The sequence below is a fragment of the Bradyrhizobium sp. genome, from assembly GCF_022844465.1.
In the GTDB taxonomy this organism is placed as follows: domain Bacteria; phylum Pseudomonadota; class Alphaproteobacteria; order Rhizobiales; family Xanthobacteraceae; genus Bradyrhizobium.
Genome location: NZ_JALHLP010000005.1, coordinates 1 through 56,473, shown reverse-complemented (window position 1 = coordinate 56,473; position 56,473 = coordinate 1). Strand labels below are relative to the sequence as shown.

Here is a 56,473-nt window from a genome sequence, read left to right as displayed (position 1 = left end):
ATCGTGACCCTCAGCGCCGCGCTGTCGATGACGGCGGGCCTCGCCATCGCCGGCGACACCGTCTCGGCCGACAAGATTCTCGGCGCGTTGAAGCCAAAGCCGCTGACCCGCGGCCTCTCGGCCGGTGCGCCGCAGGTGGACGCCGCGGCGCAGGCCAAGGAAATCAGCTTCGTGAACACGCTCCGCAACCGCTCCACGCGCTCGCTATCGCTCGGCGAACGCCAGGAGATCGCGGAACTGGCCGCGACCAAGCCGAAGATCGATCTTGAAATTCGTTTCGACTACAACTCCGCCGAGATCAGCAAGAGCTCGGTCGCGGCGGTCGAGGAACTCGGCAAGGCGCTCTCTCACGCCGACCTGAAGGGATCGACCTTCGTGGTCGCCGGTCATACCGACGCGATCGGCAGCGAGGCCTACAACCAGGACCTCAGCGAGCGGCGCGCCGACACCATCAAGAAGTACCTTAACGAGAAGTATGGCATCGCCGGCGCCGACCTCGTGACCGTCGGTTATGGCGAGAGCAAGCCGAAGGATGCGAGTGCGCCGACCGATCCGGCCAACCGCCGCGTTCAGGTCGTCAACATGGACACCAAGACCGCCTCGAAGTGAGGATTGAAATCTGGTCCGCCTGCCGCGCGCGGCAGGCGGATTTGACGCGCCCGGGATCGACACGCCCGCAGGACCGGCGTCACGCCAACGGCAATGCTACCTGCCCCTGAAGTCAGGCTTGCGCTTTTCGCTGAACGCCTTGACGCCTTCCTTGAGGTCTTCGCTATCGCGCACCGGATCGAGCAGCCGGCGCACTTCGGCGACCGTCTCCAGCGGGCCCTTCGGCATGGCGTCGCGGGCCAGCTTCTTCAGCGCCTGCACCACCAGCGGCGCCGCGGCAGCGACTTTCGCGGCCATCGCCTGGGCGAGCGCGACATGCTGGCCTTTCGGCGCGATCTTGTTGACGAAGCCGATCTGGTAGGCGCGCTCCGCCGACATTTCCTCGCCGACCAGAAGAAACTCCATGGCGATCTTGTGCGGCATGCGCGCCAAAACGGACGAGACGCCGCCGCCGGTGGTCCCCACCTTGACCTCGGGATAGCTGAATCGCGTCGTCTCCGACGCCACGCACATGTCGGCCATCTGAACCAGCACGAAGCCGCCGCCGACCACCCAGCCGGAGGTCGCGGCAATCACCGGCTTGTCCAGTTCAACGCCCAATCCCGGAACGGCATGCCACATGTCCGCCGGGAAATCCCTGACATCGGCGCCGACCGAAAAATACGCCTCCTCGGAGGACGCAAGCACCGCGACGCGATCGTCGCTGTCGCGGAAACGCCGCCACGCCTGGCGCAGCTCGCTGCACAGCGCGGGATTTAGCGCGTTGTGCGCGGATTCGCGCGCCATCGTGATGGTAGCGACGTGGCCTGTACTTTCGTAGCGAACGAGCGTCATGGGGTAACCTTATGCGAAAGCGACGCGCGCGATCCGTTACTTGTTCTCTGCGGGATCGCGATGCACCGGATCGACCCAAAGCACGGTCTCCGGCTTCTCCACCGGCTCGATGTCGAGATTGATCGCCACCGCCTCACCGTCACTGCGCACCAGAACGCATTCCAGCACCTCGTCGCGGCTGGCGTTGATCTCCTGATGCGGCACGTAGGGCGGAACGAAGATGAAGTCGCCGGGCCCGGCCTCGGCGGTGAATTGCAACTGATCGCCCCAACGCATCCGCGCCCTGCCCTTCACGACATAGATGACGCTTTCGAGATGGCCATGATGGTGCGCGCCGGTCTTGGCGTCGGGCCGGATGGTGACCGTGCCTGCCCACAATTTCTGCGCGCCGACGCGGGCGAAATTAATCGCGGCCTTGCGGTCCATGCCTGCAGTGGAGGGTACGTTTGGATCAAGCTGGCTGCCGGAGATGACGCGAACGCCATCATGCTTCCAGCGCTCAGCCTCGCCGTGACCGTGGGTATGATTGTGGTCGTGGTTGCCGCTCATATCGCTGCCTCTGCGGAACATGGTTCGCAGACGGTACATAATACCGTGACTGCAGACCAGCCCAATCAGGGGAACATTCAGGCCCCCGAGCGATTGACCTTGCGAAGTTCACTCGAACAGGAGAACGGACATGAGCGGCACCACCGACAAGATCAAGGGAACGGCCAACGAGGCCATCGGCAAGGCCAAGCAGAGCATCGGCGAAGCCACCGGCTCGGAGCAGCTCCAGGGCGAAGGCGCGATCCAGGAAGTCAAGGGCAAGGGCCAGAACGCGATGGGCGACGCCAAGAACGCCACCAAGGACGCCGTCGACAGCGCGGCGGACGCGGTGAAGAGGAAGCTCTGATCCTTGCGCATCTAACATGAAAAGACCGGCCATCCGGCCGGTCTTTTTTTGCGTGCATGAGACCTTTACTTCACCTACTTCACCGCCAGCAATTCGACGTCGAACATCAGCGTGGCGTTCGGCGGAATAAGCCCGCCGGCGCCGCGCGCGCCGTAGCCGAGCGCGGGCGGAATGATGAGGGTGCGCTTGCCGCCGACCTTCATCGAGGCGACGCCTTCGTCCCAGCCGGCGATCACCTGACGTTGCCCGATCCGGAATTCGAACGGTTCGTTGCGATCGACGGATGAGTCGAACTTCTTGCCTTTCTGACCGTTCTCATAGAGCCATCCGGTGTAGTGCATGACGCAGGTCTGGCCGGACTTCGGCGAGGCGCCAGAACCTTCCTTGCTGTCCGTGATCTGCAAACCTGAAGCCGTGGTCATGGGTTTTCCTGCAGTTTGAGCCGATGCCGTCAGCGACATGGCGATCGGTGTTGAAACCGCCGCCACCGCGGCGGCAAGCGCGGTCTGGATGATGGAGCGTCGAGATCGCATCTGCTTGCACCTGTGGCTAAGGATTGGCGTGTGCGGATTTCCTGACCAGGCCCCGCGCGAAAACGCTGTAGCCCAGCCGACCAGTTTCCCAAAGCGATTATTTCGGCGTTGAGCCCGCGTCCTCGGCCGGCTTGACCGCGGCTTCGCGCTTCCAAACCCGTAGTTGGCCCAGGCTTTCGACCAGACCTGTCGCGTCCTTGGCACTGGAAAGCATAATGAAGCCTTCATCCATATCCTGCGCGGCAATGCCCCACTTCTCCAACAACGGCAGCGCCGCCTCGACGTAGCCGATGAACTTGCAGTGGGCGAAGGCATCGGCGACAAAATCGCGTGCGGACGCCTCACCCAGCAGTTTTCTTGCGCCATCAACCGACGGCACCAGCGCGACCGCGTCATAGAGCACCGACGGCCCGCCGTCGATCATCTGGTCGGCGGCGACAGGCTTGCCGTCGCCGAGCATGACGCCTCCGATCTTCGGAGCAATCAACTCGAAAGTGGCCCCAGCCTTGGAAACCGCGGCTTGAACCGCTTTCAGCACACCCGCGTCCGTACCGTCAGTGACGAGAATACCGAGCTTGCGTCCCTCGAAGCGATGCGGTCCGTTGTTGACGATGCTGAGCGCCGGCGAGGCATCGAGATCCTGCCGCGTCGGCATCGCGGCTTGAGCGGGCTTCGGCATCGTCTTCAGCCCCAACCCGTCGCCGACTTTGGCCGCAAGACGGTCGTCGATATTGAGGAGATGGGCCACGACCCGTTCGCGTATCACCGGCGTCTGTACCTTGCTGAGTTCGAAGGTCAGCGCCGCGGCGATGTGCTGCTGCTCGATCTCGGACTGGCTGATGAAGAACTGCCGCGCCTGGCTGTAGTGGTCGGCAAAGCTCTCAGGCCGAAGCCGGCGTTTGGGGCCCTGCTCGACGTCGGCAAAAGAAGTGAAGCCGCGTTCGGGAGATTCGCGCGGCCCCTCGCCGAAGGAATTGGGCTGGTAATTGGCGCGTCCCACGGGGTTGCGCATCGCCATGTGGCCGTCCTGCTGGAAATGATGCATCGGGCATTTCGGCGCATTGATCGGGATATGGGTAAAGTTGGGGCCTCCAAGCCGCTTCAGCTGGGTGTCGAGGTAAGAGAAATTTCTGCCCTGCAGCAGCGGATCGTTGGAAAAATCGATTCCGGGCGGCACGTTCTGTGTCATGAAGGCAACCTGCTCGGTCTCGGCAAAGAAATTGTCCGGCATGCGATCGAGAACCAGCCGTCCCACCGGAACCGGCGGCAGCATTTCTTCCGGGATCAGCTTGGTGGGATCGAGAACGTCGAAATCAAACCTGTCGGCGAATGCTTCGTCGAACAGTTGCAGCTGCAGCTCCCACTCGGGATAGCTGCCGCTCTTGATCGCGGTCCAGAGATCGCGGCGGTGAAAGTCGGGATCGGCGCCGTTGATCTTGACGGCTTCGTTCCAGGCCACGGACTGCAATCCGAGCTTCGGCTTCCAATGAAACTTGACGAAGGTGGATTCCTGCCTGGCGTTCACCAGGCGGAACGTATGCACGCCGAAGCCTTCCATGAAGCGGAGCGAGCGCGGGATAGCGCGGTCCGACATCACCCACATGATCATGTGCATGCTCTCGGGCGTCAGGCTGATGAAGTCCCAGAAGTTATCGTGCGCCGACTGCGCCTGCGGGAAAGCGCAATCCGGCTCCTCCTTCACGGCGTGAACAAGATCGGGAAACTTGATGGCGTCCTGGATGAAGAAGACAGGGATGTTGTTGCCGACAAGGTCCCAGTTGCCCTCCCTCGTATAAAGCTTGACCGCGAAGCCGCGCACGTCGCGCGCCAGATCGACCGACCCCTTGCTCCCGGCCACCGTCGAGAACCGCACGAAAGCAGGCGTGCGCTCGCCGACGCGCTGAAACAGGTCGGCGCGGGTGTATTTCGACAGTGATTTGTAATTCTCGAAGAAACCGTGCGCGCCATAACCACGCGCATGCACCACCCGTTCCGGGATGCGCTCGTGGTCGAAGTGGAAGATCTTCTCGCGAAAATGGAAATCCTCGATCAAGGTCGGGCCGCGCGGGCCGACCTTGAGCGTGTTCTGGTCGTCGGACACGGGAACGCCCTGCGCCGTGGTCAGCACCGGAATGGCGCCATCGGCCAGCTGGTGCAGTTCCCCTCCCTCGCCGCGGTTGAGTTTCTGGTCGTGAATGGCGACCGATGAGGTTCCGGAGCCGCGGCGGGGTGATTTCGACATGGAAATTCCTGTGAATAGCTGACGCCAGCTTCAATGCTGTGCGATGGCCGAGGTTCCCGGACGCCAATTGCCTCAAGCCGCGTGTTCGCCGCCGTCGCGGTCGAGCGCGAAATCCTGCAGCAGAGAGGAAGTGCGACCGGCGATGAGATCGCCGAGCAGTTGCGCGGCCATGAAGCTGAACGTGATGCCGTTGCCACCATAGCCGTAGGCGGCGTAAACTCCTTGCCTGGCCGGGACGGGACCGATCAAGGGCAGCCCGTCGGCGGTGGTGTCGAACGTTCCTGCCCAGCGGAACTCGATCTCCCGATCGGCCCGAGGCCACAGCGCGGCAAGCTTTTGCGACAGGGCGCGCGACTTTTGCGGTATCAATCGGTCGCGGGCTTCCGGTTCGACGTCCTGTTCGCTGTCTTCCCCGCCAATGATGATCCGTCCGGCACGCGTTGACCGGGCATAGAGATAGTCCTTGCTGTCTTCCCAGATCAGGGCTTCATCCCTCCAGATGTTCTGCGGCTGCGGCGTCGTCGCCACCGCCCAGCTCGACGACACCTTGTGAACGGTGGAGTGAACGAAATCGGGAATGACATAGCCGGTGGCGAGCACCACCGACCGCGCCTCGATTTCGCGGCCGTTTCGCAGTTGAGCGATCACCGAGCGGCCGGAGGCATCGAAATCAACCGTTTCCGCCTCGAACAGGCGCGCGCCGCGGGAAGTCGCTATCCGCAATAGACCGCGTGCCAGCTGCAATGGATCGGCATCCGCAGCGCCCGGCGAAACGAGCGCCCCGGCGCGGGCGATGCCATACGCATCCAGCAGTTGGCCGTGATCGAGAAATTCACCCGGCAGGCCGGCTCTTGCCCGCAGACGATGCTCCTCCAGCAAGTCGCGCGCAGTCTCGCCAGCCGCCAGATACAGCGACTCTTTCTCTCGCATGTCGCATTCCAGGCCGAGCTGCCGAACCAGCGAGGTCAACCCGCCGACCGCGGCGAAGCTCGCGCGGTACGCCCGCGAAGCCCGCTCAAAACCATAGATCTGCGTCAGTTCGGTCAGCGGCCGGTCGATCTCCCACAGCAGCATCGCGGTGCTCGCCGCCGTACTGCCGCGGCCCGGAAGCTCGCGGTCGATGATAACGACATCAAGGCCCTGCCGCGTCAGGCGTTCGGCCACCAGCGCGCCCGTGATCCCCGCCCCGACCACCAGCGCGTCGCATTTGAGGCTTTCCGGGACAAGCGGTCGCGGCGGCGCCGCTGATTTCACGAACCAGGGCGAAATCCCGCCGCGAAGATCGGCCTGTATCGTGTCGTCTGCATGAATATTGATGATAACCCCCCGGACGAAGCCTGGCTTCAATGCGCCGGTTTCAAGCGTCTATGTTTCGATTTTCTCCAACCGGACCGGCAGCTTGCGGATGCGCTGACCGGTGGCGTTGAAGATCGCGTTGCATACCGCCGCGTTGGTGCCGACATTGCCCAGTTCGCCGATACCCTTCACACCCGCAGGATTGATCTGGTCGTCCTGTTCCGACAGCATGATGACCTCCACGCTCGGCGTGTCGGCGTTCACCGGCACCAGATAGTCGGCCAGATTGTCATTGACATAGCGCGCATATCGCTCGTCGATCTCGGTACCCTCATGCAGCGCCGATGAGACGCCCCAGATCAGGCCGCCGAGGAGCTGGCTGCGCGCGGTGCGCGGATTCATGATGCGACCTCCGGCAAAGACACCGAGCACGCGCGGGACCCGGACCTCATGCGTCCATCGGTTGATGCGGATCTCGACAAACTCCGCGCCGAACGCGTAGGCGATCTTGTCCTTCATGTCGGACCCGCCAACCATCCGCACCTGCCCCTTATGCATGGCGCGGAACGAATCCGGCGGTGCACCTTCCGGCTTCCATTCGCCGTATTCCTCAACCAGGCTGACGCCGAGGGCGTCGAATGACTTTTCGAGGTCCAGCGGCTGGTTGCTCCTCGCGGCCTGGGTGATAGGGGTCTGGCCCACACCGACGGTCTCCTTGGCCCTGTCGATCAGGCTTGCGCCGGGCATGACCGCCTTGAACAGCTTTTGCCTGATCTGGTCACAGACCATTATCACCGCCGAGCAAGTGCTTGCCGTGGAGGTCGACCCGCCCGCGACAGGCGCGGGCGGCAGGTCGCTGTCGCCAATGAAGACCGAGACCTTGTCCACCGGCACGTCGAGGCGCTCCGCCGCCGCCTGCGCGATCACTGTGTAGGCGCCGTTGCCGATCTCATGCCCGGCGATTTCGACCCGGACACGGCCATCGCGACGCAGCTGCACGCGCGCTGCGGAGGGCGCCATATGGGTGGGATAGCAGGTGGCGGCGCAGCCTAACCCGACCAGCCAGTCGCCATCCAACGTCGATTTCGGCTCGCTCTTGCGACCGGCCCAGCCGAACGCCTTGGCTCCCTCGTCGAAACACTGCATCATCGCGCGCGAGGTGTAGGGCTTTCCGCCGATCGGCTCCTTCGCCGCGTCGTTGATCCGACGGAGCTCGATCGGATCGATCCGGAGCTGGTGCGCCAGCTCATCCATCGCGCTCTCGAGCGCAAAGAGGTATGGCACCTCCGCCGGCGAACGCATGAAACCGGGCGTGTTGCGGTCAGCGCGGACGATGGAGACCAGGCTTTCCACGTTGGGGCAATCATAGAGGCGGGTGGTCGTCGCGGTTCCACCCACGGCATAGGCGTCGGCGCGAGAAGAAATTTCCCAGCCCTCGTGGCGTAATGCGACGAGCTTGCCGTTCTTGCTGGCGCCAAGCTCAACACGATGCTGCGTCTCGGCGCGATAGGTTGCGATGTTGAAACCCTGGTCGCGCGTCGCCACAAGTTTGACCGGACGGCGGAGCCGCCGGGCCAGACTGGCGATGATTGCAGTCCTCGGCGTCATCGAGCCCTTGCAGCCGAACGCGCCGCCGACATAGGAATTGATAACGCGCACCCGGTCAGGATCGATGCCGAGCTGCGTTGCGACCCCATGCTTTAAGCCGTGCACAAACTGGCTCGGCTCGTAGATGGTCAGGCTGTCGCCGTGCCAGACGCAGCTGGTTGCAAACAACTCCAGCGGATTGTGATGCTGCGGCGGCGTCTCATATTCCGCGCTCAATCGGACCTCGGCGCCTTCAAACGCCTTTGGGAAATCCCCAACCTTGGCGTCCTCGGTGAACTGCGCGACTTGTCCCTTTGCAGGAGCCGTGGTGGTGCCGGGAGAGTCAAAGCCCGACGTGGGCGCCGCCGCGGTGTAGGTCGCCTTGACCCGATACGAAGCCTCGCGAGCGGCCTCGAAGGTTTCGGCCAGCACGATGGCGATGATCTGGCCTTCCTCCGAAATCTCGTTCGAACTGAGCGGTTGAATTGTCGTCGAGGCATAGCCGCCGTTGCTGAAAAGTTTTGCCTTCTCCAGTTTTTCGGAGTTCTCATGCGTGAAGACGTCAATAACGCCTCGCACGCCCTTGGCGTCGGCCACATTGATCGTGTCAATCCGCCCTTTTGCAATCGAGCTGGTGACAAGATAGGCGAAGGCCGGGTTCACCAGCGGCATATCGGCGGCGTACTCCGCCTTCCCCGTCACTTTCGCGCGAGCGTCGTAGCGCGGGATTGGCTGGCCCATATTGGCCTTCGGCTCCGGTGCAGCGGTCGTCATGGTCAAATCTCCATCGAAGCGGCTTGAAGCAGCGCGCGGACGATCACGCGTTTTCCGAGATCGATCTTGAATTCATTGTGGCGTCTGCCACGCGCGCCAGAAAAAGCGGCTTCGGCGACGCGCCGCGCGATCTGCTCATCGAACGGCCTTCCCTTCAGCAGTGCTTCAGCCTCGCGGACACGCCATGGGACCGTCGCTACACCGCCGACCGCCACCCGTGCGCCACGCACCGTGCCGGACTGAACGTCCAGCGCGACCGCTGCGGAGGCGAGCGCAAACTCGTAAGACTGCCTGTCGCGGGCTTTCATATAGACCGACCGCGGCCAAGCGCCCTGTACCGCAAAACCGGAAATCAGCTCTCCCGGCGCAAGCGTCGTCTCGATCTGGGGCGAGTTGCCGGGCGCCTTGTGCAGTTCGGCAAAAGCAATAGACCGGGGCCCCGAGCGCCCGACGATTTCCACGGTCGCATCGAGCGCAATCATGGCTTGCGCGAAGTCGCCGGGATAGGTCGCGATGCATTGATCGGACGTCCCCAACACGGCGTGGGTACGGTTGACACCGTCCATCGCCGCGCATCCCGAGCCGGGGTTGCGCTTGTTGCAGGCTTCGTAGCTGGTGTCGCGAAAATACGAGCAGCGGGTCCGCTGCATCACGTTACCGCCCAGTGTCGCCATGTTGCGCAACTGAGCGCTGGCGGCCAATTTCAGGGTATCGGCAATCACCGGATAGTTCTTCTGCACTCCCGGGTTGTCCGCCACGTCCGACATCAGCGCCATCGAGCCGAGCCGCAGACTGCCATTCCCGAGATCGACCGCCGACCAAGCCGACGCCAGCGGGTTGATATCGACCAGCGTGCGCGGACGCATCACATCAAGTTTCATCAGGTCGATCAGCGTGGTGCCACCGGCCAGCGCCTGCGACTCGGCTTCGACCAGGGGATTGTTGGCCGTTGCCGAGGACCCGAGCGCCTGCAGCGCTGCGGACGGATCGTTCGCACGAAAATATGTGAATGGCCGCATGCGGCTAACCTTTCCGACGTTCTGATTGCATGGCAGGCGCTGCCTGTTTCACTGCGGCGACGATGTTAGGGTAGGCTGCGCAACGGCAAATATTGCCGCTCATATATTCGCGGATCTCCTCGTCGCTGTTGGCATGCCCCTCACGCACGCAGGCGACCGCCGACATGATCTGTCCGGGCGTGCAATAGCCGCACTGAAATGCGTCCTGATCGATGAAGGCCTGCTGCATCGGGTGCAACTCGTTTCCGTTGGCAAGACCTTCGATGGTGGTAATCTCCTTTTCCTGCGCGACCAGCGCGAGGGTAAGGCACGACAGCACCCGCCTGCCCTCCACCAATACCGTGCACGCGCCGCACTGGCCGTGGTCGCAGCCCTTCTTGCTTCCGGTCAACAGGACGCGTTCCCGCAAGGCATCCAGCAGGGTTGTACGCGCATCTATGCTGAGTGATTTGCTTTCACCATTGACGCGCAGCGTGACGCTGACGGGCGACAGCGGGTCCTGAACGCCTGCGGCCGGGTTCGCCGCGGGAACCGCCGCCTTTGCGGTGATCGGCAGCATCGCTGTACCCGCGGCTGCCGTCATGAAACTTCGTCGATCAAAACCGGATGAAGAAGGGTTGTCGCTCATGAACGGGCTCCGCCGCGATAACGAAGCGCTCCGATGCGCCCGCTTGCCTAACAGCGGCGACAACGTCTTGTTCCTCGGCCATATGCAATGCGTCGTGAGCTACGGCGCCGGCTCATGATGTCGGACCAGGCAGTCCCTCGATTAAAATTTGCGCAGCATGTCAGTAACCCAGCGCGCAGCCGTCCTTGCGGGGATCGGAGCCGCCGGTCAGCGTCCCCTTGTCCCAGTCGATCCAGATCGCCTGGCCGCCGCCGAGGGGTCCGACCACGCGGGTGGTCTTGTGCCCGATCTTCTGCAATCCGGCGACGATGTCAGCAGGAACGCTGTCCTCAAGCTGGTAGACGCCTTCATAGTGCAGGCCGCGCGGCATATCGATGGCCTCCTGCACGTCGCAGCCGTAGTCCAGCATGTTGGTCAGCACATGGCACTGCCCGACCGGCTGATACTGTCCGCCCATCACGCCGAACGGCATCACCGCGCGGCCGCCCCTGGTGACGAGGCTCGGAATGATGGTGTGCAGCGGCCGTTTGCCCGGCGCGATGCAGTTGGGGTGGCCCGGCTGGATGCGGAAGCCGCCAGCCCGATTCTGCAGCAGGATGCCGGTCTTGTCGGAGACGATCGCCGAGCCAAACGAATGCGCGATCGAGTTGATGAACGAGCAGACGTTGCGGTCCTTGTCGACCACGGTGATGTAGACCGTGGACGGATTCATCGGCGGCGCCACGTTCGGCAGATCGAGCAGCCGGTCCATGCTGATCTTGCTGATGTGCTCCTCGGCGAATTCCCGGGCAAGAATCCCGGCGACATCGACATGCACCTGCGCGGGATCGCCGATATATTGTTCGCGCATCATGTAGGCGATGCGCGCGGCCTCCGCCTCCAGATGGAAGCGCTCGACGCTGAGCGCGGGATACTTCGTCAGGTCGAAGCGCGAGAGGATGTTCAGCATCACAAGCATGGTGATGCCGGGGCCGTTTGGCGGGCACTGCCAGACGTCGTAGCCCTTGTACATCGTGCCGATCGGAGACGTCGTCTCGGTGGTGTGCGCGGCGAAGTCCTCCAGCGTGTGCAGGCCGCCGATGCCGCGCAGCGTTTCGACCATGTCGGCTGCTATCTCGCCGGCGTAGAACGCGTCGCGGCCGTTCTTGGCGATCGCACGTAGCGTCTTGCCCAGTTCCGGCTGGCGGATCAAATCGCCGGCCGCGGCCGGCTTGCCATGCGGCAACAGATAACGCGCGGTATTGACGCCGTTCTTCAGCTTCTCGAACTGGTTGTTCCAGTCGAACGCGATGCGGGGCGCGACGATGTAGCCTTGTTCGGCCGCCTTGATCGCGGGCTGCAGCAGGGAATCGAACCCCATCGTGCCATGGTCGCGCAGGATCGTATCCCAGGCGTCGATGGCGCCGGGAATGCTGACCGCATGCGCGGAGGTCAGCGGAACCGAATTGATCTTGCGCTCCAGATACCAGTCGGCGTGGGCCGCCATCGGCGCGCGGCCGGAGCCGTTATAGGCGACGATCTTGCCCTCACCCTTCGGCTGGATCAGCGCGAAGCAATCGCCGCCGATCCCGGTCGATTGCGGCTCGATCACACCGAGCAGCGCACAGGCCGCGACCGCGGCGTCCGCCGCGGTCCCCCCCGCGCGCATCACGTCAATGGCCGTCAGCGCGGCAGCCGGATGCGACGTCGCCACCATGGCGTTGCCGGCATGGACCGTCGAGCGGCCGGCGAAATGGAAATTCCTCATCACGCGTGCTTTCTTTCAGCGTTTATGGAGCTTGTTGGCGCATCCCACGGGGGTTCGCGGGCGGGTACAGCCGTTTCTTGGCACATTCCTCCCCGCCGGGGCAATGGTGGCATGCCAGGGGGCAATGCGCGGAATACGCAGGGCTTTACGGGCCTTTCCCCGGCCCGGCCCGGCTGATAAACGGTCGCGATGCTGCTCAAGGTCGCCGCCTTCTATCAATTCGCCGCGCTGCCCGATTTCCGGGCGCTGCGCGAGCCGTTGCGCGCGATCGGCGCCGACCTTGGGCTGAAGGGCAGCGTGCTGCTGGCGCATGAGGGCATCAACGGCACGGTGGCGGGGAGAAGTGAGGACATCGACGCATTCGTCGCCGAATTGCAGCACGGCGACCTCTTGGGCAACAGGCTCGATCGTCTCGAACTCAAATTCTCAAGCGCCAGCCAGATGCCATTTCAACGGCTGAAGATTCGGCTGAAGAAGGAAATCGTCACGCTCGGCGACAGCGCGGCCGATCCCACGCGCCAGGTCGGCGCCTATGTCGATCCGTCGGACTGGAACGCGCTGATCGCGGCGCCGGATACGCTGGTCATCGATACCCGCAACGCGTTTGAGGTGGCGATGGGCACCTTCGAAGGCGCGCTAGATCCCGGCATCAAGAGCTTCGGCCAGTTCAAGGAATTCGCCGCGCGCAAGCTCGATCCGGCCACGCACCGCAGGATCGCGATGTTCTGCACCGGCGGCATCCGCTGCGAGAAGGCGAGCGCCTACCTGTTGGCCAACGGCTTTTCCGAGATCTATCACCTCAAGGGCGGCATTCTCAGCTACCTGGAACATGTGCCAAAGGACGAAAGCCTGTGGCGCGGCGCATGTTTCGTGTTCGACGAACGCGTGGCGCTCGGCCACGGACTGCGGCAGAGACCGGTGGCGGCCGCCCATGAGTGATGTAACCGCCCTGAGCGAACGCCTCGACGCGCTGGAAGTACGGCTGACCTATCAGGATGAAACCATCGACACGCTGAACCAGACGATCACCGCACAATGGCAGAAAATCGATGCGTTGGGCCGCCAGCTGACCGAACTGAAAGAACGCCTGCAGGACGCCGAAAGACAGGCCCCGGGGCCGGCGAATGAACCGCCACCGCATTATTGAAGGGTCGCCGTATTTGAAGCGCGCAGGCGCGCGAAACGGCCCTCCTGCAAGGGCCGTTTCAGCAGTCCGTATCATGCTTTAGGTGGCGTCGTTTAACCTGGTGTTCATCGCCCCATTCGTCGGTTGAAGTCACCTGAAGACCGCACGCACCTTGTCCCATAGCGAGGGGCTTCGTCGATCGGCGTCAGCCTTTGACGGCGCCGGCTGGGTAGCACTGACAGGGTCCGAAGCTGGAAAGCTATCGACCAGCCCGGCATCCAGCTTCTGTTGGCTTTCCCGATCGGCGAGCATCGCTTCCCGGGGATTGGCGGCATGTTTATCATGCGCCGCAGGATCAAATTTCTCGGCCATAGGGTGCCTCCATGGCCAGGATAACGCGCCGGGCCGGAGCCAGTTCCACCACCCGGCCTTCTCTGTCCTTGGCCAAGCGTGAAGCGGCGTGTATCAGGGGCGCCGAAGATCAGCCCCGCACAGGAACCGGCACGTGTCCCAGAAATCCGCCGTCAAGCCGTTTCTAGAAGTGCTGTCCGGCCGCAGGCAGCCGGTGCCGCCGGTATGGATGATGCGGCAGGCCGGCCGCTATCTGCCCGAGTATCGCGAGCTGCGCGCCAAGGCCGGCGGCTTTCTCGACCTGTGCTTCACGCCGGAATACGCCACGGAGGTGACGCTGCAGCCGATCCGCCGCTTCGGTTTCGACGCGGCCATCATCTTCTCCGATATCCTCGTCATTCCCTACGCGCTCGGGCGCTCGGTTCGGTTCGAGGCGGGCGAAGGCCCCCGGCTCGATCCGCTCGACCAGCCCGAGCAGGTATCGACGCTGGCGCGGCAGGCCGATTTCAGCAAGCTCGAGCCGGTCTATGAAGCGCTGCGCCGGGTGCGCCGCGAGCTCGCAACCGACATCGCGCTGATCGGCTTCTGCGGCGCGCCCTGGACGGTCGCGACCTATATGGTCGCCGGGCGCGGCACGCCGGACCAGGCGCCGGCGCGCATGATGGCCTATCGCCATCCCGAGGCTTTTGCCGCGATCATCGACGTGCTGGTCGAAAATTCGATCCAGTATCTGCTCGGCCAGTTCAGGGCGGGCGCCGATTGCCTGCAGATCTTCGACACCTGGGCAGGGGTGCTGCCGCCGCGGGAATTCGAGCGCTGGTCGGTCGAGCCGGCCAGGCGCATCGTCGCCGGCGTACGCGCGCAGGCGCCTGACGCCAGGATCATCGGGTTTCCCCGCGGCGCCGGCGCGTTGCTGCCGGCCTATGTGGAAGCGACCGGCGTCGATGCGGTCAGCATCGACTGGGCGGCCGAGCCGTCCTTGATCCGCGAGCGCGTGCAGAGCCGCGTCGCCGTGCAGGGCAATCTCGATCCGCTGGTGCTGATCGCCGGTGGTGCGGCGCTCGACCGCGCCGTGGACGACGTGCTGGCGAACTACGCCGGCGGCCGGCTGATCTTCAACCTCGGCCACGGCATCCAGCCGGAAACCCCGATTGCGCATGTCGAGCAGATGCTGAAGCGGGTGCGCGCGTACAAGGGTTGAGGCCGTAGCTACCGCGCGTCTTCCAGGATCATGTCGGAGGCCTTCTCGGCGATCATGATGGTCGGCGCGTTGGTGTTGCCCGACATCAGGTCCGGCATGACCGACGCGTCGACCACGCGCAGGCCGTCGATCCCGCGCACGCGCAGCCGCTGATCGACGACCGCGAGCGGATCGCTTCCCATCCGGCAGGTCGAGGTCGGGTGATAGACCGTGCTGCCGGTGCGGCGACAGAAGTCCAGCAATTCGTCGTCACTGTTCACCTTTGTTCCGGGATCGACCTCCTCGACCGCATAAGGCTTCAGCGCCGGCGCGGCCAGGATCTTGCGCAGGATGCGGATGCCGTCGATGAAGGCGCGGCGGTCGGTTTCGGTGGCGAGATAATTGATGCGGATTTCAGGGGGAACGGCCGGATCGGCGCTCCTGATGCGTAGCGAGCCGCGGCTCTCGGGACGCAACTGACAGACCGACGCTGTGAAGCCGGAGCGCGTGTGCAGCTTTTCGCCCATCTTGTCGGTGGAGAACGGCAGGAAGTGAATCTGGATATCGGGGGACGCCAGCCGCGGACTGGTCTTGAAGAACGCCCCCGAGGTGCCGGCGGCGATGGTCAGCGGGCCCTTGCGCAGCGCCGCGTATTGAAGGCCGGCCATCACCCGGCGAAACGGGTTGTTGATGATGTCGTTGAGCGTGACCTTCTGCGCGCAGCGGGTGACCAGCCGCACCTGCATGTGGTCCTGCAGGTCGCTGCCGACGCCTGGCGCGTCGAGCACGATGTCGATGCCGTGCTGCTTTAGAAGATCGGCCGGTCCGACGCCGGAGAGCTGCAGCAATTGCGGCGAGTTGTAGGCACCGCTCGACACCAGGATTTCCTTGCGCGCCCTCGCGATGCGAACACGGCCGTCCTGCCGGTATTCGACCGCCCTGGCGCGACGCCCTTCGAACAGGATGCGCTGTGCCAGTGCCGAGGTTTCAACGTGCAAGTTGCCGCGCTTCCTTGCCGGACGCAGATAGGAGAACGCCGTGCTGGCGCGCCGGCCGCGCCGTGTCGTGGTCTGGAAAAACCCCGCACCCTCCTGCGTGGCGCCGTTGAAGTCGGGGTTGGTCGGGATGCCGGTTTCGGCCGCGGCGACCACAAAGGCCTCCGACACCGGATCGGCGTGCCGCCAGTCGGACACCGGCAGCGGCCCATCCGCGCCGTGATACCTGTCTGGACCGCGCTGCTGGTTCTCCGCCTTCTTGAAATAGGGCAGCACGTCGTCATAGCCCCAGCCCGTATTGCCGCGCTGGCGCCAGCGGTCGTAGTCCTCGTGCTGGCCGCGCACATACAGCAGGCCGTTGATCGAGCTGGAGCCGCCGAGCACTTTTCCGCGCGGCTGGAATACCTGCCGCCCGTTCAGGCCCGGTTCGGGCTCGGTCTGGTACATCCAGTTGACGGATTTTTCCTTGAACAGTTTGCCGTAGCCGAGCGGCACATGAATCCAGAGGTTGGTGTCCTTCGGGCCAGCCTCCAGCAGCAATACGGAGTGCTTGCCGTCGGCGCTCAGGCGATTGGCGAGCACGCATCCGGCCGAACCGGCGCCGACGATGACGTAATCGAATTCGGAAGTCTCGTTATTATTGTTCATTGTTTCCCCCGCACGCAGCCCAAGACAGGTAGCGGGGCCGGCACCGGGGGTCAATTGCCTCGCGGTCGCGGGTCAAGAAACCGACTAGCGATTGCCGCCGCTGTACGTTGATCGCACGGCGTTCCCCCCACGCATTGGACCGCACTGCAACAGCGTCGGCGGACCCATAGCAACACCTTTTCCCTTTCGCCAAGACTTCCCTTTCGCCAAGACTGAAGAATCGATTTCGATTGACGAAATCAACGTCTCTCTTCACCCTGCGCCGTCATGTGCGGCGTCCGATCGAGCCGTGCTTGCCCGCATCCCCTCGAACATCGACCATTCGTCCCGTCGAGCTGACCACACAAGCCAACCCAGGAGATGGCTGCGATCCGATCTTCGTTCAAAAGCCCGGCCAAATAAAAAAAACAAAAGGAAACGTCACCATGCGCATCACACGACGCCACATCCTGGCAACTGTCACCGCAACCGCCGTGCTTGGCGCGGCCGCCATGGCGCAAGCCGCCGAGACCGTTCGAATCGGCCTCCCCACCAAGACGTATTGGCCGACCACGATTGCGGAAACCGCAGTGCGCCAGAAACTGTTCGAGAAGGAAGGCATCGTCGCCGAACTGACGATCTATCGCGGCGGCGCCGAGACCTTCGAGGCGATGGCCGCGGGCGCCGCCGACGTCATTCTGACCGCCACATCGCTGGTGTCCGCGGGCCGCAAGAAGGGGGTGAACTCCAAGGTGCTCGCAAACGCCGCTACGGGCTATTATGGCTGGCAGTTGATGACGCTCTCGAAATCAACGCTCGGGGTCAAGGATCTGAACGGCAAGAAAGTCGCGATCACCTCCGCCGGCTCCGGCTCCGATCTGCTGGCGCTGTGGACGCAGCAGAACCAGAAGATCGAATTCACCCGCGTTCCGGTCGGCGGCGGCGGCCTGGTTCCGAACCTGCTCGCCGGCAATGTCGACGCCGCGGTGGTCTATTCGCCGCTCAGCTTCCAGATCTCCAAATCGGGCGAGGCGCGCACCATCCTCGACTTCTCCAGGGAAGTGCCGCCGAACCTTGCCGCCGGCTGGATCGCGCTCGACAAATATGTGCAGGACAAGCCGCAGACGGTGCAGAAAACGCTCAACGCGCTGTACGGCGCGCTGATGTTCATGCGTGCCAACAAGGACGTCTCGGTCAAGCTGATCTCCGACCTCTACGAGATTCCAGTTGAAATCGCGGTGCTGGAGTATGAAAATTCCATCTTGAAGCTGGAAACCGACGGCAGCATGGATGGGCCAAAAATTCCGGAGCAGATGCAGCTTGCACTCGACCTGGCCAAGGCAGGCGGCATGAAAGACCTTGGGCCGGCCGCGGAGATCATCTCGACGCAGTTCAAGCCGGTTCCGACCAAGCCCTGAAGGCTAGCGCGATGCGGAGCGGGCTCGGCGTAAAGGCGGCGCGGATTGCCATTGTCGTAGGAGTGTTTGCGGCATGGGAAGCCCTGTCGCGGACCGGCCTCGTCAATCCGCGCCTGCTGCCTTCCGCGTCCGACACGCTATCGATGCTCGGCGAGCTGCTGCAGCGCGCGAGCGTGCGCAAGGATCTGGCGGTGACCGGGAGCGAGGTACTGGCAGCGTTCGCGCTCGCCGTCCCCTTTGGCGCGTTGATCGGCTACTTTATCGCAGAGAAGCGCTACTTTGCAGACGTGGTAAAGCCCCTGCTGTTCTTCGCCTTCAGCATCCCGAAATCGATTTTCCTGCCGATGTTCATCCTGGTGTTCGGGGTCGGCTTCGCACAGAAAGTCGGGTTTGGGTTCTTCTCGACCATCTTCATCGTGATCATGTCGACGACGACCGCGGTGGAATCGGTCAAGGTCGAGCACCTGACGGTGGCTCGCTCCTACGGCGCCACACCCATGCAGACCGCGTTTCGCGTCTACCTGCCGAGCATGCTCCCGGTGCTGCTGGAAGCGTTGCGGATCTCGATGATCTTCAACCTTACCGGCATCATTCTCGCCGAAATGTACGCCTCGCGGGACGGCATCGGCCATCAGATCGCGACCTGGGGCGAGAGCTTCCAGATGAAACAGTTGCTGGCCGGCGTGCTGTTGATCGCGGCGATTGCGATCACTTTCAACGAACTGGTCAGGTGGGTGGAGACACGATGCAGCCATTGGCGAACATAACCCCGCTGAAGCCGGCCGGCGGGGTCGAAGTCCGCAATGTCGGGCAGATCTTCAGGACCGCGACGCAGGACGTGGTCGCGCTCGAGGACGTTTCGTTCGACGTCAAACCCGGCCGCTTTGTCGTGCTGGTCGGCCCGAGCGGCTGCGGAAAGTCGACGCTGCTGATGATGCTGGCGGGCTTGAGGCAGCAGACCTCAGGCACCATCACCGTCAGCGGCGCGCCGATTCGCGAACCGGATCCAAACCGGGTCGGTGTCGTCTTCCAGGAGCCCAGCCTGTTCCCGTGGCTGACGGCGGAAGAGAACGTCGAGTTTCCATTGGCTCTCCGCGGCGTCCCGAAGAGCGACCGCCGCACGAGGGCGCAGGAGGCCATCGAACTCGTCGGACTCGGCGGTTTCGGCAAGCGCCATCCGCACGAGTTGTCCGGCGGCATGAAGCAACGTGTCTCGATCGCCCGCGGACTGGTGCAGGATCCGCCGGTGCTGCTGATGGACGAACCGTTTGCCGCGCTTGACGAACAGACCCGCATGACCATGGGCGACGAGTTGCTGCGAATCTGGGGAGCGACCGGCAAGACCGTGGTGTTCGTCACCCACAGCCTCACCGAAGCCGTCTATCTCGCCGACGAGGTCATCGTGATGTCGCCGCGCCCCGGCCGCATCGTTGATCACCTGCAAGTCTCGCTGCCCCGCCCGCGCACCTACGAAATGCTGAGCGGCGACGCGTTCGGCAGCCTGCGCGACCGCATCTGGCAACACATCCGCAGATCGGCGTGAGGTAACATGACCGCGACGACGCTTCGCAGACTGATCGTGATCGGCCTGATAGCATTGTGGGAAATCCTGCCTTCGCTGGGTTTCATTCCGGAGCTGTTTCTGCCATCGCTGTCCTCGACACTGCTGGCAGGATGGAGCGAGGCCGGCGAGTATGGTCATGCGCTTGCCGTGACGCTCTACGAAGTCGCGATCTCGATGGTGTTCGCCTGCGGCGGCGGCATCCTGCTCGGCGCCATCGTCGGCAGCCTGCCGCGCCCGCGCATCCTGATCATGCCAATGGTCTCCAGCCTCTATGCGGTGCCGCTGGTCATTCTCTATCCGGTGTTCACGGTCTGGCTCGGCATCGGCTCGGAATCCAAGATCGCATTCGCATCGATCTACGGCTTCCTGCCGACGATGCTGGCCACCGCCGCGGGAATTCAGACCATCGACCCGCAATTGCTGCTGGCCGCCCGCAGCATGGGCGCGACGCTGACCCAACGGCTGGTTCGCGTCATCATCCCGGCCGCCATCCCGACCGTACTGTCAGGGCTGCGCGTCGGCGGCGCGCTGGTGATCGTCGGGGTGGTGGTGTCCGAGATGCTGGTCTCGTCGGCCGGCATCGGCTACCTGATTTCCCGCTACCGCACCATCCTCGACAGTCCGCATGTGTTTGCCGGCGTCCTGCTGGTGCTGGCGATGGCGATCTCCTTCAACGCCCTGATCAGATGGATCGAGCGCAAGGCGGCCATCTGGCAGACCGGCAGCCGCGCCGGACAAAACGCATCGACCCAAATCGCCCCCGCCGCCCTGCAGCCGGCGACGTGACCGAGCGGATGCATGTTCGACAACCCGCGCTGCATGACCTGCACAACAGCAACGGCCAGGAGGCCATCGTGAACCTGCCAAAGCATCTGCTGCCGACCACTGTGGTCGGAAGCTACCCGCAGCCGGAGTGGCTGGTCGATCGCGCGATGCTGTCGAAGGTGGTGCCGCGCACGCGCATGCACGCGATGTGGCGGCTTCCGGCCGAGCATCTGGAGGAAGCGCAGGACGACGCCACCATCGTTGCCATCCGCGACATGGAGCGCGCGGGAATTGACATCGTGACCGACGGCGAAATCCGCCGCGAGAGCTATTCCAACCGCTTCGCCACCGCGCTTGACGGCATCGACGACGAGAATCCGGCCATCATCACCGCGCGCAACGGCAGCCAGACGCCGGTGCCGCGCGTGGTCGGCGCAGTGAAGCGCGGCCGGCCGGTCGAGCGGCGCGACATGGAATTCCTGCGCCAGCACACCGACCGCGCCGCCAAGATCACCCTGCCCGGCCCGTTCACGATGAGCCAGCAGGCCAAGAACGAATATTATGCGGACGACGAGGAGCTGGCGATGGCGTTCGCCGCGGCCGTCAACGCCGAAGCGCTGGACCTCGAAAGGGCCGGCGCCGACGTGATCCAGCTCGACGAGCCCTGGGTGCGCAACAATCCGGACCTCGCCCGGCGCTATGCGGTGAAGGCCATCAACCGCGCGCTGCAAGGCCTCACGGTGCCGACCGTCGTACATCTGTGCTTCGGCTACGCCGCGGTCGTGCCTGGTTCGACCAAGCCGGCCGGCTATTCCTTTCTCGCCGAGCTTGCCGACACCAGCGCCGACCAGATATCGATCGAGGCGGCGCAACCCCGGCTCGATCTCGGCGTGCTCCGGGATTTGTCGTCGAAGAAGATCATGCTGGGCGTGCTCGACCTCGGCAACCCCGAGGTCGAGACGGCGGAAACCGTGGCGGAGCGAATCCGCAACGGCCTCAAGCACGTCGCCGCCGACCGCCTTGTGGTCGCGCCGGATTGCGGCATGAAATACATGCCGCGCCCAACCGCGTTCGGAAAACTGCAGGCGATGTGCGAGGCCGCCGCAACCGTGCGGCGGGAAATCAGCTAGGTCCGGCACGCTGTTCGATCAGACCGAGAAATTGTTCGAACGGATCCTCGGTGCCGATGCGCACCGGATGAATCGGCTCACGGGAAAGGCGCAACCAGTTCTCGGCCTCGGCCAGCCAGTAGGTCTTGCTGTTCGGTTCACGCCGCGCGAGCTGCCTGCAAAGCGCCGCCCGCGAGCTCAGCTCACAGTGAGTTGTCATGTGCTACATCCCCTGCCCTGGGATGTTTTCATGTAACGCCATTCGGACTGGACGCCTTTGACCTGCGTCAATTCCAGGCGAAGATCCGACCTCGCCGGCAATCGCAGATCAGGACGGCGACGCCGCGCGCCGCGACGCGGTGAGGCCTTCGCGCAGGCTCGGCACGACGACGAGGCGCTTGACCTCGCCATTGCGGTACGCGGCCAGGAACTTGTCGTAATCCTTGATCGAGACGCAACCGTTGGAATCGCCGTTGGGTCCGAGCAGGTAGCTATGGACCAGCAGTCCCGAGCGGCCGTGGGTCTCGCCCTCGCCGACCGGGGTCATGCGAAGCGCCGCGACGCCGTGAAACGGCCGCTCGCGCGGCCTGAGATCGTAGACGTTGGGCGGGGTTGCGCCGACATTGCGCCGGTCGACATGCGCGGGGTCGTCCATCAGGCTGCCGAAGCCGGAATGGGCCTCGAGCTTGGCACCGTTGGGCATGTAGACCGCACGCGCCGAGATATCGTAGACGGCGGTGAAATTGTCGTAGCCGAGCGCGGCCAGGTCCTTCCGCTCGCCCAACAACCCGTCCGAGGGCGTCAGCGACGCCAGCGTGAAGCGCATCGGCACCAGGTCGGCGAGCCTGTCGAACATGGTGCGGTTGTCCGAGCCGCCCTGCGGCGCGTCGCTTCTCGGGGCCAGACTGGCCTCGGCCGGCCGCGACCTCGGCAGCGGAATCATCGCCTCGACGGACGGCGCCGGCTGTCCGCTCCGGAGCTCCCGCGATTGTCGGTCCAGCAGCCGGTTGATATGGGCAAACTCCGCCTCAAAGTCCGGACGCTGCGAACCGGCGACGGGACGCGTTGACAAACCGGCCAGCGACGGGCGCAGCGATCGAGTGGCAAAGCGGTCCTCGAACGAGGATACCGCGGCGACGTTGGCCGATGCGGGATTGTGCAGCAAGGCGGCGAGGTCGAATCCGGTTATCCACGCCGCCAGCCCCGACGCCACGGCGAAAGCGGCAACACCGAATGCCACCTGGCCTGCCAATCGGGCGCCGCGGCTTGAAGCAAGCCCGGCCGCGCTGGTGCTGATATGATCCATCCGTCCCCGGCTCGGCTCCCGGAATCACGCGATATTCCGGAAGTGAATCACTGACTAAGTCTGGCCATCATGTAAGCTAAAGTAAGGCATAATCGAGACGGCCGAGCGCACCCGGCGATTAAGGTCGGTGGACCGGATGGGTGTTCGGCGCAGGCGCCGGCTCCATTTCGGCATGTTCGGGCAGCTTCTCGGCACGTACCGCGAGCGCCGGCCCGATCCAGATGGGATCATCAAGGTGATCGCGGCGCGGATTGGTGGTGTTCGGATGCACCAGTACGCTCAACCGGCCATGGTTCAGCATCAGCCACGGAACAAATTCGGGGAATATCTCGCGGGCAAAGGCCACCTGGTACATCGCCTGATCGTGCGGGCCGACCTTGACGTCGTGCCACCGTCCGAGCGTCACCGAAAAGCGCTCGCCGATCCAGTTGCGAAGCCGCTCGGCCTCAGGCCGCGTGGTCGCCGGGTCGTAGTAGATATGGGCGTGATAACTGGCGATCTCGCCGGTCGATCGCGGCCCATCCGCGTCCTGCCCACCCGTCATCACGTTGCTCTCCGGTCATCGCTACCAAGCGGCTGCAATGATCGCGGCAACGGGCGGCAGGGTCAATACGTGGTGGACAGGCAGCCGGTACGCCCGCTGCTCGCCGTCAAGGCCGGTTTCAGTTCGCCTTGCCGAACAGCACCGGCAATTGCCGCGGGCCGCGAACAGTGCCTTCCGACCAGGTGACCTTGCCGGCCGGGTCCAGCCGGAATTCCGGAATCCGCTTCAGCCATTCCTCGATCGCGACCGTCATTTCCATCCGCGCGAGGTTAGAGCCGACGCAGCGGTGAATGCCGAGGCCGAACGCGGCATGCCGGTTTTCCTTGCGGTCGATCACCACCTTGTCGGCGTCGGGGAACATCGCCGGATCGCGGTTGGCGGCGGGGAACGACAACAGCACCATGTTGCCGGGCTTGATCGGACAGCCGCTGATGGTGGTTTCCTTCATCACCTCGCGCGCCATCGTCACCGGCGAATAGGCCCGCAGCAATTCTTCGACCGCGAGCGGCATCAGCTCCGGCTCCGCAACCAGCCGGGCGCGGTCCGCGGGCGTCCTGGCCAGATGCCAGAGCGAGGAACCGATCGCGCTCCAGGTGGTATCGATGCCGGCAATCAACAGCAACCGCAGCGACCCCAGCACATGGCCGTCGGACAAAGGTTGGCCGTCCTTGTCGCGGGCGTTCATCAGCGTCGAGATCAGATCGTCGGTCGGGTGCTGCTTGCGATGCTCGATGTGGCCGGCGAAATAGGCGGTCATCTCCTGCACCGCGCCCATCAGCGCGCTGTCATCCTTGATGCCGAGTTCGAGGATGCCGTGAATCCATTTGATGAAGAGATCGCCGTCCTTCTCGGGAATCCCGAGCATGTGGGCGATGGCGCGAACCGGAATATGCTTGGTGTAGCGAGCCGCGGCGTCGCATTTGCCGTCGGCGATGAACTCGTCAATCAGTTCGTTGCAGATGGCGCGGACCCGCGGCTCCAGCTTCTTCATCGCATCGGGCGTGAACGGCGGCAGCAGCAGCTGCTTGGCGGGCTTGTGGGCCGGCGGATCGGAGGTGATCGGCGGCGCGGTCGCGGTAATGTCGGGGCGGACGTCGCGCACGATGACGCGGCGGGAGGAGAAATGCTCGGTGTCGTAGGCGATTTCCTTGACCGACTGGTAGGTGGTCGGCAGATAACAACCAAGAAACCGCTCGGTGTGGACCACCGGCGAGACCGCCCGCAGCTTGTCCCAGATCGGAAACGGGTTTTCGGTCCATGCCGGATCGGTGTGGTCGAAATCATTGACCCAGTCGGTCACCGGCGGATGTTCGGGCATGACGCTGGCGGAATCGGACATCGGGCGAATTCCTCTGCTTGGTTCGTTCAAATCAAGATTGACCCAATCGTTCTCAGGACCGGACTATTCCTCGGTCACTTCGATCGCGATTTCCGGACAGTTGGTCTGGGCGAGCCACGCCTTGTCTTCCAGGCCCGCCGGCACCGAGCCGTCGCCAATTTCGTGGGCATTACCGAACCCATCAAGTTCGAACAGTTCGGGCGCCAGTGACTTGCAGCGCGCGTGTCCCTGGCACTTGTCCTGGTCGACGCGGATTCTCAGCTTTCCGGCCATGCAGCGTTCCCCTCTGTGGCGCTTGCCGCGCATGATCTTGTTCTTGACGCGTTGCCGTTTCCGCGCAGCGAAGCGCCCGGCGCACGGTTAAGTTATATCATATTACATTCGCGCCGGCATTGTGCTGTCAAGTCAAAACTTATAGATCATGACATTGAAATGCCGCCACGACCCGCACGCAAAGCGCTCAACGCCTATCACCACGGGGATCTCCGCGATGCCCTGGTGCAGGCCGCGTTGCGCGAGGTCGAGCTTGGCGGCCCGGAAGCGGTCAGCATCAGCGCGCTTGCCAGGAAGCTCGGCGTCTCGCAGCCCGCGCCCTACAAGCATTTCGCCGACCGGGAAATGCTGCTGACGGCCGCCACCGCCGAGGCGTTCCGCCAGTTCTCAGCCATGCTGCGGGCGGCGATCGAAAAGCCGTCGAATCGCTCGAAGCTGTCGCGCTTTGCGCAAGTGACGCTGGATTTCGGACTGCGCCGCAACGGCGTGTATCGCCTGATGTTCGCCTCGCGCATCATGGCCTGCGCCCCGAAAGGCAGCGAGCTCCACGGCGCGGCGATGGAAACCTTCGAGCTCTTGCTGGAGGCGCTGGAGGCGCCCGCCGTCGACCTGCTGCGCGAACGAAGCGCCCTGAAGATCTGGGCCGCGCTGCACGGCGTGGTCATGCTGGCCGAACAGGGACTGCTCACCGGCCAGCTCGCCGGTGTCAGCCGCGAGGAACTGGTCGAAGACATCGTCGAGCAAACCAAGCTGGCGCTGTCGGTCGCGATCAAGGCGGCGGGCAAGGCCGGCCGGTGACAGTCAGGGACATCGAATGGTCGTTGCGGCAAGGCGCACCGAAGCGCATCACCGGCGAGCGTCGTTGCCCTTGCCGCCCTGCGGCGAGAACGACTGGTTGCTGAACGGCGACGCCGCGGGGACTTTCATGACGATGAAGCCGCGGCCGATCGATTGATGACAGGCGTTGCATCCCGTCGTCAGTTCGGCGAATGCCCTGCTGAAGGCCGCGCTGTTACGGGCGGCGATCGCGCGCTCGATCGACCTGATCGGCGGATCGACCATCGTGATATTTTCCACGGGTATGTCGGTATAGAGCGCGACGGCCTCGGTGAGGCTATCCCGCACCAGCTCAAGCTGGTAACCGGCGAGCTGCCAGTTCTTCTGCGCGCCGGCGGTCCAGAGCTTCATAGGCCTGAACTGGACCGCGCTCATGATGTCGACAAGCCGCGGCGGACTTCGACGACGTCTGGGCGGCAACTGTCAACGGCAGTGCCGATCCGGCGGCGAGCGCGGCCAACGCCGCGAGATTTCTCATGCTCCTGCGCATAAAATTATTCTGCGCGGTATTCGGCGGAAGCGATTGACCTGGGTCAATCTCGAAGGAGCATCGCGAGGCAGATGAAATCAAACAACCCGTTCGGCACGAGGTTGTCACCCATGTCTTGGGTACGATCCGTTACCTATGTGTCCGGGCCGGACAAAGATTTCAGTGGTAGCGAGAGAGGGACTCGAACCCCCGACCCCAGGATTATGATTCCCGTGCTCTAACCAGCTGAGCTACCTCGCCACGGTTCACCGTCGCGGCAAGCCATGCCGCATTCGCGAACGCGCGGCATATAAGGAGCGGGTCAACGGCCTGTCAAGCAAAGCCATTGGAACGGCCAAGCGCCTGCAAGATGGCGCTATTTCGGCCGGATCGTGGGGTCGCCACCGGGGCTGCCCGGCGGCGGAATCACCGGCGTATTGCCGGCATCCGGGGTCGGCGCGACAATTTCAGGATCGATCCCCCGCGGCGGACACAGCACGCCATCGGCACGGGCCAGCTTGTCGCTGAGCGGCTCGGCCCGCTGCCCGGTGGTCGTTCCGTTCGGAACCGCGGCGCCGGGTTGCTGGATCGGTGCGCAATCGAGCGGTCGCGCAGTCGATGGCGGCGCGGTTGGCGTCGGGGGCGTCGCTGGCGTGGGTGGGGCCTGTGCGCCCGCCGCAGTCGCGGCGGCGATCAACACAGAAGAGAGCAGAATGGTGCGCTTGTTTCCCATGAGAGGAAAACGGCCAGGGCGCGCCGAGGTTCCGCGACAAGATTGAGGTGCTGTTGATCCGGACCAGAAATCGTTCAGGATTTACGGAAGCGGATCAGCGAGAAATGCCCCATCGGCGGCATCGGGCGCCGCTCGGTCAGGGTGACGCCGCCATGCCCGGCGGCCCAGTCGGTCAGCCGCGCCCAGGGGAATTCCGGCCGCCAGCCGAGTCGCCGCGCCAACGGCGCGAACGCCAGTTCGAAGACGCGGCGCGGGCCGCTCTCGGCGCCGATGTGATTGACCAGAATGAGTTCGCCGCCGGGTTTCAGCACCCGGATGAAATCATCGAGCGTGCGCTCCGGGTCAGGCACCGCGGTGATGACATATTGCGCGACTACCGCATCGAAAAACGAATCCCTGAACGCCATGTTGCGGGCGTCCATCACCGCGAGGGTTTCAACATTGGTGAGCCCGAGCGTATCGACGCGCTTGCGCGCCCGGCGCAGCATCGGCTCGGAGATATCGACACCGCACAATCTCGTGCTGCGCGAATATTCCGACAGCGAAAGGCCGGTGCCGACGCCGACGTCGAGAACGCGCCCGCCGATCTTGTCGGCTTCCGCTATGGTCGACTGGCGCCCCTGGTCGAACACCTTGCCGAACACCAGATCGTAGACCGGCGCCCAGCGTCCATAAGCCTTCTCGACCCCCTCGCGGTCGATATCCGCAGCCATTCCCTCTGCCCCGATATCTTAGCCGCGCACCGCTTCGACAAGCCGCGCGCGCGTTTCCCCTGTCCCCGACGCCGTGTTCCGTGCGGTGGCACTCTTGATGAATCCGCCGCCCAGCACCCGCGCCCGCCCCGACGGCGCATCGTAGAAGACGCACGCCTGGCCGGGCGACACGCCCTCTTCGCCGGCCACGAGTTCGACCTCATAGCCGCCATCGACCGCGCGCAACCAGGCCGGCTGCGGCGCGCGCGTCGATCGCACGCGCACGAAAATCTCGAGCCCGTCTCCTATGACCTGCTCCAACAGCCCGTCGCCGATCCAGTTGACCTCGCGGAGCCGGATGCGATCCATCCGCAGCGCCTCGCGCGGTCCGACCACGACCTGACGACTGACCGCATCGAGCCTGACAACGTAGAGCGGCGCGCTGGATGCGATGCCCAGTCCCTTGCGCTGGCCAACGGTGAAATGCACGATGCCCTGGTGCCGGCCGATGACCCGGCCCTCGAGATCGACGATGTCGCCGGGCTCGATCGCGCCAGGCTTCAGGCGGCCGATGATGTCGGTGTAACGGCCGGTCGGCACGAAACAGATGTCCTGGCTGTCCTGCTTGTCGGCGACGTCAAGGCCAAAGCGGCGCGCCAGTTCGCGCGCCTGCGGCTTGGTCATGTCGCCGAGCGGAAAACGCAGATAGTCGAGTTGCTCGCGCGTGGTCGCGAACAGGAAATAGCTCTGGTCGCGATCGGAATCCGCCGCGCACACCAGCGCCCGCGATCCGTCGCCCAGCCGCCGCGAGGCGACGTAGTGCCCGGTGGCGAGCGCGCGCGCGCCCAGTTCGCGCGCGGTCGAGAGCAGGTCGCGAAACTTGATCGAACGGTTACACTCGATGCAGGGCACCGGCGTTTCGCCGAGCGCGTAGCTGTCGGCGAAACTGTCGATCACGGATTCGCGAAAGCGGCTTTCATAATCGAGCACGTAATGCGGGATGCCGATGCGTTCGGCGACGGCGCGGGCGTCGTGGATGTCGCGGCCGGCGCAGCAGGCGCCCTTGCGGTGGGTCGCCTCGCCATGGTCGTAGAGCTGCAGCGTGATCCCGACAACGTCATAGCCCTCGGACTTCAGCAACGCGGCCGTCACGGAAGAATCGACGCCGCCGGACATCGCGACCACGACCCGCGTGTCCTGCGGCCGGCCTTCGAGATCGAGACTGCTTGGCATGGCAGGGGTCATCAAATTCAATCGCGCGCATCGTACCTGCGCGCCGCGGCTAGGGTTAAAAAGTCTTTTACAGATAAGACTTTGGAGTATCTGTCGAGGACATCTTTCGATCAGGCCGGGCCGGACCGGACGCCGCCCTTTAATATATGCCGTATCTTCGGGAGGCAATCTGCCGCCCCCGTTTGAGAGGGCTATTGGACGGCAAATCTTGCCGCCGGGCAGAAAAGGGGCGAGCAGCTCGCCCCCGATCAACCGCCTGTTCTCACCTAATGCATTGATATTTAATGGTATATTCCTGCTGCCGGCGCTGGCCCGGTCCTTGCTGATGGATAACCGAAGTTCCAGCGCGAGGGTCGGCCGTGGTCAACGTCACATCAGAAGTCTTGGCAAGCGCATCATTTCAGGGCGCGTCAACGCGCGCCGCACGGCCGGACCCCGATCAATCTGCCGGCAGCGACAGTTTCGCGGCCCTGGTCCAGAGCAATACCGCCACCGCCAACGGCGACAATCGCGCCCAGGAACGCATTCAGGACCGCGCTCAAGACCGCCAGCATGATCGCGCCGCCCAGGACGCCCCTCCCCCGCGCCGCTCCGATGACCCGCAACCGGCCTCCGATAACCGCGCCCGCGACACCGCCGCGGCGGACAAATCCGCGCCGGATCAGGCCGCGCGCTCCGATACGAATGACCGCGATGCCGCAACCAGGGTACGCGAGGAGGCCGGCGCCGATGACAGGGAAAAAACCGATCTGAGGGACCAGGCTGATGCCAAAGCGGATGCGGGGATCGACGCATCGAAGCCCGAGACGACCAGAACGAGTGAATCCCGTCAGCTATCTTCCGGCGACGACACTGCGGAAAACGAAGCAGCCGACGCGGCACCGGATGGAGCGGCACTGCTAACGGCCGACGCCGTTGCCGTCGTCCTTGCGACCACCGCAGCGCCGGCCGCTATTCCGACAACGCGCGCCGAAAATACAGCAGCGCCGCTGGCGATTGCCGCAGCCGCGATCGCCGCATCCGCCGCGCTGGCCAGCGAAGCCGCGCCGGCGACGCCCGCACCTGAAGCGGCCGACGCCGACCCAGCTGCGACCGCGAACGCCAAGGCTGAGGGCAAGATCAACGCGCAGGGCGCAATCGGCCAGGCGGTCAGCGCCGTCGCCGTTTCTGCCGACCCCACCGCCAAAACGGGCATGGCGCAGGCCGCTGCCGTGGCGGCGGCCACGCCCGCCGCCACGAAACCCACCGTCCAGCTCAAGAACCCGATCGTCGCCAAGGAAGCCGCTTCGACCACCGGCGAGCAAGACGGCGCGGCCAACGCAACCGACGCCGCCACCGCGGCGCCGGATGCCGACGCCATCGCGCCCGCGGCCGCGCCGCAGCCGGACGCCGCCGTGAAGCCGAAGACCGATCACGGCGCAGTCGAGGCGGTGAAGGCCGACGGCCCGGGCAATTCCGCCGCGCCATCGACTCCCCATGCGACCGCACATTCGGCACCGGCGGATCTCGGCCAACCGCCGGTCAACTCTTCCGGCAACGGCCCGCAGGTTGCGGGCGCGATCCAGATCCTGCCGTCATCCGCGCCGGGCGCCCCGGCTTCCGCCGCTCAACTGACCGCCACGGCAGCCAGCAGCGCCGCGGTGCCGCTGAGCGGGCTGGCGATGGAGATCGCCGCGTCCGCCCTGAGCGGCAAGACCCGGTTCGAAATCCGGCTCGATCCCGCCGAACTCGGCCGCATCGACGTTCGCATTGATATCGATCGCCACGGCCAGATGACGTCGCACCTGACGGTCGAGCGGCCGGAAACGCTGTCGATGCTGCGACAGGACGCCAACCAGCTGCAGCGCGCGCTCGACAACGCCGGACTTTCGACCGGAGATAACGGGCTGCAATTCAGCCTGCGCGACCAGTCCTCGCAAGGCCAGAACGACCAGCCCAATCCCAACGCGCAGCGGCTGGTGGTCGAGGAAGAAAGCGTCCCCGCTGTGGTCGCCAACAGCTATGGCCGCATGCTCGGTTCGAGCAGCGGCGTCGATATCAGGGTTTAGGAGCTAGAAATGGCAGTCGAAGCAACCATTCCGTCGCCGGTCGTCTCGGCGCCAGGGACCGGTGGTACCGCGAGCAACAAGACCGCCTCGACCTCGACGACGGGGATCGCGGATAACTTCCAGACCTTCCTGACGCTGCTCACCACCCAGTTGCAGAATCAGAACCCGCTCGATCCCCTCGACACCAACCAATTCACCCAGCAGCTGGTGCAGTTTGCCGGCGTCGAGCAGCAGCTGAAATCGAACGAGCAGTTGAAATCGTTGATCGAGATCCAGAAAAGCGCGCAGGCCACCCAGGCGCTGGTCTATGTCGGCAACACCGTCGCCATCGACGGCAGCAAGGCGCAGTTCGACACGTCTGCCACCTGGAACTTCCAATCCGAGAAGGCCACCACGGCAACCGTCACGATCACGAACTCCGCCGGACAGACGGCCTACACCGGCGCCTATTCGCTCCAGCAAGGCAATTCCAGCTTTGTCTGGGACGGCAGGGGCAATGACGGGGTCCAGTGGCCGGCCGGAACCTATACCTTGAGCGCCACCGGCAAGGACAGCGCGGGCAACAACGTGGCGATCTCCACCGAAGTCCAGGGCGTGGTGGATTCGGTCGATCTCACCTCCTCGCCGCCGCTGCTTTCGATCGGCGGACAGAGCTACACCACCGACAAGATCAAGCGGGTGGTCCGGCCGGGCGCCTCCGGCTAGGCGCGCTTCCGATCGACTGTCCCTGCCGCCCGGAATTGAACGCCGTGGCGTCCGCTCGGGCGATTCGGGCCGAAGGCATTTTCAGCTCATTTTCAAGGAGGTTCGGATTGAAGCCTTATGCTTAGGCAAATTTTAAGCCGGGGGGCGTAGGTTGTCAGGGTGAGTTCAGTGGTTGAGAGTTTGTGAGTACGCCATGACAGAACCCCATCGCCCGAGGGTAAAATACGTCATCGGGCCTGACGGCAGTCCGTTAACGATTGCGGACCTGCCCGCGCCCGGAACCAAACGGTGGGTGATCCGCCGCAAGGCGGAAGTCGTGGCCGCGGTCCGCGGCGGACTGCTCTCGCTGGAGGAGGCCTGCAGCCGTTACACGCTGACGGTCGACGAGTTCCTGTCCTGGCAGTTCTCCATTGATCAGCACGGCCTGGCCGGCTTGCGGACCACCCGTATCCAGCAATATCGCCAATAATCTCCTCCGAACCAGCGGCATTTGACGAAAACCGGCCTCGTTCTGCGAAGCCGGCTTTTTTCATGCCTGAACTATTCGCCCCGGCTTTAGCCGTCGTTAACCAGTTGGAAACCATCCCCTAGGCAATAATTGCCCAGTCGGTCCCTGGGACCGAATCCCTGGGGGCAGTTGGTGCAAAGTCTTGTTGCTTTCCTGAGAGGTCTGGGTGCCTCGCGGCTGCTGGCCATGGTTGCGGTGACCACCGCGCTCATGGGCTTCTTCGCCTTTGTCATCATGCGCGTCACCACGCCGCAGATGACCACCCTGTTCACCGACCTCTCAACCGAAGACTCCTCCAGCATCATCAAGGACCTGGAACGGCAGGCCATTCCGTTCGAGTTGCGCAACGAAGGCGCGCTCATCCTGGTGCCGAAGGACAAGGTCACGCGGCTGCGGATGAAGCTGGCCGAAAGCAACCTGCCCAAGGGCGGCGGCGTCGGTTACGAGATTTTCGACAAATCCGACGCGCTCGGCAGCACGAGCTTTGTCCAGAACATCAACCATCTGCGCGCGCTGGAGGGCGAATTGTCCCGCACCATCCGCGCTATCGATCGCATCCAGGCGGCCCGCGTCCATCTGGTGCTGCCCGAGCGGCCGCTGTTTTCGCGCGAAACACCGGAGCCATCGGCCTCGATCGTGGTTCGGGTCCGCGGCAGCCTCGAACCCCAGCAAATCCGCGCCATCCGCCACGTGGTGGCCTCCGCCGTCAACGGGCTGAAGCCGCAGCGGGTGTCGATCGTCGACGAGGGTGGCCGGTTGCTGGCCGACGGCGCCGGCAAGGAGGCCGACATCGCGGTCGGCGAAGAGCGCCGCACCGCCTTCGAGAAGCGAATGCGCAGCGAAGTCGAGGCGATCGTCTCCTCGGTGGTGGGCCAGGGCCGCGCCCGCGTCCAGCTCACCGCCGACTTCGACTACAACAAGGTCACCCAGACCTCGGACAAGTTCGATCCGGAGGGCCGCGTCCTGCGCTCCAGCCAGACCCGCGAGGAGTCGGCGGCAAGCGCCGAGAACAGCGGCCAGGTCACGGTCAACAACGAGTTGCCCGGCAATCAGGCCAACAGCACCGCACCGGCAGCCCGCGACCAGAGCAAGAAGAGCGAAGAAACCAACAACTACGAGATTTCCCGCGTCACCAAGACCGAGGTCACCGAGGCCGGCCGCGTCAACCGGATCTCGGTCGCGGTGCTGGTGGACGGCACCTACACCAAGAACGAAAAAGGCGAGATGGTCTATCAGGACCGCAGCAAGGAGCAGCTGGACCGCATTGCCGCGCTGGTCCGCTCGGCGATCGGCTTCGACCAGAAGCGCGGCGACCAGATCGAGGTCGTCAACCTTCGCTTTGCCGAAGCGCCGGCCGTCCCCCCGGTCGCGGAGCCGTCCGGCCTGCTCGGCATGCTGCAATTCACCAAGGACGACGTCATGTACGTCATCGAGCTCGGCGTCATGATGCTGCTCGGCCTCGTGGTGCTGTTCATGGTGATCCGCCCGCTGGTCAAGCGCATCCTGGCTGCCGAGGTGGTTCCGGCGGCGCCGGCCCTGACCGACGCCAGCGCCGAAGCCGAAGCGGCCGCGCTCTCCGGCGCCAGCCAACTGATCGACGTCGCCCAGGTTCAGGGCCAGGTCCACGCCCAAGCCGTTCACCGCGTCGGCGAACTTGCCGAACGCAATCCAAACGAGACCGCCGCCATTGTTCGCCAATGGCTGAGCGAGCCTGCCGAGTAACCTGACATGGCCGCACCAAGCACAAACGCCAACGATATCGCCACCGTCATCTCGACGCTGGCGAGCCGTCAGGCCGGGCGACCCAAGGGCAAGCCGCTGAGCGGCCCGAAGCGCGCGGCCATCCTGATGCTGGCGCTTGGCGAGCAATATGGCGGCAAGATATGGGCGATGCTCGATGACGACGAGGTGCGCGAGCTGTCGGTTCACATGTCCACGCTCGGCACCATCGAGGTCGACGTGGTGGAAGACCTGATGATCGAGTTCGTGTCGCGGATGTCGGCGTCCGGCGCCCTGATGGGCACCTTCGACGCCACCGAGCGGTTGCTGCAGCAGTACCTGCCATCCGACCGCGTCACCGGTATCATGGACGAAATCCGCGGCCCCGCCGGCCGCAACATGTGGGAGAAGCTCTCCAACGTCCAGGAAGAGGTGCTCGCCAACTACCTCAAGAACGAATACCCGCAGACCATTGCGGTGGTGCTCTCAAAGCTCAAGCCGGAGCATGCCGCACGGGTGCTGGCGATCCTGCCCGAGGATCTCGCGCTCGACGTCGTCGGCCGCATGCTGAAGATGGAAGCGGTACAGAAGGAGGTGATCGAGCGCGTCGAGCAGACGCTGCGCACCGAGTTCATGTCCAACCTGTCGCAGACGCGCCGCCGCGACGCCCACGAGGTGATGGCCGAGATATTCAACAATTTCGACCGCCAGACCGAGACCCGTTTCATCACCTCGCTCGAAGAGGAAAACCGCGAAGCGGCCGAACGCATCAAGGCGCTGATGTTCACCTTCGACGACCTCATCAAGCTCGACTCCGCCTCCGCCCAGACGCTGATGCGCAATATCGACAAGGACAAGCTCGGGATTGCGCTGAAGAGCGCCAACGAGGAGGTGCGCAGCTTCTTCCTCGGCAACATGTCGTCGCGCGCCGGAAAGATGCTGATGGACGACATGGCGGCCATGGGGCCGGTGCGGCTGCGCGACGTCGACGAGGCGCAGGCGCTGCTCGTCAACCTCGCCAAGGACATGGCCGCAAAGGGCGAAATCACGCTGACCAAGAACCGTGCCGACGACGAGCTGGTGTACTGATGGCCGCACCCGCAAAATTCCTTTTCGATACCGACTTCTCGACGCCGGACAAGGCGCGCGAGCGCCACGCCACGGCCGCCGAAATCGCGCAGAAGGTCGCCGACGCCGAGGGCCGCGCCTATCGCGCCGGCTACGAGGCCGCCCAGCACGAGGCCAGGGTGGAAAGCGACCGCCGCTCGGCGCTCGCGCTGGAGGAAATCGCCATCGCCATCAAGGACATCGCCGGGCGCTTCTCCGGCGTCGAGGTCAGAATGGAAACCGAGGCGGTCGAGGTCGCGGTAGCGGTGGCGCGCAAGCTCTGCAACGAGCTGATTTCCCGCGAGCCGCTCAGCGAGATCACCGCCCTCATCAGCGATTGCTTTTCCCATTTGGTCGCAACCCCCCATCTCGTCGTCCGCATCAACGACCAGCTCTACGACGCCGCCCGCGACAAGATCGAGCGGCAAGCCGCGCACAGCGGCTTCCAGGGGCGGCTGGTGATCCTGGCCGCGCCTGATATCGCGACCGGGGACTGTCGGATCGAATGGGCCGACGGCGGCGTGGTGCGGGAGCGAGCGGAGATCGAGGCGAAAATCAGCGAATTCGTCGGGCGCTACCTGGCGTCCCGCAATCAGGCCGGAGCGTAAGGCCATGAGGACAAACCATGAGTGACACCGACACACAGGTACCGCTTCCCGATCTCAACGCCGCGGGCGCAATGCCGGTCGTCGACGATCCCGCTTACACCGAGGACGAACAGGCTTCGCGCATCGCCGCCGACCTCGAGGCCGTGTTCGACGTCCCGGTACAGGTTTCAGCCGTGCTGGGCCGCTCCAAGATGGATGTCGGCGAGTTGCTGAAGCTCGGTCCCGGCACCGTGCTGGAGCTCGACCGCCGCGTCGGTGAGGCGATCGATATCTATGTCAACAACCGGCTGGTGGCGCGCGGCGAAGTCGTTCTGGTGGAAGACAAGCTCGGCGTCACCATGACTGAAATCATCAAGGCGGAACGCACCTAGCAATTTTGGCGATACGCGTCCACGCGGCGCGAACAGACGGACAGGAGACTGACATGCGGCTTCTCATCGTTGGCACATTGAAGGGCCAGCTTACGACCGCGACCAAGATCGCGATGGAAAACGGGGCCTCGGTAACCCACGCCGAAGCGGTGGAACAGGCGATGGCGGTGCTGCGCGGCGGCAAGGGCGCCGACCTGCTGCTGGTCGACGTCGCCCTCGACATCCGCGACCTGGTGATGCGGCTGGAGGCCGAGCACATTCACGTGCCGATCGTGGCTTGCGGCATCTCCAACGACGCCCGCGCCGCGGTCGCGGCGATCCACGCCGGCGCCAAGGAATACATCCCGCTGCCGCCAGACCCGGAACTGATCGCCGCGGTGCTGGCCGCCGTCGCCAACGATTCGCGCGATCTGATCTACCGCGACGAAGCCATGGGCAAAGTCATCAAGCTGGCGCAGCAGATCGCAGGCTCCGACGCTTCGGTCATGATCACCGGCGAATCCGGAACCGGCAAGGAAGTGCTGGCGCGCTATGTGCACACCCGGTCGAACCGCGCCAAGCGGCCGTTCATCTCGATCAATTGCGCGGCGATCCCGGAGCACCTGCTGGAGTCCGAACTGTTCGGCCACGAAAAAGGCGCCTTCACCGGCGCCATCGCGCGCCGGATCGGAAAGTTCGAGGAGGCCACCGGCGGCACGCTGCTGCTGGACGAAATTTCGGAAATGGACGTGCGGCTGCAGTCGAAACTGCTGCGCGCGATCCAGGAGCGGGTGATCGACCGCGTCGGCGGCACCAGGCCGGTGCCGGTCGATATCCGCATCATCGCCACCTCGAACCGCAACCTCGCCGACGCCGTGCGCGAGGGCAGCTTCCGCGAGGACCTGCTGTTCCGTCTCAACGTCGTCAATCTGAAGATCCCGGCATTGCGCGACCGCCCGGCCGACATTCTCGAACTGGCGCAGCACTTCGCCAAGAAATACGCCGCAGCCAACGGCGTGCCGCTGCGCCCGATCTCCGCCGACGCGCGCCGGGTGCTGACGTCAAACCGCTGGCAGGGCAACGTTCGCGAACTGGAAAACACCATTCACCGTTCGGTGCTGATGGCGCAGGGCGACGAGATCGGGCCTGAAGCCATCCTGACCCCCGACGGCGACCGCCTCGACCTCGCCAGGACCGCGCCCGCGGTGGCGCATGCCACCTTCGCCGCCGAACAGGTGACGCGCGCGCTGGTCGGCCGCACCGTCGCCGACGTCGAGCGCGACCTGATCCTGGAAACTCTCAAGCATTGCCTCGGCAACCGGACCCATGCCGCCAACATCCTCGGCATTTCGATCCGGACGCTGCGCAACAAGCTGAACGAGTATTCCGACGGCGGAATACCGGTCACGCCGGCAGGCGCCGGCGACCACCAGCGGTTTGCGACCGCAGGCTAAGAGCCGCGATGATCGTCTCCGTCATTCCGGGATGGTCCGAAGGACCAGACCCGGAATCTCGAGATTCCGGGTTCGATGCTTCGCATCGCCCCGGAATGACGACGCTTATGAATAGCTTGGCGCGTCGGGCTTGCGAAAAATGTGGATGGGATCGCCGGGCTGCAGGTCGCGCCCGCTGAACATCGCATAGGCAAACAGCGCGAGGTAGCAAATCGCCAGCGCGCCGACACCGTAGAACGCCCATACCGCGATCCGCTTCATCCGGTCTTTCGCGCAACGTTGAGCCATCGCGACAATGCCACGCCCGGCGGACCGGGCGCAACCGGCTACCCGGCAACCGCAGCCTTTGGCGCCGGCGCGACATTCACGGCCAGCCTGCCGTAACGGTCCTTGAAGGCTTCGGTGTCGATTTCTTCGAGCTGGATCGCCCCGCTCATCACGTCCCGCTTCCAGGCGTCATGTTCGGGATCGTTCTTGAACTCCGGCATCACCTCCCGGGCGAACAGATCCAGCGATTCGCAGATGTGCTCGTGGCTGTTCTTGCCGGCCTGGTTCAGCAGAATCACCTGATCGATATGGGAAGCGCGGAACCGCCGCAGCTTCCTGGCGATGGTTTCCGGCGACCCGATCAGGCCGCCGCGCAGGGCCGCCTCCTGCGCTTCCGGGTTTTCGCGTTTCCACTCGTTGTATTCGTCCCACATGTTGACGGTGCCGGGCGCCGGACGCTGGCGATTTTGCGACGCGCCATAGTAGCGCAGCGCGAACTGAAAGAAGGTGGCGCCGTCGGCGCGGGCGCGCGCCTCCTCGTCGGTCTTGGCGCACATGAAGAACGACACCAGCGCCATGTTGGGATTGATCTGGTAGTCGGCGAGCTTCTTCAGCCGCTTGGTGATCGCGTTGTAGTAGGCATGGACCCAGGCATGCGCCGCTTCCGCGCTGACGAACTGGAAGCCGAGCGCGCCAAAGCCGTTCTCGCCGGCGCGCTCGATGGTCTGCAGCTGCGAACACGCCATCCACAGCGGCGGATGCGGCTTCTGCACGGGTTTCGGCACCACGTTGCGCAAGGGAATGTCGAAGTACTTGCCGTGATGCTCGGTGCCGACCTGGGTGAACATCGGAAAAATCGCCGCGACGGCCTCCTCGAAGACCTCGCGCTTGGTTTCCATGTCGCGGCCGAACGGGGTCAGTTCGGTGATGGAGGCGCTTTCGCCCATGCCGAATTCGCAGCGGCCGTTGGAGAGCAGGTCGAGCACCGCGACCCGCTCGGCAACGCGGGCGGGATGGTTGGTCGTCAGCTGCAGGATGCCGTGGCCGAGCCGGATCTTGCGGGTGCGCTGGCTGGCGGCGGCAAGGAAGGATTCGGGCGAGGGTGAGTGCGAATACTCCTCCAGGAAATGATGCTCCACCACCCAGGCATAGTCGTAGCCAAGCCGGTCGGCGGTCTCCAGTTGCGTCAGCGCATTCTGGTAGAGCCGCAATTCGTCACCGGCTTCCCAGGGGCGCGGCAATTGTAGCTCGTAAAAGATGCCGAATTTCATGGCCGCCCCCAAGGTCGCTTCAAGACCGACTGTCGTTTTGCAAGAGTGTATTCAGTGGTTCGGGCGAGTCCAGCCTGCATGAATTCCGCGGGGCGAAACGACCGCGCTCGGTTTCGCGCGCCAGGCGAAGTTTCCTGCTTGATCCAAATCAAGGCATGACCGGGAGCTCCACCTATCCTGATTGTGGGTAGCGGCCCTGATGCCGCAAATCATCATCGCATTCAAGACGAGAGACAGCATGTCCAGCTCTGGCGACGGCACGCGTGGGCGGCCGCGGCGTCGGCGCATGGGAAATCTTCGCATTCTTTTTCCTGACGGTGGTGTTGATGCCTGCCTTAACGAATTCTAATCCGGGGGGGAGCACCATGGAAGCGTCAGGTTCGCCCAGCGGCCATTCAGGCCGAGCGCTCTGGCTTTCAACCGTCGCATTCACGATCTGCTTTGCGGTCTGGACGATCTTTTCCATCATCGGCATCAAGATCAAACAGGACCTGGGACTAAACGACACCCAGTTCGGTCTTCTTATCGGCATCCCCATCCTCAGCGGATCGTTGATCCGGCTGGTGCTGGGCATCTGGACCGATCAATATGGCGGGCGACGGGTTTACACGGCGGTCATGCTGGCTGCGGCGGTCGCGACCTATCTGCTGACCTGGGCAAGTACCTATTTCGAGTTCCTGGTGGCTGCGTTCTTCGTCGGTATTGCCGGCGGTTCGTTCGCGGTTGGTATCGCCTACGTCTCGCGATTTTATCCCGCGGGCAAGCAGGGCACCGCGCTCGGCATCTTCGGCGCCGGCAATGTCGGCGCCGCCCTGACCAAGTTCGTCGCCCCCTTCGTGCTGGTGGCCTATGGCTGGCAGACTGTCGCCCAGGTCTGGGCGCTGGCTATCGGCCTGATGGGCATCGCGTTCTGGTTCTTCTCGGAAGAAGATCCGGTGGTCCGGGCGCGGCGGGAGAAGAACGAGAAGCCAACGAGCGCATGGCTCGAACTCGAGCCGTTGAAGAACATCCAGGTCTGGCGCTTTGCGCTGTATTATTTCTTCGTGTTCGGCGCCTTCGTGGCGCTGGCGCTGTGGCTACCGCAATATCTCATCAAGGTGTATGGCGTCGACATCAAGACCGCCGGCATGGTCGCTGCGATGTTCTCGCTGCCCGCCAGCGTGTTCCGGGCCTATGGCGGCCATCTCTCCGACCGCTACGGCGCGCGGCGCGTGATGTACTGGACCTTCCTGGTCGGCGTCGCCACGACGTTCGTGCTGTCCTATCCGCCGACCGATTATCTGGTGAAGACGGTCAACGGCACCGTCGGCTTCCATATGGAAATGGGACTGGCGCCTTTCACGGTCATCGTGTTCGTGCTCGGCTTCTTCATGGCGCTGGGCAAGGCCGCCGTCTACAAGCATATCCCGGTCTATTACCCGCACCATGTCGGCGCGGTGGGGGGTCTGGTCGGAATGATCGGCGGCCTCGGCGGCTTCGTGCTTCCGATCATGTTTGGCGCGCTGGTTGACCTGACCGGTTTGTGGACCAGCTGCTTCATGCTGCTGTTCCTGCTGGTCTCGGGATCGCTGGCCTGGATGCACGTCTCGATCCGCCAGATGGAGCGCAGCGTCGTCGGCGAAGCCCTGAAGGAGCTTCCCGAACTTCCCGAAATGGAACCGATCCACAAGCCCGAGCATGTCGGCGCGCTATCCGGCGCCGTCCTGACCGACTGGCGTCCAGATGACAAGGCGTTCTGGGAGACCACCGGGCGGGCGATTGCGCGGCGCAACCTCTGGGTCTCGATTCCGGCGCTGCTGCTGTCGTTCGCGGTCTGGCAGGTCTGGTCGGTGGTGGTCGCGAAGCTGCCCTCGGTCGGGTTCCGCTTCACCACCGCCGAGCTGTTCTGGCTGGCGGCGTTGCCGGGCCTCTCCGGCGCGGTGCTGCGAATCTTCTACTCCTTCATGGTGCCGATCTTCGGTGGCCGACTATGGACCACGCTGGCGACATGGTCGCTGCTGATACCGGCCGTCGGCATTGGCTACGCCGTGCAGAACCCATCTACTCCCTACCCGGTCTTTCTGGCGCTGGCGCTGCTGTGCGGCCTCGGCGGCGGCAACTTCGCCTCTTCGATGGCCAACATCTCCTTCTTCTTTCCGCGTGCCGAAAAAGGCAATGCGCTCGCTCTCAATGCCGGCCTCGGCAATCTCGGGGTCAGCGTTGTGCAGTTCGTGGTGCCGATCATCATCACCGTCGGCGTTTTCGGCTGGTTCGGCGGCGACCCGGCCACGGTCACCAGCGGAACGCAGACCTCACCGCTATGGCTGCAGAACGCCGGCTTCATCTGGGTGCCGTTCATCGTCGCCAGCGCGTTCGCGGCGTGGTTCGGCATGAATGATATCGCTGCAGTAAAGGCCTCGTTCGCCGACCAGGCGGTGATCTTCCAACGCAAGCATAACTGGATCATGTGCTGGCTCTATACCGGGACATTCGGCTCCTTCATCGGCTATTCCGCGGGCTTCCCGCTGCTCGCCAAGACCCAGTTCCCGACCGTGGACGCGCTGCCCTTCGTATTCCTCGGCCCCCTGGTCGGCGCGCTGTCGCGCTCGGCCACTGGCTGGATCTCCGACAAATGGGGCGGCGGTCGCGTCACCTTATGGGTGTTCTCGGCCATGATGATCGGCGTGCTCGGCATTCTCTACTTCCTGGGCATCAAGGATCAGCCCGGCGCGTTCTGGGGCTTCTTCGCCATGTTCATGTTCATGTTCTTTGCAACCGGTGTCGGCAACGCATCGACCTTCCAGATGATTCCCAACATCATGCGCAAGGAAATGGACCGGTTGATGCCCGACGCCGATGCGCCGGCTCGCCAGCGTCAGGCCGAAAAGGAATCGGCTGCGATCACCGGCTTCACATCGGCCATCGCCGCATTCGGCGCGTTTTTCATTCCGAAATCCTACGGCACATCGATTGAGCTAACCGGCGGTGTGCAGGCGGCGCTGTGGGGATTCTTCTTCTTTTACCTGATCTGCATCGTGGTCACCTGGGCGGTCTATACCCGCAAGGGAGGCCTGCTTCATGACATCGAACATCGCGGCCGGATTTCGCCCGTGGCCCAGCCCGCCGAATAAGGAGAAGCAACGATGAGTCATTTCCTGGACAGGCTTTCGTTCTTCACCCGCGAAAAGGCGGATTTCGCCGATGGCCACGGTGTGATGACGACCGAGGACCGATCGTGGGAGGACGGCTACCGGAAGCGCTGGCAACACGACAAGGTCGTGAGATCGACCCATGGCGTGAACTGCACCGGCTCCTGCTCGTGGAAGGTTTACGTGAAGGGCGGCATCGTCACCTGGGAAACCCAACAGACGGACTATCCGCGGACCCGGCCTGATCTGCCCAATCACGAGCCGCGCGGCTGCGCGCGCGGCGCAAGCTATAGCTGGTATCTCTATTCCGGCAACCGGGTGAAATACCCACTGGTCCGCTCGCGGTTGCTGAAGCTGTGGCGCGAGGCGCGCGTAACGATGACGCCAGTAGCCGCCTGGAAGTCGATCGTCGAGAATCCCGACAAGCGCGCATCCTATGTGCAGAAGCGCGGTCTCGGCGGCTTCGTCCGCGCAAGCTGGGACGAGGTCAACGAGATCGTTGCCTCGGCCAACGCCTACACGGCCAGGACCTACGGCCCGGACCGCGTGTTCGGATTCTCGCCGATTCCGGCGATGTCGATGGTGAGCTACGCCGCAGGATCGCGCTATCTGTCGCTGCTGGGCGGCGTCTGCATGTCGTTCTACGACTGGTACTGCGATCTGCCGCCGGCGTCGCCGCAGACCTGGGGCGAGCAGACCGATGTGCCGGAGAGCGCAGACTGGTACAACGCCGGATTCCTCATCCTGTGGGGCTCGAACGTTCCGCAAACGCGAACCCCCGACGCGCATTTCTATACCGAAGTTCGCTACAAGGGCGCGAAGAGCGTGGTGATCTGCCCGGATTATTCCGAAGCCTCGAAGTTCGCCGATCTCTGGGTGTCGCCCAAGCAGGGCACCGACGCCGCACTGGCGATGGCGATGGGCCACGTCATCCTGCGCGAGTTCCACATCGACCGCCAGACCAAATATTTCAACGACTACGCGCGCCAGTATACCGACATGCCGATGCTGGTGCGGCTGGTGAAACAGGGCGATCACTACGTGCCGGAACGGTTCCTGCGCGCCTCGGACTTCGTCAAGGCGATGGGCGAAACCAACAATCCGGAATGGAAGACCGTCGCCTATGACGAGAATACCGGCGAGATCGTCGTGCCCAAGGGATCGGTCGGTTTCCGCTGGGGCGAAAAGGGCAAATGGAGTCTTGAGGAGAAGGCCTCCGGCAACCAGAACACCCGGCTCCGGCTGTCGCTGACCGATATCAAGGACGAAGTCGTCTCGGTCGGCTTTCCGTATTTCGGCAACCGCGAGCACGATCATTTCCTCGGCACCGATCATCCCGACATACTCAAGCGCAACGTACCGGCCAAAAAGCTGCAGCTTGCCGACGGCGAGACCGTGGTTGCGTCGGTATTCGATCTGTTCGTCGCCAACTACGGCGTTGATCGGGGCCTTGGCGGCGAAAACATCGGCAAGAGCTACGATGATATCGAGCCCTACACGCCGGCATGGGCGGAAAAGATCAGCGGCGTGCCGCGCGACCAGATCATCACGGTGGCGCGTGAATTCGCCCTCAACGCAGAGAAGACCGGCGGCCGTTCCATGGTCATCGTCGGCGCGGGCCTGAACCACTGGTACCATATGGACATGAATTACCGCGGCATCATCAACATGCTGGTGATGTGCGGATGCGTGGGGCAGTCCGGCGGCGGCTGGTCGCATTATGTCGGGCAGGAAAAACTGCGCCCGCAGTCCGGCTGGCTGCCTCTGGCATTCAGCCTCGACTGGGGCCGACCGCCGCGCCAGATGAATTCGACATCGGCGTTCTACGCCCACACCGACCAGTGGCGCTACGAGACGCTCGACGTTTCCGAGATTTTGTCGCCGACCGCGCCCGCTGGTCCGTGGGACGGAGCGCTGATCGACTACAATGTCCGCGCCGAGCGGATGGGCTGGCTGCCTTCGGCGCCGCAACTGCAAACCAATCCGCTTGAGGTATCCAGGCTCGCGGCGGCCTCGGGGCTGGAGCCGAAGGACTATGTCGCGAAATCGTTGAAATCGGGCGAGTTGTCATTGTCGTGCAACGATCCTGACAATCCGAAGAACTGGCCGCGCAACCTGTTCGTCTGGCGCTCCAATCTGCTGGGTGCGTCGGGAAAGGGGCACGAGTATTTTCTCAAGCATTTGCTCGGAACCAAGCATGGCGTGATGGGCAAGGACCTCGGCCAACACGGCAAGAAGAAGCCGATCGAGGTCAAGTGGCATGACGCGGCGCCGGAAGGAAAACTTGATCTCCTGGTCACGCTCGACTTCCGGATGTCCACGACCTGCATGTATTCGGACATCGTGCTGCCGACCGCGACCTGGTACGAAAAGGACGACCTCAACACCTCCGACATGCACCCGTTCATCCACCCGCTATCGGCGGCGATCGATCCGGTCTGGGAGTCGCGCAGCGACTGGGACATCTACAAGGGCATCGCCAAGGCCTTCTCCAGGGTTTGCCCGGAAGTGCTCGGCGTCGAGAAGGATGTCGTCCTAACCCCCATCATGCACGATACCGCGGGCGAAATTGCCCAACCGTTCGACGTCAAGGATTGGAAGAAGGGCGAGATCGATCCGATTCCCGGCAAGACCATGCCGGCGGTGACCGTCGTCGAGCGCGACTATCCGAATCTGTACAGGCGGTTCACTTCGGTCGGCCCGCTGATGAAAAAGCTTGGCAATGGCGGCAAGGGCATGAGCTGGAACACGGATCATGAGGTCGACCTGCTCAAGAGGCTCAACGGCGTCGTCCTTGAGGAGGGACCGACCCAGGGGTTTGCCCGCATCGATACTGCGATCGATGCCTGCGAGGTCATCCTGTGCTTTGCGCCTGAGACCAACGGCGAGGTCGCGGTCAAGGCCTGGGCGTCGCTGGAGGGCTTCACTGGACGAAGCCACACTCATCTGGCGATCCCCAAGGAAGACGAGAAGATTCGCTTCCGTGACGTGGTGGCGCAGCCGCGCAAGATCATCTCATCGCCGATCTGGTCCGGCCTGGAGTCGGACAAGGTCTGCTACAATGCCGGTTACACCAACGTCCACGAACTGATCCCGTGGCGCACTTTGACCGGCCGCCAGCAGCTCTACCAGGATCACCTGTGGATGCGCGCCTTTGGCGAGGGCTTCTGCGTCTACCGACCGCCGATCGACACCAAGACCGTCAAGCCGGTGATCGACCGCAAGCCGAACGGAAACGCGTCGGTGGTGCTGAACTTCATCACCCCGCACCAGAAATGGGGCATCCACTCCACCTATACCGACAATCTGCTGATGCTGACGCTGTCGCGCGGCGGACCCTGCGTCTGGATCAGCGAAGTCGACGCTAAGAGTGCCGGCATCGCCGACAATGATTGGGTCGAGGCCTTCAACACCAACGGGGCCCTGGTCGCACGTGCGGTCGTCTCGCAGCGGGTCAAGCAGGGCATGTGCATGATGTATCATGCGCAAGAAAAAATCGTCAACGTGCCGGGCTCCGAACAAACCGGCCAGCGCGGCGGCATTCACAACTCTGTCACCCGGGCCGTGCTGAAGCCGACGCACATGATCGGCGGTTACGCGCAGCAATCCTGGGGCTTCAACTATTACGGCACGGTTGGCTCCAACCGCGACGAGTTCGTCATCATTCGCAAAATGTCGAAAGTCGATTGGCTCGACCGCCCGGCAGACGCGACCAGCCTGGAGGCCGCAGAATGAAGATCCGCGCGCAAATTGCGATGGTGCTGAACCTGGACAAGTGCATCGGCTGCCACACTTGCAGCGTGACCTGCAAGAATGTCTGGACCAGCCGAGAGGGCATGGAATACGCGTGGTTCAACAATGTCGAGACCAAACCCGGCATCGGTTATCCCAAGGATTGGGAAAATCAGGCGCGCTGGAAAGGCGGCTGGAAGCGCAAGCGCAATGGCTCGATCGAGCCGCGCATCGGCGGAAAATGGCGGGTGCTGGCGAATATCTTCGCCAATCCGGATTTGCCCGAAATCGACGACTATTACGAGCCGTTTACCTTCGACTACGAGCATCTGCAAAACGCGCCAGAATTGCAGGCAATGCCGACGGCCCGCCCGCGCTCGCTGATCTCAGGCGAGCGGATGGAAAAGATCGAGTGGGGACCCAATTGGGAGGAAATCCTCGGCGGCGAATTTGCCAAGCGGTCGATGGACGCCAATTTCGAAGGCGTACAGAAGGACATCTATGGCCAGTTTGAAAACACCTTCATGATGTATCTGCCGCGGTTGTGCGAGCATTGCCTCAATCCGGCCTGTGTCGCGGCGTGTCCGTCCGGCGCCATCTACAAACGCGAGGAAGATGGCATCGTCCTGATCGACCAGGACAAGTGCCGTGGCTGGCGGATGTGCGTCTCCGGCTGCCCCTACAAGAAGATCTATTACAACTGGTCGTCGGGCAAGTCCGAGAAGTGCATCTTCTGCTATCCTCGCATCGAGGCTGGACAACCGACGGTGTGCTCGGAGACCTGCGTCGGACGCATCCGATATCTCGGCGTGGTGCTCTACGATGCCGACCGGATCGCGGAAGCAGCGAGCAAACCCGACGAGCGCGATCTCTACCAGGCGCAGCTCGACGTCTTTCTCGATCCCAACGACCCCAGGATCATCGCCGAAGCGGAGCGGCAGGGCATTCCCCATGCCTGGCTCGAATCCGCCAAGGCCTCGCCGATCTGGAAAATGGCGATGGAGTGGAAGGTGGCGTTCCCACTGCATCCGGAATACCGCACGCTGCCGATGGTCTGGTACGTGCCGCCGCTGTCCCCGATCACCTCGGCCGCCTCTGCCGGCAAGATCGGGCTCGATGGTGAGATGCCTGACGTGAAATCGCTGCGCATCCCCATGAGGTATCTCGCCAACCTGCTTACCGCGGGCGACGAGAAGCCGGTCACGCTGGCGCTGGAGCGGATGCTGGCGATGCGGGCCTATATGCGGGCCAAGACCATCGACGGCGTGGTCGATGAAGCAATCGCCCGCCGGGTCGGGCTCAGGCCCGCACAGATCGACGAGATGTACCAGATCATGGCGATCGCCAACTACGAGGACCGCTTCGTGATACCAACCGCGCATCGCGAACTCGGCGCCGACGCCTACGATATGCGCGGCTCTTGCGGCTTCACCTTCGGTAATGGCTGCTCTGGCGGCGAAAGCGAGACGAACCTGTTCGGTTCGCCGCACAAGGCCAAGAATCCGATGGAGGTCGCGTGATGAAGACATTCAAGGTCCTGTCGGCGCTGCTGGGCTATCCGACCCAGGGGCTGATCGACGCGGCGCCGGAATTCTCCGCCATCCTCGACGCCGAGAAGGTGGTCCCCGCGGCCGGTCGCCGCGCGCTCGACCCGCTGATCGCGGAAATCGCGGTCGGCGAGCTCTACGACCTTCAGGAACGGTATGGCCTGCTGTTCGATCGCAGCAAGACGCTGGCGCTGCATTTGTTCGAGCACGTCCATGGCGAGAGTCGCGACCGTGGCCAGGCCATGGTCGACCTCAAGGCGATGTACGAGAAGGCAGGCCTGTTGATCGCCGCGAATGAGCTGCCCGATTATGTGCCGCTGTTTCTCGAATTCCTGTCGACCGAACCGCTCGCGGAAGCCCGCGAACTGCTGGGCCAGACCGCCCATATATTCGCAGCGCTTGCCGAGCGGCTCGAGCGACGGAAATCGAACTACAAGGCTGTGTTCGATGCTTTGGTCGCGACCTCCGCCGAGGCCCCCTCGCGCGAGATTGTCGATGAATTGCTGAAGGGCATTGACCCGGATCCGATGGATCTCGAGGCGCTCGACGCCGCCTGGGAAGAGGAAGAAGTGCGGTTTGGTCCGGGCACGCAGGGACAGGGCGTCTGCGGCCATGAAGGCCTGATCGCCAAGCTTCGTCACGCCAGGCGCGCAGTCAAGCCCGCGCCATCCCCCCTTCCGTGAGGAGCGAAATGTCATGCAAACGCTGAATTCCATCGTCTTCGGCTGGTATCCCTACCTCTGCGTGACCGTATTCCTGTTCGGCAGCCTGTTCCGGTTCGACCGCGAGCAATACACGTGGCGAACCGGATCGAGCCAGTTGCTGCGACGACGGCAACTGACGTGGGGCTCCAACCTGTTCCACGTCGGCATTCTCCTGATCTTCCTCGGCCATTTCGTCGGGCTGCTGACGCCGATCTGGGTGTTCGACTGGCTGGGAATCTCGCATGGCTTCAAGCAGATGCTGGCAATCGTCGCAGGCGGCACCGCCGGCCTGATGTGTATGGTCGGCATTGCGCTGCTGACTCATCGTCGGTTGTTCGACCCGCGCATCCGCGCCAACTCATCGTTTGGTGATACCGCGATCCTGCTGCTGCTGTTCGCGCAGCTGTTGCTGGGTCTTGCCAGCATCCCGGTGTCGATGAGCCATCTCGACGGCCATGAGATGGTGAAGTTCATGGACTGGGCGCAGGGCATCGTTACGCTGCAGCCCGGCGTCGCCGCCAACATTCTGGACGTGCATCCGATCTTCAAGGCGCATCTCGTGCTCGGCATGACGCTCTTTCTCGTCTTCCCGTTCACGCGTCTGGTCCATGTCTGGAGTGCGCCGGTCTGGTACCTTGGCCGGCGCGGCTACCAGATCGTTCGCAGCCGTGACGGCGGTCGCATGGTTCGCCCGACACAACCTGCGGAGTAGATCATGGATTGCTCGATTACCAATGCGCTGCCGAAGCCGAAGACCGTCACCGTCAACGGCAAGGTGATTCCGCGCGAGGTTATCGCCCGCGAAGTGCAGAACCATCCGGCGGAAAAGCCGATCCTGGCATGGCAGGCGGCGGCCCGCGCGCTGGTGGTGCGCGAGTTGCTGCTGCAGGAGTCTGCGAGGCTTGGCATCCAAGCCGAGCCGTTGAGCGATACGGAAGGGCGCCGCGAGACCGCGGAGGAAGCGGCGATGCGGACCCTGATTGAACGCGAGGTGGTGACGCCGCAGCCTGAAGAGACTGTTTGCCGTCGCTTCTACGAGCAGAATCAAATGCGCTTTCGCTCGGGAGACCTCTATGAAGCCGCACACATTCTCATCGCGGCACCTCATACCGACGCCGCCGCGCGAGCCAATGCCCGGATGACGGCCGACACCATTCTGTCCGCGGTCAGGGCCGATCCACCCCTGTTCGCTGAATTTGCTCGCAGTCATTCCGATTGCAAGACTTCGGCGCAAGAAGGTGGCCGTCTCGGTCAGTTGACGCGCGGCCAGACCGTCGCCGAATTCGAGATCGCGCTGCAGCGCATGCGACCAGGCGAATTCGCGGTCGCCGAAACACGCTATGGGTTTCACGTGATTCGGCTCGATCAGCGCGCGCCAGGGCGGGTGCTTCCGTTCGAACTGGCGCGCGACCGCATCGCCGATTACCTCGCGACCAGCGTTCGGCATCGCGCGCTCGCGCAATATGTGTCGGTGCTGGCCGGTCGCGCCGACATCACCGGCGTGACGCTGGCCGCGGCGGGCTCGCCGCTGCTGCAGTAGGAACGAACCATGCAACTTGGCGAGATCATCGGCAGCTTCAGCGAGGAAGCCCGGGCCAGCGAGGCGCTGCTTGCCTGCAACGACATTGTGCTGTTGGCGCGCGTCGGCGAAGCCGCGTTTCGCCATGAGGAGACGGTCGGCGAATACGCGGCGGGCGCGGTACGGCGTTTTGCCAATCTGGCGGTAAGCGAGGATTGGCTCGCCTTGATGAACGTGATCGAACGTGCGGACGATCCGGGAATCGGTTGCCTGAACTACATGGTCCACTGGTCGCTGAAGCAGGACGAGACGCCTGCAGTTACGGCCCACGCCGGTTGCACTTGCGGAGACAGCGGAGGTTGTTCATGAGAAAAGGCTTCATCGATCCGCCATGCGATTGGAACGGGATAGCGAGCCCGCGATGATCGACGAGCTATTCGATCGCAATGTCGCCTGGGCTCTGCAAAGAACCCGTAACGACCCCGATTATTTTCGCCGTCTCGCAGAGCAGCAGACACCACGGCATCTCTGGATTGGATGTTCGGATAGCCGCGTTCCGGCCAACGATATCGTTGGCCTCGACCCGGGCGAGGTGTTCGTACACCGCAATGTTGCGAATATCGTTCACACCGGCGACATGAATGTTCTGTCCGTTCTGGAGTTTGCGATTGAAACGCTGCGCGTGGAGCACATTATCGTTTGCGGACATTACGGTTGCGGCGGAATCCGCCGGGCATTCGAACCACCCGGCGGTGGCGGCCTGGTGGACCACTGGCTCGCGCCGGTTCGCGAGATGTGCCGGCGCTGCGCGGCCGATCTTGCGCTCCTGCCGGACGAGGAAGCGCGGATCGATCGCGCTTGTGAATTGAATGTCGAGATGCAGTTGCGGCGCGTCGCGGCAACGCCAATTGTCAGGGCTGCCTGGCAGCGTGGCCAGGCCGTGTCGGTTCATGGCTGGATCTACGGTCTTGAGGATGGACTGTTGAGGGATCTCGGCCTGAAGCTGTCGTCGCTCGCCGAAGCTGAAGATCTCGACAGGGTCAACAGCTATGCCGGCTTTGCCGAGCCGGTGACGATGATCCGCCGGCACGCCGTCGAGGCATTCGAAGGGCTGACCGCGCTGGAACCTCAGCTTCTTGAGGAAGGATAGTCGATGGCGGGCATCAACTTTTCCCGGCTGCACAAGGGCATCGCCCATCAGCTTCCCGACATGCGCGGCATTCCCGGCTGGCAATAGGCGCCTGACCCGGCGGCTTGCGCCGGGCGAGCGAATGGTTAGTTTCGGGGATCGCTGAGTCGCGCACGGCTTCTCCCCTTCCCGGACCCCATGACCACCTTTACGCCGCACCAGGATTCCGCGCTGAAAGCCGTTGGCGACTGGATGAAGGCGAAACCCGGCAGGAACGGCACGCCGCCGGTGTTCCGGCTGTTCGGCTATGCCGGAACCGGCAAGACCACGCTGGCGCGGCACATCGCCGAGGCCGTCGATGGCGAGGTCAAGTTCGCCGCCTTCACCGGCAAGGCGGCGCTGGTGATGCGCAACAAGGGCTGCGACAACGCCTCCACCATCCATTCGCTGATCTATCGGGCCCGCGAATCCGGCGTCGAGCAGCCGAGCTTCGAGCTTTGGGACGACGCGCCGGCCTCGAAGGCCAAGCTGATCGTGATCGACGAATGTTCGATGGTCGACGCAGAACTTGGCCGCGACCTGATGTCGTTCGACTGTCCGCTGCTGGTGCTCGGCGATCCCGCGCAGTTGCCGCCGATCCAGGGCGGCGGCTTCTTCACCGATTGCGAGCCCGATGCGATGCTGACCGAGGTGCATCGCCAGGCGCAGGACGATCCGATCGTGCGGATGTCGATGGATATCCGCGAGGGCCGCGAACTCGAGATCGGCCGCCACGGCGAGAGCGAGGTGGTCTCGCGCAGCGATGTCGACCCCGACCGCGTGATGCGGGCCGACCAGGTCCTGGTCGGGCGCAACAACACCCGCCGCGCCTACAACATGCGGGTACGGCAGAAGCAGAACATCGAGGATCCCTTGCCGGTCGCCGGCGACAAGCTGGTCTGCCTGCGCAACAACCGCAGGAAAGGCCTGTTCAACGGCGGGCTGTGGCGGGTGAAGTCGCGCACCCAGGCGAAATCGAAATCCCGGATTCTGACCATGCGGCTCTCGCCCGACGAGGATTTCGGCCACAAGGTCACCAAGGTCTCGGTCCGCCACGACTGCTTCGAGGGCGGCGTCGAGGCGATTCCGTGGGAGCAGCGCAAGCCCTATGACGAGTTCGACTTTGGCTACGTGCTCACCGTGCACAAGTCGCAGGGTTCGCAATGGGACGATGTGGTTCTGTTCGACGAGAGCTTTGCGTTCCAGGACAGCCGGGCGCGCTGGCTCTACACCGGCATCACCCGCGCGGCGAAAAGGCTGAGCGTGGTGGTGTGAGGGCGGGGTATTCCGGGCCTGCTTTCACGAACTCGTGTGGCGCGGGCGGTAACATTTGGCAGCGATGCCCGTATCATGGGGATCGGAACGCCGGCCGATTGCGAAACAACGCATGCGGCCTAGACTGCCTTCAACCCACTTTGCCCAAGAGAAACCCATGCCCCCTCGCCCATTCAGCCGCCTGTCGTTAAGCGCCGCCGCCTTCGGCGCGCTGGCCCTCGCCGCGTTCGCCATCTCTCCCACCCGCGCCTCGGAGGAAGCCGTCATTATTCCCCCACCCGCGATCGACGTTCAGGCCGCCGACGGCATCCAGACCGCCGTGCTCGCGGGCGGCTGTTTCTGGGGCGTGCAGGGTGTCTACCAGCACACCGCCGGCGTTCTCAACGCGGTGTCCGGCTATTCCGGTGGCAGCAAGGCGACCGCGAACTACACCATGATCGGCACCGGCACGACCGGGCATGCCGAAGCGGTCGAGATCAGGTACGATCCGAAGAAGATCAGCTATGGCAAGATCCTGCAGATATTCTTTTCCGTCGTACACGATCCGACGCAGCTGAACCGTCAGGGGCCGGACGTCGGCACGCATTATCGCTCGGCGATCTTCGCGGTGAATGACGAGCAGAAGAAGGTGGCGGAGGCCTATATCTCCCAGCTCACCGCCGCCAAGGCGTACAAGAAACCGATCGTGACCAAGGTCGGCCCGCTGCAGGCGTTCTATGCGGCCGAGGACTATCACCAGGACTACCTGACGCTGCACCCTAACGAGCCCTATATTGTCTTCAACGACCTTCCGAAGATCGAGAACCTGAAGAAGATTTTTGCGGAGAACTACGTCGCGAAGCCGACATTGGTGAACAAGGCGAAGGTTACCAATTGATGCCTGCGTCGAGGCCGCGTCATTCCGGGATGATGCGTTAGCACCAGACCTCAGATGCGCAATTGCGCATCGGGGAATCTCGAGATTCCGGGTTCGATGCTTCGCATCGCCCCGGAATGACGATCAATCCGAGGAGAAACCATGTCCGACACCAAGACACCCGCCAAGGTCGTCAAGAGCGAAGCCGAGTGGCGCCGCGAGCTGACGCCGATGCAGTACGCGGTGCTGCGCGAGAAGGCGACCGAGCGGCCGTTCTCCGGCGAGTACGAGCATGAGCAGCGCAAGGGGACCTATATCTGCGCCGGCTGCGGCCAGGCACTGTTCGAATCAGACGCCAAGTTCGAGTCCGGCTGCGGCTGGCCGAGCTTTACCGCGCCGGCGGTGGACGGCCATGTCGACGAAGAGCGCGATGTCAGCCATGGTATGATCCGCACCGAGGTCTTGTGCTCGAAATGCAACGGCCATCTCGGCCACGTCTTCGAGGACGGCCCCGGCCCGACCGGGCTGCGCTACTGCATCAACTCGGCCGCATTGAAGCTGCAGCCGAAATAGCTTCAGCAGGGTTCTGCGCTGATCTCCGCGCGGGCTGGCCTTCGGCTTGCGCGAAAGCGGGCCGCGGACAGGCGGTGCGGGATGGCCCTCGCAGACGCAGCCTGGCTGATGGCATCTGACTTGCTGCCCAAAATATGCTTTGCTCCGCCCGCGGGCGGCTTTCAGCAGCCAGCGGCCCCTCTCGGAGCGCACGCCATGTCGCTTGGAACAATACTGATCATCTTGCTGATTGTTTTTCTCCTGGGCGGCTTTTCGGGCCGCTTCGGCGGCTACGGCTACGGCATGGGTCATTCCGGCATGGGCCTTGGTGGCGTGATTTTGATCGTGCTTGTTATCCTGGTCTTGCGCGGCAAGTTGTAGCGTGAATAACTAATTGAAATTGTTATAATTTTTCGGTTAGTGCGCAGTTTTTGGGCAGCCATGCGTTGATTCATCATCATCTCCAATGTCAGGCTTCAGGAGTCGCATTTCTGTCAAACAGGCTTATATTAGGACTTGAAATGACGTGCACGGCGCGCCGCCAACAGGAACCGCCGTCGTCCAATCCCCATTCGCTCTACCAGTAAGAGCCAAAAAGATTGAGGTCACAGACCATGCGTCCCTTCAGTTACGACACCGCTGCCGAACTGTTTCCCGCCGCGATCCGCAAGAAGAAGCGGGCCGGGTTTGCGTATCGGCGCTTTGGCACCGCGGCCGAGGCGGTTCGCTTCGCGATCGAGGAATTGCCCGCGGACTCGCTGAACGGCGCCTATCTGCAGGTCGAGGAAGCCCGCTTCGATCAGAGTGGGATCCGGTCGCTCTACGAAAGCGAAGCCTTCCCGCTGCCGCGCCGGCCGCGCGCGCCAGCCGACGCCGACGCGGCGTAAAGCCGGCAACCCCGGACACGGGTTTCCCGGGGCATCCATTCTTCCCAGATCGGCTATCTCGGCTGCGTATCGAGCCACCGTTGCAGCATGCGGATGTTGCGGGCGTTGGCCCGGAACATGACGTCAAAGACATCGCCGGCGAGCGGTACAAGTCCGACCATGCTGTCGAGGGCGACATTGCCAAGCATCCGCGCCGTGATGTGCCACGGCGCGCCTAATGCGCGCGCCTCGCGCACCAGCCACAGCGAAATCCCCGTCGAGACGATATCTCCCACCACCGGGATAAGCCCGATCAACCCATCAATGCCGTATCGAAAATTCGTGCCGGGCAAGATAAAGGCCGTGTCCAGCAGCTTGGCGATGGTGTGCAGCCGCGCCAGCCGCTGTTGCCGTGTCAAGTGTCCGAATTGATTTCGGCCAAATCTTGAATCGTGCTGCTCGAAGGCCGGGCCAACCATTGCCGCGGAGACGTCACGGCCCTCCTGGTCGATCACGCGTCGGTGTCCCGACGCAGTCCCCGCAAAGGGGCGATCGGCGTGTGAACGAGCCGGATGATGGCTGTGGTCGCTTGATATCGTCATTAATCGCTAACGCGCATCCACGCCGCAAGTTTCATCTGGTGAACGCCAATAAGACTCGCAAACCGACTGGGGGGAGTTAGGTCGAGCGAACCGGCTGCGGCGCGTCGGCGTATCTTCGAGCAAGCCAGGACGACAGCAATGCCGGGGCGAGGCCGACGCTGCCATAGAGAACGAACTGCAGCACGCCGGTGTCCGGCCCGCGTGAGCCATAGAGCGATCCCGAGGCGAAGAAGCCGATCGCGCCGACGATCAGCATCCGCAGCGCCGGACCAATGCGCCTGACATGACAGAGGATGTCGTCGATCGCGGCTACCATCAACGCCGGCACGATGCCGAACAGGTAGCTGTATTGCAGAGTCTTGAAAAACGCGACGACGAATTTCCCGACTTCGCGCAGATTGGTTTCCGCCCAATAGCCCGAAGCCGCGGTGGACGCGAACAACATCAGAAAGCCGCCGACGAACGGGGCTACGGCCGCGAAGATCAGATAGCGTTTCACGGCGACCTCCGCCTGAACCTCGTGATTGCCGCTTCAGTGGCCGTCCGCGACGCGCACGGCCCGGTGGAGCAACGCCGCTACTCTCCCCACGCCGCGAACGCGTCGTTGAACGCGCGCTCTCCCGGGGCGCCCTTTTCGATTGCGATGATGGCGCGGCGCTGGTTGATGTAGACCAGCGGCACATCGAACCAGGAACGCTCCTTCAGAAGCTGCAAGTTGCGCGTGCGGTCGGAATCGACGTTGGAAAGGCCGACCAGGAAGAAGCCGTCGGTGACCTTCACCGCCAGCCCGGCCAGCGGCGTGCCGCGCGCCTGCTCGTTGGACTTCATCAGGATGCCGGGCACGTTGCTGACGCCGCCGCCGGAGAAATCCGACGGCAGGATGAAGGTCAGCTCCGCGGTGTGGCTTGCCGGCAGCGAGGTGTCGGTATTGCGGCGGAACGACATCGTCATCTTGAACTTGCGGTCGGGAATATCGATGTCGGCGCGCACCGCGATGTCGGGCCTCTGGTTGCCGCTCGCCTTGATCGGTTCGGTGCGCCAGATCACCGAACCGACATATTGCTTGCCCTTGGGGTCGCCCGGATCTTCGTCATAGAGAACCACGCGCTGCGCCACCGGCGCCACGTTTTCCGACGACGAGGGTTGACCGACCCGATCGGGAATCTTTGGCCGCGACTGCGGCGCCGCCGAGTTGGCTGGCGTTTCCGCCGTTGGCGAGGATTTGAACAGGCTGCTGATCGACGTCACAGCCGCCCTACCCCAGAGGATGCCGGCGCCGACCAGAACAAGGACGACGCCCACCGCGATCGCGCTCTTGAACGGAAACGCCGCGGCCGACATCGTGCGTCGCTTCGGCTCACGGTTGCGATCCTGGGGCAGCCGCGGACGTTGCTGCGGCGTTTGCTGCGGCTGCGGCGCGTAGCGGTCGGCCTCCTCGAGCGACTCCTCATAGGAATAGGGCGTCTCCAGATCGGCGCCGCGGTTTTCCATGCTCGGCTCGAGCCGGTCGAACTCCGGCGAGGGCGATGGCACGTTGGCATAGGTCTTTCGCGCGGCGCGGTTGGCTTGGGCTGCGGCGCGGCCAAGGTCGTCGGCGTCGGCGGCGATGTCGCGGAAGCCACGCATACCCGGCTGCGGTGGCATCTGCGGCGCGCCATTATCGGGGCCGCGGCGCGGCGCGCCGGTGCGCTCGCGGGTCGGCGGCAGCGCAGGGTCCTGCATCGAAACCGGCGGCGGCTGCGGGCGCGGGTCGTCCTGCCCG

57 protein-coding genes and 1 tRNA gene (1 of these 58 cut by a window edge) are annotated in these 56,473 nt (G+C 63.8%); 32 read left to right on the top strand and 26 right to left on the bottom strand.

What is annotated here, in order from left to right; genetic code table 11:
* Positions 1-609, top strand: the 3' portion of a protein-coding gene (locus Q0D31_RS11435) for an OmpA family protein (RefSeq protein ID WP_291850105.1). Its footprint begins 21 nt before the window's first position; the window shows 609 of its 630 coding nt (coding positions 22-630); the start codon falls outside the window, past its left edge; it ends in the stop codon at positions 607-609.
* Positions 610-705: 96 nt separating this feature from the next.
* Here Q0D31_RS11435 and Q0D31_RS11430 read toward each other — a convergent pair whose 3' ends face one another.
* The gene (locus Q0D31_RS11430) at positions 706-1,443 is read right to left on the bottom strand and encodes an enoyl-CoA hydratase/isomerase family protein (RefSeq protein WP_291850102.1); all 738 of its coding nucleotides are present in this window, start codon (positions 1,441-1,443) and stop codon (positions 706-708) included.
* Positions 1,444-1,479: 36 nt separating this feature from the next.
* Positions 1,480-1,992, bottom strand: coding sequence for a cupin domain-containing protein (locus Q0D31_RS11425; RefSeq protein ID WP_291850099.1), 513 nt, complete (start codon positions 1,990-1,992; stop codon positions 1,480-1,482).
* 130 nt (positions 1,993-2,122) lie between these two features.
* Between Q0D31_RS11425 and Q0D31_RS11420 the strand changes: the two genes are divergently transcribed.
* A complete protein-coding gene (locus Q0D31_RS11420; protein WP_291850095.1) occupies positions 2,123-2,338 on the top strand; it encodes a CsbD family protein in 216 nt (71 codons plus the stop codon).
* Positions 2,339-2,412: 74 nt separating this feature from the next.
* On the opposite strand, the gene Q0D31_RS11415 is transcribed toward Q0D31_RS11420, so the two are convergent.
* From Q0D31_RS11415 to ggt, 7 genes are all read right to left on the bottom strand, one after another.
* Positions 2,413-2,871, bottom strand: a complete 459-nt coding sequence (locus Q0D31_RS11415) for an FKBP-type peptidyl-prolyl cis-trans isomerase (protein WP_291850092.1) — start codon at positions 2,869-2,871, stop codon at positions 2,413-2,415.
* Between the two features lie 97 nt (positions 2,872-2,968).
* The gene (locus Q0D31_RS11410) at positions 2,969-5,113 is read right to left on the bottom strand and encodes a catalase (RefSeq protein ID WP_291850089.1); all 2,145 of its coding nucleotides are present in this window, start codon (positions 5,111-5,113) and stop codon (positions 2,969-2,971) included.
* A gap of 72 nt (positions 5,114-5,185) precedes the next feature.
* Positions 5,186-6,367, bottom strand: coding sequence for an FAD-dependent oxidoreductase (locus Q0D31_RS11405; protein WP_291850086.1), 1,182 nt, complete (start codon positions 6,365-6,367; stop codon positions 5,186-5,188).
* A 111-nt stretch (positions 6,368-6,478) separates the two neighbouring features.
* Complete coding sequence (locus Q0D31_RS11400; RefSeq protein ID WP_291850083.1) at positions 6,479-8,770, bottom strand: xanthine dehydrogenase family protein molybdopterin-binding subunit; 2,292 nt, start codon at positions 8,768-8,770, stop codon at positions 6,479-6,481.
* 2 nt (positions 8,771-8,772) lie between these two features.
* Positions 8,773-9,789, bottom strand: coding sequence for a xanthine dehydrogenase family protein subunit M (locus Q0D31_RS11395; protein WP_291850080.1), 1,017 nt, complete (start codon positions 9,787-9,789; stop codon positions 8,773-8,775).
* Positions 9,790-9,793: 4 nt separating this feature from the next.
* Positions 9,794-10,417: a (2Fe-2S)-binding protein gene (locus tag Q0D31_RS11390; RefSeq protein WP_291850077.1), complete on the bottom strand. Its 624-nt coding sequence runs from the start codon at positions 10,415-10,417 to the stop codon at positions 9,794-9,796.
* 160 nt (positions 10,418-10,577) lie between these two features.
* Complete coding sequence (ggt, locus tag Q0D31_RS11385) at positions 10,578-12,164, bottom strand: gamma-glutamyltransferase (RefSeq protein ID WP_291850656.1); 1,587 nt, start codon at positions 12,162-12,164, stop codon at positions 10,578-10,580.
* Between the two features lie 189 nt (positions 12,165-12,353).
* Here ggt and Q0D31_RS11380 point away from each other — a divergent pair, with 189 nt between their 5' ends.
* Both Q0D31_RS11380 and Q0D31_RS11375 read left to right on the top strand, forming a co-directional pair.
* Complete coding sequence (locus Q0D31_RS11380) at positions 12,354-13,103, top strand: rhodanese-related sulfurtransferase (RefSeq protein ID WP_291850074.1); 750 nt, start codon at positions 12,354-12,356, stop codon at positions 13,101-13,103.
* Positions 13,096-13,311, top strand: a complete 216-nt coding sequence (locus Q0D31_RS11375; RefSeq protein WP_291850071.1) for a SlyX family protein — start codon at positions 13,096-13,098, stop codon at positions 13,309-13,311. Before Q0D31_RS11380 ends, Q0D31_RS11375 begins: the two co-directional genes overlap by 8 nt.
* A 129-nt stretch (positions 13,312-13,440) precedes the next feature.
* Here the strand turns inward: Q0D31_RS11375 and Q0D31_RS11370 are convergent, their stop codons facing one another.
* Entirely contained in the window at positions 13,441-13,662 is a 222-nt protein-coding gene (locus Q0D31_RS11370; RefSeq protein WP_291850068.1) for a hypothetical protein, read from the bottom strand.
* A gap of 133 nt (positions 13,663-13,795) precedes the next feature.
* Between Q0D31_RS11370 and hemE the strand changes: the two genes are divergently transcribed.
* A complete protein-coding gene (gene hemE / locus Q0D31_RS11365) occupies positions 13,796-14,842 on the top strand; it encodes a uroporphyrinogen decarboxylase (RefSeq protein WP_291850064.1) in 1,047 nt (348 codons plus the stop codon).
* Between the two features lie 8 nt (positions 14,843-14,850).
* On the opposite strand, the gene Q0D31_RS11360 is transcribed toward hemE, so the two are convergent.
* Positions 14,851-16,464 (bottom strand): choline dehydrogenase, encoded by a 1,614-nt coding sequence (locus Q0D31_RS11360; RefSeq protein WP_291850061.1) that lies wholly within the window; start codon positions 16,462-16,464, stop codon positions 14,851-14,853.
* A gap of 425 nt (positions 16,465-16,889) precedes the next feature.
* On the opposite strand from Q0D31_RS11360, the gene Q0D31_RS11355 reads away from it, so the two are divergent.
* The 5 genes from Q0D31_RS11355 (at position 16,890) to Q0D31_RS11335 (ending at position 21,320) form a co-directional block, all read left to right on the top strand.
* Positions 16,890-17,861, top strand: a complete 972-nt coding sequence (locus Q0D31_RS11355; RefSeq protein ID WP_291850057.1) for an ABC transporter substrate-binding protein — start codon at positions 16,890-16,892, stop codon at positions 17,859-17,861.
* A gap of 11 nt (positions 17,862-17,872) precedes the next feature.
* The gene (locus Q0D31_RS11350; protein WP_291850054.1) at positions 17,873-18,628 is read left to right on the top strand and encodes an ABC transporter permease; all 756 of its coding nucleotides are present in this window, start codon (positions 17,873-17,875) and stop codon (positions 18,626-18,628) included.
* Positions 18,607-19,404, top strand: a complete 798-nt coding sequence (locus Q0D31_RS11345; protein ID WP_291850051.1) for an ABC transporter ATP-binding protein — start codon at positions 18,607-18,609, stop codon at positions 19,402-19,404. The genes Q0D31_RS11350 and Q0D31_RS11345 overlap by 22 nt, the downstream gene beginning before the upstream one ends.
* A gap of 6 nt (positions 19,405-19,410) precedes the next feature.
* A complete protein-coding gene (locus Q0D31_RS11340; RefSeq protein WP_291850048.1) occupies positions 19,411-20,211 on the top strand; it encodes an ABC transporter permease in 801 nt (266 codons plus the stop codon).
* Between the two features lie 68 nt (positions 20,212-20,279).
* Entirely contained in the window at positions 20,280-21,320 is a 1,041-nt protein-coding gene (locus tag Q0D31_RS11335; protein ID WP_291850045.1) for a 5-methyltetrahydropteroyltriglutamate--homocysteine methyltransferase, read from the top strand.
* On the opposite strand, the gene Q0D31_RS11330 is transcribed toward Q0D31_RS11335, so the two are convergent.
* The 5 genes from Q0D31_RS11330 to Q0D31_RS11310 all read right to left on the bottom strand — a co-directional run bounded on the left by Q0D31_RS11330 (position 21,313) and on the right by Q0D31_RS11310 (position 24,761).
* The gene (locus tag Q0D31_RS11330) at positions 21,313-21,519 is read right to left on the bottom strand and encodes a hypothetical protein (protein WP_291850042.1); all 207 of its coding nucleotides are present in this window, start codon (positions 21,517-21,519) and stop codon (positions 21,313-21,315) included. The two genes, Q0D31_RS11335 and Q0D31_RS11330, sit on opposite strands and share 8 nt — an antisense overlap.
* A gap of 108 nt (positions 21,520-21,627) precedes the next feature.
* Positions 21,628-22,605, bottom strand: a complete 978-nt coding sequence (locus Q0D31_RS11325) for a DUF2778 domain-containing protein (protein ID WP_291850039.1) — start codon at positions 22,603-22,605, stop codon at positions 21,628-21,630.
* A gap of 118 nt (positions 22,606-22,723) precedes the next feature.
* Entirely contained in the window at positions 22,724-23,149 is a 426-nt protein-coding gene (locus Q0D31_RS11320) for a DOPA 4,5-dioxygenase family protein (RefSeq protein ID WP_291850035.1), read from the bottom strand.
* 118 nt (positions 23,150-23,267) lie between these two features.
* On the bottom strand, positions 23,268-24,488 hold the full coding sequence (locus tag Q0D31_RS11315; RefSeq protein ID WP_291850031.1) for a cytochrome P450: 1,221 nt from the start codon (positions 24,486-24,488) through the stop codon (positions 23,268-23,270).
* Between the two features lie 63 nt (positions 24,489-24,551).
* A complete protein-coding gene (locus Q0D31_RS11310; RefSeq protein WP_291850028.1) occupies positions 24,552-24,761 on the bottom strand; it encodes a ferredoxin in 210 nt (69 codons plus the stop codon).
* Positions 24,762-24,920: 159 nt separating this feature from the next.
* On the opposite strand from Q0D31_RS11310, the gene Q0D31_RS11305 reads away from it, so the two are divergent.
* Positions 24,921-25,559, top strand: a complete 639-nt coding sequence (locus Q0D31_RS11305; protein ID WP_291850025.1) for a TetR/AcrR family transcriptional regulator — start codon at positions 24,921-24,923, stop codon at positions 25,557-25,559.
* A gap of 48 nt (positions 25,560-25,607) precedes the next feature.
* Here the strand turns inward: Q0D31_RS11305 and Q0D31_RS11300 are convergent, their stop codons facing one another.
* The 5 genes from Q0D31_RS11300 to mnmA all read right to left on the bottom strand — a co-directional run bounded on the left by Q0D31_RS11300 (position 25,608) and on the right by mnmA (position 28,725).
* Positions 25,608-25,973 (bottom strand): hypothetical protein, encoded by a 366-nt coding sequence (locus tag Q0D31_RS11300; protein ID WP_291850022.1) that lies wholly within the window; start codon positions 25,971-25,973, stop codon positions 25,608-25,610.
* 278 nt (positions 25,974-26,251) lie between these two features.
* Positions 26,252-26,328 (bottom strand) — tRNA-Met (locus tag Q0D31_RS11295).
* Between the two features lie 115 nt (positions 26,329-26,443).
* The gene (locus Q0D31_RS11290) at positions 26,444-26,800 is read right to left on the bottom strand and encodes a hypothetical protein (RefSeq protein ID WP_291850019.1); all 357 of its coding nucleotides are present in this window, start codon (positions 26,798-26,800) and stop codon (positions 26,444-26,446) included.
* A gap of 74 nt (positions 26,801-26,874) precedes the next feature.
* Positions 26,875-27,513, bottom strand: a complete 639-nt coding sequence (locus Q0D31_RS11285) for a methyltransferase domain-containing protein (protein WP_291850016.1) — start codon at positions 27,511-27,513, stop codon at positions 26,875-26,877.
* Positions 27,514-27,531: 18 nt separating this feature from the next.
* Complete coding sequence (gene mnmA, locus Q0D31_RS11280; RefSeq protein ID WP_291850013.1) at positions 27,532-28,725, bottom strand: tRNA 2-thiouridine(34) synthase MnmA; 1,194 nt, start codon at positions 28,723-28,725, stop codon at positions 27,532-27,534.
* 359 nt (positions 28,726-29,084) lie between these two features.
* On the opposite strand from mnmA, the gene Q0D31_RS11275 reads away from it, so the two are divergent.
* The 8 genes from Q0D31_RS11275 to Q0D31_RS11240 all read left to right on the top strand — a co-directional run bounded on the left by Q0D31_RS11275 (position 29,085) and on the right by Q0D31_RS11240 (position 37,224).
* Positions 29,085-30,773 (top strand): flagellar hook-length control protein FliK, encoded by a 1,689-nt coding sequence (locus Q0D31_RS11275; RefSeq protein ID WP_291850010.1) that lies wholly within the window; start codon positions 29,085-29,087, stop codon positions 30,771-30,773.
* 9 nt (positions 30,774-30,782) lie between these two features.
* Positions 30,783-31,478, top strand: coding sequence for a flagellar hook capping FlgD N-terminal domain-containing protein (locus Q0D31_RS11270; RefSeq protein WP_291850007.1), 696 nt, complete (start codon positions 30,783-30,785; stop codon positions 31,476-31,478).
* 193 nt (positions 31,479-31,671) lie between these two features.
* Positions 31,672-31,947, top strand: coding sequence for a DUF1153 domain-containing protein (locus Q0D31_RS11265; RefSeq protein ID WP_002714638.1), 276 nt, complete (start codon positions 31,672-31,674; stop codon positions 31,945-31,947).
* Between the two features lie 171 nt (positions 31,948-32,118).
* Entirely contained in the window at positions 32,119-33,708 is a 1,590-nt protein-coding gene (gene fliF / locus Q0D31_RS11260) for a flagellar basal-body MS-ring/collar protein FliF (RefSeq protein WP_291850004.1), read from the top strand.
* A 6-nt stretch (positions 33,709-33,714) separates the two neighbouring features.
* Complete coding sequence (gene fliG, locus Q0D31_RS11255) at positions 33,715-34,794, top strand: flagellar motor switch protein FliG (protein ID WP_291850001.1); 1,080 nt, start codon at positions 33,715-33,717, stop codon at positions 34,792-34,794.
* Positions 34,794-35,420, top strand: coding sequence for a FliH/SctL family protein (locus tag Q0D31_RS11250; RefSeq protein ID WP_291849997.1), 627 nt, complete (start codon positions 34,794-34,796; stop codon positions 35,418-35,420). The genes fliG and Q0D31_RS11250 overlap by 1 nt, the downstream gene beginning before the upstream one ends.
* A gap of 17 nt (positions 35,421-35,437) precedes the next feature.
* Entirely contained in the window at positions 35,438-35,791 is a 354-nt protein-coding gene (gene fliN, locus Q0D31_RS11245) for a flagellar motor switch protein FliN (RefSeq protein ID WP_291849994.1), read from the top strand.
* A gap of 53 nt (positions 35,792-35,844) precedes the next feature.
* Entirely contained in the window at positions 35,845-37,224 is a 1,380-nt protein-coding gene (locus tag Q0D31_RS11240) for a sigma-54 dependent transcriptional regulator (protein ID WP_291849991.1), read from the top strand.
* Between the two features lie 105 nt (positions 37,225-37,329).
* Here Q0D31_RS11240 and Q0D31_RS11235 read toward each other — a convergent pair whose 3' ends face one another.
* Positions 37,330-37,512, bottom strand: coding sequence for a hypothetical protein (locus Q0D31_RS11235; RefSeq protein ID WP_291850679.1), 183 nt, complete (start codon positions 37,510-37,512; stop codon positions 37,330-37,332).
* A 38-nt stretch (positions 37,513-37,550) separates the two neighbouring features.
* On the bottom strand, positions 37,551-38,762 hold the full coding sequence (locus tag Q0D31_RS11230; RefSeq protein WP_291849988.1) for an LLM class flavin-dependent oxidoreductase: 1,212 nt from the start codon (positions 38,760-38,762) through the stop codon (positions 37,551-37,553).
* A 365-nt stretch (positions 38,763-39,127) separates the two neighbouring features.
* On the opposite strand from Q0D31_RS11230, the gene Q0D31_RS11225 reads away from it, so the two are divergent.
* The 13 genes from Q0D31_RS11225 (at position 39,128) to Q0D31_RS11165 (ending at position 54,130) form a co-directional block, all read left to right on the top strand.
* Positions 39,128-41,872 carry an MFS transporter gene (locus tag Q0D31_RS11225; RefSeq protein ID WP_291849986.1) on the top strand — a complete coding sequence of 915 codons (2,745 nt, stop codon included), beginning with the start codon at positions 39,128-39,130 and terminating at the stop codon, positions 41,870-41,872.
* Positions 41,873-41,884: 12 nt separating this feature from the next.
* Entirely contained in the window at positions 41,885-45,625 is a 3,741-nt protein-coding gene (locus tag Q0D31_RS11220) for a nitrate reductase subunit alpha (RefSeq protein WP_291849983.1), read from the top strand.
* Entirely contained in the window at positions 45,622-47,142 is a 1,521-nt protein-coding gene (gene narH, locus Q0D31_RS11215; protein ID WP_291849980.1) for a nitrate reductase subunit beta, read from the top strand. Before Q0D31_RS11220 ends, narH begins: the two co-directional genes overlap by 4 nt.
* Positions 47,142-47,852, top strand: a complete 711-nt coding sequence (narJ, locus tag Q0D31_RS11210) for a nitrate reductase molybdenum cofactor assembly chaperone (protein WP_291849977.1) — start codon at positions 47,142-47,144, stop codon at positions 47,850-47,852. The genes narH and narJ overlap by 1 nt, the downstream gene beginning before the upstream one ends.
* Before the next feature lie 13 nt (positions 47,853-47,865).
* Entirely contained in the window at positions 47,866-48,585 is a 720-nt protein-coding gene (gene narI / locus Q0D31_RS11205; protein WP_291849974.1) for a respiratory nitrate reductase subunit gamma, read from the top strand.
* A gap of 3 nt (positions 48,586-48,588) precedes the next feature.
* The gene (locus Q0D31_RS11200; protein WP_291849971.1) at positions 48,589-49,413 is read left to right on the top strand and encodes a peptidylprolyl isomerase; all 825 of its coding nucleotides are present in this window, start codon (positions 48,589-48,591) and stop codon (positions 49,411-49,413) included.
* Between the two features lie 9 nt (positions 49,414-49,422).
* Positions 49,423-49,761, top strand: a complete 339-nt coding sequence (locus Q0D31_RS11195; protein ID WP_291849968.1) for a hypothetical protein — start codon at positions 49,423-49,425, stop codon at positions 49,759-49,761.
* Positions 49,762-49,813: 52 nt separating this feature from the next.
* Positions 49,814-50,542, top strand: a complete 729-nt coding sequence (locus Q0D31_RS11190) for a carbonic anhydrase (protein WP_291849966.1) — start codon at positions 49,814-49,816, stop codon at positions 50,540-50,542.
* Between the two features lie 177 nt (positions 50,543-50,719).
* The gene (locus Q0D31_RS11185; protein WP_291849963.1) at positions 50,720-51,835 is read left to right on the top strand and encodes an ATP-dependent RecD-like DNA helicase; all 1,116 of its coding nucleotides are present in this window, start codon (positions 50,720-50,722) and stop codon (positions 51,833-51,835) included.
* 157 nt (positions 51,836-51,992) lie between these two features.
* Positions 51,993-52,712, top strand: coding sequence for a peptide-methionine (S)-S-oxide reductase MsrA (gene msrA, locus Q0D31_RS11180; RefSeq protein WP_291849960.1), 720 nt, complete (start codon positions 51,993-51,995; stop codon positions 52,710-52,712).
* 141 nt (positions 52,713-52,853) lie between these two features.
* Complete coding sequence (msrB, locus tag Q0D31_RS11175) at positions 52,854-53,264, top strand: peptide-methionine (R)-S-oxide reductase MsrB (RefSeq protein WP_291849957.1); 411 nt, start codon at positions 52,854-52,856, stop codon at positions 53,262-53,264.
* Between the two features lie 195 nt (positions 53,265-53,459).
* Positions 53,460-53,624, top strand: coding sequence for a DUF3309 family protein (locus tag Q0D31_RS11170; RefSeq protein WP_291850655.1), 165 nt, complete (start codon positions 53,460-53,462; stop codon positions 53,622-53,624).
* Between the two features lie 233 nt (positions 53,625-53,857).
* Positions 53,858-54,130 (top strand): hypothetical protein, encoded by a 273-nt coding sequence (locus Q0D31_RS11165; RefSeq protein ID WP_291849954.1) that lies wholly within the window; start codon positions 53,858-53,860, stop codon positions 54,128-54,130.
* Positions 54,131-54,183: 53 nt separating this feature from the next.
* On the opposite strand, the gene Q0D31_RS11160 is transcribed toward Q0D31_RS11165, so the two are convergent.
* The 3 genes from Q0D31_RS11160 to Q0D31_RS11150 all read right to left on the bottom strand — a co-directional run.
* Positions 54,184-54,711: a DUF4112 domain-containing protein gene (locus tag Q0D31_RS11160; RefSeq protein WP_291849951.1), complete on the bottom strand. Its 528-nt coding sequence runs from the start codon at positions 54,709-54,711 to the stop codon at positions 54,184-54,186.
* Positions 54,712-54,787: 76 nt separating this feature from the next.
* Positions 54,788-55,210, bottom strand: a complete 423-nt coding sequence (locus tag Q0D31_RS11155; RefSeq protein ID WP_291849948.1) for a DUF5413 family protein — start codon at positions 55,208-55,210, stop codon at positions 54,788-54,790.
* A gap of 77 nt (positions 55,211-55,287) precedes the next feature.
* The coding region (locus Q0D31_RS11150) for a hypothetical protein (protein WP_291849945.1) at positions 55,288-56,473 on the bottom strand (1,186 nt) is incomplete at its 5' end.

Coding starts and splice junctions, on each gene's coding strand:
- Q0D31_RS11350 (WP_291850054.1), top strand. CDS start 17,873: ATGCGGAGCGGGCTCGGCGTAAAGGCGGCGCGGATTGCCATTGTCGTA.
- Q0D31_RS11240 (WP_291849991.1), top strand. CDS start 35,845: ATGCGGCTTCTCATCGTTGGCACATTGAAGGGCCAGCTTACGACCGCG.
- Q0D31_RS11395 (WP_291850080.1), bottom strand. CDS start 9,789: ATGCGGCCATTCACATATTTTCGTGCGAACGATCCGTCCGCAGCGCTG.
- Q0D31_RS11315 (WP_291850031.1), bottom strand. CDS start 24,488: ATGTCCGATTCCGCCAGCGTCATGCCCGAACATCCGCCGGTGACCGAC.
- ggt (WP_291850656.1), bottom strand. CDS start 12,164: ATGAGGAATTTCCATTTCGCCGGCCGCTCGACGGTCCATGCCGGCAAC.
- Q0D31_RS11320 (WP_291850035.1), bottom strand. CDS start 23,149: ATGACGGGTGGGCAGGACGCGGATGGGCCGCGATCGACCGGCGAGATC.
- fliG (WP_291850001.1), top strand. CDS start 33,715: ATGGCCGCACCAAGCACAAACGCCAACGATATCGCCACCGTCATCTCG.
- Q0D31_RS11420 (WP_291850095.1), top strand. CDS start 2,123: ATGAGCGGCACCACCGACAAGATCAAGGGAACGGCCAACGAGGCCATC.
- Q0D31_RS11430 (WP_291850102.1), bottom strand. CDS start 1,443: ATGACGCTCGTTCGCTACGAAAGTACAGGCCACGTCGCTACCATCACG.
- Q0D31_RS11220 (WP_291849983.1), top strand. CDS start 41,885: ATGAGTCATTTCCTGGACAGGCTTTCGTTCTTCACCCGCGAAAAGGCG.
- Q0D31_RS11325 (WP_291850039.1), bottom strand. CDS start 22,605: ATGGATCATATCAGCACCAGCGCGGCCGGGCTTGCTTCAAGCCGCGGC.
- Q0D31_RS11165 (WP_291849954.1), top strand. CDS start 53,858: ATGCGTCCCTTCAGTTACGACACCGCTGCCGAACTGTTTCCCGCCGCG.
- narI (WP_291849974.1), top strand. CDS start 47,866: ATGCAAACGCTGAATTCCATCGTCTTCGGCTGGTATCCCTACCTCTGC.
- Q0D31_RS11400 (WP_291850083.1), bottom strand. CDS start 8,770: ATGACGACCGCTGCACCGGAGCCGAAGGCCAATATGGGCCAGCCAATC.
- Q0D31_RS11380 (WP_291850074.1), top strand. CDS start 12,354: ATGCTGCTCAAGGTCGCCGCCTTCTATCAATTCGCCGCGCTGCCCGAT.
- Q0D31_RS11330 (WP_291850042.1), bottom strand. CDS start 21,519: ATGACAACTCACTGTGAGCTGAGCTCGCGGGCGGCGCTTTGCAGGCAG.
- msrA (WP_291849960.1), top strand. CDS start 51,993: ATGCCCCCTCGCCCATTCAGCCGCCTGTCGTTAAGCGCCGCCGCCTTC.
- Q0D31_RS11305 (WP_291850025.1), top strand. CDS start 24,921: ATGCCGCCACGACCCGCACGCAAAGCGCTCAACGCCTATCACCACGGG.
- Q0D31_RS11340 (WP_291850048.1), top strand. CDS start 19,411: ATGACCGCGACGACGCTTCGCAGACTGATCGTGATCGGCCTGATAGCA.
- Q0D31_RS11190 (WP_291849966.1), top strand. CDS start 49,814: ATGATCGACGAGCTATTCGATCGCAATGTCGCCTGGGCTCTGCAAAGA.
- mnmA (WP_291850013.1), bottom strand. CDS start 28,725: ATGCCAAGCAGTCTCGATCTCGAAGGCCGGCCGCAGGACACGCGGGTC.
- Q0D31_RS11270 (WP_291850007.1), top strand. CDS start 30,783: ATGGCAGTCGAAGCAACCATTCCGTCGCCGGTCGTCTCGGCGCCAGGG.
- Q0D31_RS11310 (WP_291850028.1), bottom strand. CDS start 24,761: ATGGCCGGAAAGCTGAGAATCCGCGTCGACCAGGACAAGTGCCAGGGA.
- Q0D31_RS11225 (WP_291849986.1), top strand. CDS start 39,128: ATGGAAGCGTCAGGTTCGCCCAGCGGCCATTCAGGCCGAGCGCTCTGG.
- Q0D31_RS11200 (WP_291849971.1), top strand. CDS start 48,589: ATGGATTGCTCGATTACCAATGCGCTGCCGAAGCCGAAGACCGTCACC.
- Q0D31_RS11250 (WP_291849997.1), top strand. CDS start 34,794: ATGGCCGCACCCGCAAAATTCCTTTTCGATACCGACTTCTCGACGCCG.
- Q0D31_RS11415 (WP_291850092.1), bottom strand. CDS start 2,871: ATGCGATCTCGACGCTCCATCATCCAGACCGCGCTTGCCGCCGCGGTG.
- Q0D31_RS11185 (WP_291849963.1), top strand. CDS start 50,720: ATGACCACCTTTACGCCGCACCAGGATTCCGCGCTGAAAGCCGTTGGC.
- Q0D31_RS11230 (WP_291849988.1), bottom strand. CDS start 38,762: ATGAAATTCGGCATCTTTTACGAGCTACAATTGCCGCGCCCCTGGGAA.
- Q0D31_RS11345 (WP_291850051.1), top strand. CDS start 18,607: ATGCAGCCATTGGCGAACATAACCCCGCTGAAGCCGGCCGGCGGGGTC.
- narH (WP_291849980.1), top strand. CDS start 45,622: ATGAAGATCCGCGCGCAAATTGCGATGGTGCTGAACCTGGACAAGTGC.
- Q0D31_RS11425 (WP_291850099.1), bottom strand. CDS start 1,992: ATGAGCGGCAACCACGACCACAATCATACCCACGGTCACGGCGAGGCT.
- Q0D31_RS11195 (WP_291849968.1), top strand. CDS start 49,423: ATGCAACTTGGCGAGATCATCGGCAGCTTCAGCGAGGAAGCCCGGGCC.
- fliN (WP_291849994.1), top strand. CDS start 35,438: ATGAGTGACACCGACACACAGGTACCGCTTCCCGATCTCAACGCCGCG.
- Q0D31_RS11375 (WP_291850071.1), top strand. CDS start 13,096: ATGAGTGATGTAACCGCCCTGAGCGAACGCCTCGACGCGCTGGAAGTA.
- Q0D31_RS11235 (WP_291850679.1), bottom strand. CDS start 37,512: ATGGCTCAACGTTGCGCGAAAGACCGGATGAAGCGGATCGCGGTATGG.
- Q0D31_RS11355 (WP_291850057.1), top strand. CDS start 16,890: ATGCGCATCACACGACGCCACATCCTGGCAACTGTCACCGCAACCGCC.
- Q0D31_RS11265 (WP_002714638.1), top strand. CDS start 31,672: ATGACAGAACCCCATCGCCCGAGGGTAAAATACGTCATCGGGCCTGAC.
- Q0D31_RS11290 (WP_291850019.1), bottom strand. CDS start 26,800: ATGGGAAACAAGCGCACCATTCTGCTCTCTTCTGTGTTGATCGCCGCC.
- Q0D31_RS11300 (WP_291850022.1), bottom strand. CDS start 25,973: ATGAGCGCGGTCCAGTTCAGGCCTATGAAGCTCTGGACCGCCGGCGCG.
- Q0D31_RS11410 (WP_291850089.1), bottom strand. CDS start 5,113: ATGTCGAAATCACCCCGCCGCGGCTCCGGAACCTCATCGGTCGCCATT.
- narJ (WP_291849977.1), top strand. CDS start 47,142: ATGAAGACATTCAAGGTCCTGTCGGCGCTGCTGGGCTATCCGACCCAG.
- Q0D31_RS11360 (WP_291850061.1), bottom strand. CDS start 16,464: ATGAACAATAATAACGAGACTTCCGAATTCGATTACGTCATCGTCGGC.
- Q0D31_RS11370 (WP_291850068.1), bottom strand. CDS start 13,662: ATGGCCGAGAAATTTGATCCTGCGGCGCATGATAAACATGCCGCCAAT.
- Q0D31_RS11160 (WP_291849951.1), bottom strand. CDS start 54,711: ATGACGATATCAAGCGACCACAGCCATCATCCGGCTCGTTCACACGCC.
- Q0D31_RS11170 (WP_291850655.1), top strand. CDS start 53,460: ATGTCGCTTGGAACAATACTGATCATCTTGCTGATTGTTTTTCTCCTG.
- Q0D31_RS11285 (WP_291850016.1), bottom strand. CDS start 27,513: ATGGCTGCGGATATCGACCGCGAGGGGGTCGAGAAGGCTTATGGACGC.
- Q0D31_RS11390 (WP_291850077.1), bottom strand. CDS start 10,417: ATGAGCGACAACCCTTCTTCATCCGGTTTTGATCGACGAAGTTTCATG.
- msrB (WP_291849957.1), top strand. CDS start 52,854: ATGTCCGACACCAAGACACCCGCCAAGGTCGTCAAGAGCGAAGCCGAG.